General features: G+C 64.3%; 56 protein-coding genes (2 of these 56 cut by a window edge). 25 read left to right on the top strand and 31 right to left on the bottom strand.

The window, feature by feature from the left end; genetic code table 11:
- The 8 genes from AC2TC0_RS02705 to AC2TC0_RS02670 all read right to left on the bottom strand — a co-directional run.
- Positions 1-731: the 5' portion of a serine hydrolase domain-containing protein gene (locus AC2TC0_RS02705; protein WP_484715944.1), read on the bottom strand. Its footprint begins 472 nt before the window's first position; 731 of the gene's 1,203 nt are visible here — the first part of the coding sequence; it begins with the start codon at positions 729-731; its stop codon lies beyond the left edge, outside the window.
- On the bottom strand, positions 728-1,531 hold the full coding sequence (locus AC2TC0_RS02700) for an SDR family NAD(P)-dependent oxidoreductase (protein ID WP_484716467.1): 804 nt from the start codon (positions 1,529-1,531) through the stop codon (positions 728-730). The genes AC2TC0_RS02705 and AC2TC0_RS02700 overlap by 4 nt, the downstream gene beginning before the upstream one ends.
- Positions 1,531-2,307: an SDR family NAD(P)-dependent oxidoreductase gene (locus AC2TC0_RS02695; protein WP_484715943.1), complete on the bottom strand. Its 777-nt coding sequence runs from the start codon at positions 2,305-2,307 to the stop codon at positions 1,531-1,533. Before AC2TC0_RS02695 ends, AC2TC0_RS02700 begins: the two co-directional genes overlap by 1 nt.
- Entirely contained in the window at positions 2,304-3,371 is a 1,068-nt protein-coding gene (locus AC2TC0_RS02690; protein WP_484715942.1) for a phosphotransferase family protein, read from the bottom strand. The genes AC2TC0_RS02695 and AC2TC0_RS02690 overlap by 4 nt, the downstream gene beginning before the upstream one ends.
- Complete coding sequence (locus tag AC2TC0_RS02685) at positions 3,368-4,459, bottom strand: Zn-dependent alcohol dehydrogenase (protein ID WP_484715941.1); 1,092 nt, start codon at positions 4,457-4,459, stop codon at positions 3,368-3,370. Before AC2TC0_RS02685 ends, AC2TC0_RS02690 begins: the two co-directional genes overlap by 4 nt.
- Before the next feature lie 118 nt (positions 4,460-4,577).
- A complete protein-coding gene (locus AC2TC0_RS02680) occupies positions 4,578-5,870 on the bottom strand; it encodes an acyl-CoA dehydrogenase family protein (RefSeq protein WP_484715940.1) in 1,293 nt (430 codons plus the stop codon).
- Positions 5,871-5,937: 67 nt separating this feature from the next.
- Positions 5,938-7,329: an MFS transporter gene (locus AC2TC0_RS02675; protein WP_484715939.1), complete on the bottom strand. Its 1,392-nt coding sequence runs from the start codon at positions 7,327-7,329 to the stop codon at positions 5,938-5,940.
- A gap of 11 nt (positions 7,330-7,340) precedes the next feature.
- Positions 7,341-8,198, bottom strand: a complete 858-nt coding sequence (locus tag AC2TC0_RS02670; protein ID WP_484715938.1) for an SDR family NAD(P)-dependent oxidoreductase — start codon at positions 8,196-8,198, stop codon at positions 7,341-7,343.
- A gap of 160 nt (positions 8,199-8,358) precedes the next feature.
- On the opposite strand from AC2TC0_RS02670, the gene AC2TC0_RS02665 reads away from it, so the two are divergent.
- The 4 genes from AC2TC0_RS02665 (at position 8,359) to AC2TC0_RS02650 (ending at position 12,287) form a co-directional block, all read left to right on the top strand.
- Positions 8,359-9,540: an acyl-CoA dehydrogenase family protein gene (locus AC2TC0_RS02665; RefSeq protein ID WP_484715937.1), complete on the top strand. Its 1,182-nt coding sequence runs from the start codon at positions 8,359-8,361 to the stop codon at positions 9,538-9,540.
- Between the two features lie 110 nt (positions 9,541-9,650).
- Positions 9,651-10,769, top strand: a complete 1,119-nt coding sequence (locus AC2TC0_RS02660) for an acyl-CoA dehydrogenase family protein (protein WP_484715936.1) — start codon at positions 9,651-9,653, stop codon at positions 10,767-10,769.
- Between the two features lie 133 nt (positions 10,770-10,902).
- Positions 10,903-11,706 (top strand): SDR family oxidoreductase, encoded by an 804-nt coding sequence (locus tag AC2TC0_RS02655; RefSeq protein WP_484715935.1) that lies wholly within the window; start codon positions 10,903-10,905, stop codon positions 11,704-11,706.
- 53 nt (positions 11,707-11,759) lie between these two features.
- Positions 11,760-12,287 (top strand): hypothetical protein, encoded by a 528-nt coding sequence (locus AC2TC0_RS02650; RefSeq protein WP_484715934.1) that lies wholly within the window; start codon positions 11,760-11,762, stop codon positions 12,285-12,287.
- On the opposite strand, the gene ppc is transcribed toward AC2TC0_RS02650, so the two are convergent.
- Positions 12,284-14,959: a phosphoenolpyruvate carboxylase gene (gene ppc / locus AC2TC0_RS02645; RefSeq protein WP_484715933.1), complete on the bottom strand. Its 2,676-nt coding sequence runs from the start codon at positions 14,957-14,959 to the stop codon at positions 12,284-12,286. The genes AC2TC0_RS02650 and ppc overlap by 4 nt on opposite strands.
- A gap of 73 nt (positions 14,960-15,032) precedes the next feature.
- Positions 15,033-15,599, bottom strand: a complete 567-nt coding sequence (locus AC2TC0_RS02640) for an HNH endonuclease (protein WP_484715932.1) — start codon at positions 15,597-15,599, stop codon at positions 15,033-15,035.
- Between the two features lie 170 nt (positions 15,600-15,769).
- On the opposite strand from AC2TC0_RS02640, the gene gluQRS reads away from it, so the two are divergent.
- Genes gluQRS through AC2TC0_RS02610 form a run of 6 tightly spaced genes read left to right on the top strand, consistent with a single transcriptional unit; the run spans position 15,770 to position 19,987 of the window.
- Positions 15,770-16,606: a tRNA glutamyl-Q(34) synthetase GluQRS gene (gluQRS, locus tag AC2TC0_RS02635; RefSeq protein WP_484715931.1), complete on the top strand. Its 837-nt coding sequence runs from the start codon at positions 15,770-15,772 to the stop codon at positions 16,604-16,606.
- 9 nt (positions 16,607-16,615) lie between these two features.
- The gene (locus AC2TC0_RS02630) at positions 16,616-16,840 is read left to right on the top strand and encodes an HIG1 domain-containing protein (RefSeq protein ID WP_484715930.1); all 225 of its coding nucleotides are present in this window, start codon (positions 16,616-16,618) and stop codon (positions 16,838-16,840) included.
- A gap of 13 nt (positions 16,841-16,853) precedes the next feature.
- Positions 16,854-17,435: a cob(I)yrinic acid a,c-diamide adenosyltransferase gene (locus AC2TC0_RS02625; RefSeq protein WP_484715929.1), complete on the top strand. Its 582-nt coding sequence runs from the start codon at positions 16,854-16,856 to the stop codon at positions 17,433-17,435.
- 21 nt (positions 17,436-17,456) lie between these two features.
- Positions 17,457-18,326: a 3-hydroxyacyl-CoA dehydrogenase NAD-binding domain-containing protein gene (locus AC2TC0_RS02620; protein WP_484715928.1), complete on the top strand. Its 870-nt coding sequence runs from the start codon at positions 17,457-17,459 to the stop codon at positions 18,324-18,326.
- Positions 18,327-18,356: 30 nt separating this feature from the next.
- A complete protein-coding gene (locus AC2TC0_RS02615; protein WP_484715927.1) occupies positions 18,357-18,842 on the top strand; it encodes a hypothetical protein in 486 nt (161 codons plus the stop codon).
- Positions 18,839-19,987 (top strand): epoxide hydrolase family protein, encoded by a 1,149-nt coding sequence (locus AC2TC0_RS02610; protein ID WP_484715926.1) that lies wholly within the window; start codon positions 18,839-18,841, stop codon positions 19,985-19,987. The genes AC2TC0_RS02615 and AC2TC0_RS02610 overlap by 4 nt, the downstream gene beginning before the upstream one ends.
- Before the next feature lie 167 nt (positions 19,988-20,154).
- On the opposite strand, the gene AC2TC0_RS02605 is transcribed toward AC2TC0_RS02610, so the two are convergent.
- The gene (locus AC2TC0_RS02605; protein ID WP_484715925.1) at positions 20,155-20,763 is read right to left on the bottom strand and encodes a beta/gamma crystallin-related protein; all 609 of its coding nucleotides are present in this window, start codon (positions 20,761-20,763) and stop codon (positions 20,155-20,157) included.
- A 95-nt stretch (positions 20,764-20,858) separates the two neighbouring features.
- Positions 20,859-22,169, bottom strand: a complete 1,311-nt coding sequence (locus AC2TC0_RS02600) for a NupC/NupG family nucleoside CNT transporter (RefSeq protein WP_484716466.1) — start codon at positions 22,167-22,169, stop codon at positions 20,859-20,861.
- 118 nt (positions 22,170-22,287) lie between these two features.
- On the opposite strand from AC2TC0_RS02600, the gene AC2TC0_RS02595 reads away from it, so the two are divergent.
- From AC2TC0_RS02595 to AC2TC0_RS02560, 8 genes are all read left to right on the top strand, one after another.
- Complete coding sequence (locus AC2TC0_RS02595) at positions 22,288-22,902, top strand: hemerythrin domain-containing protein (RefSeq protein ID WP_484715924.1); 615 nt, start codon at positions 22,288-22,290, stop codon at positions 22,900-22,902.
- Positions 22,903-22,944: 42 nt separating this feature from the next.
- Complete coding sequence (locus AC2TC0_RS02590; RefSeq protein ID WP_484715923.1) at positions 22,945-24,909, top strand: alpha/beta hydrolase family protein; 1,965 nt, start codon at positions 22,945-22,947, stop codon at positions 24,907-24,909.
- 263 nt (positions 24,910-25,172) lie between these two features.
- Positions 25,173-25,829 (top strand): queuosine precursor transporter, encoded by a 657-nt coding sequence (locus tag AC2TC0_RS02585; RefSeq protein WP_484715922.1) that lies wholly within the window; start codon positions 25,173-25,175, stop codon positions 25,827-25,829.
- Positions 25,826-26,722, top strand: a complete 897-nt coding sequence (argB, locus tag AC2TC0_RS02580) for an acetylglutamate kinase (protein ID WP_484715921.1) — start codon at positions 25,826-25,828, stop codon at positions 26,720-26,722. The genes AC2TC0_RS02585 and argB overlap by 4 nt, the downstream gene beginning before the upstream one ends.
- A 44-nt stretch (positions 26,723-26,766) precedes the next feature.
- Positions 26,767-27,063, top strand: coding sequence for a YggT family protein (locus AC2TC0_RS02575; protein WP_484715920.1), 297 nt, complete (start codon positions 26,767-26,769; stop codon positions 27,061-27,063).
- A gap of 8 nt (positions 27,064-27,071) precedes the next feature.
- Positions 27,072-27,965 (top strand): bifunctional methylenetetrahydrofolate dehydrogenase/methenyltetrahydrofolate cyclohydrolase FolD, encoded by an 894-nt coding sequence (folD, locus tag AC2TC0_RS02570; RefSeq protein WP_484716465.1) that lies wholly within the window; start codon positions 27,072-27,074, stop codon positions 27,963-27,965.
- A complete protein-coding gene (locus AC2TC0_RS02565) occupies positions 27,965-28,642 on the top strand; it encodes a hypothetical protein (protein WP_484715919.1) in 678 nt (225 codons plus the stop codon). The genes folD and AC2TC0_RS02565 overlap by 1 nt, the downstream gene beginning before the upstream one ends.
- Before the next feature lie 12 nt (positions 28,643-28,654).
- Positions 28,655-29,281, top strand: coding sequence for a MarC family protein (locus AC2TC0_RS02560; RefSeq protein ID WP_484715918.1), 627 nt, complete (start codon positions 28,655-28,657; stop codon positions 29,279-29,281).
- On the opposite strand, the gene AC2TC0_RS02555 is transcribed toward AC2TC0_RS02560, so the two are convergent.
- The gene (locus AC2TC0_RS02555) at positions 29,273-30,271 is read right to left on the bottom strand and encodes an adenosine kinase (protein WP_484715917.1); all 999 of its coding nucleotides are present in this window, start codon (positions 30,269-30,271) and stop codon (positions 29,273-29,275) included. The genes AC2TC0_RS02560 and AC2TC0_RS02555 overlap by 9 nt on opposite strands.
- A 93-nt stretch (positions 30,272-30,364) precedes the next feature.
- On the opposite strand from AC2TC0_RS02555, the gene AC2TC0_RS02550 reads away from it, so the two are divergent.
- Positions 30,365-31,027, top strand: coding sequence for an EI24 domain-containing protein (locus AC2TC0_RS02550; RefSeq protein ID WP_484715916.1), 663 nt, complete (start codon positions 30,365-30,367; stop codon positions 31,025-31,027).
- Here AC2TC0_RS02550 and queG read toward each other — a convergent pair.
- Positions 30,957-32,066: a tRNA epoxyqueuosine(34) reductase QueG gene (gene queG, locus AC2TC0_RS02545; protein WP_484715915.1), complete on the bottom strand. Its 1,110-nt coding sequence runs from the start codon at positions 32,064-32,066 to the stop codon at positions 30,957-30,959. The genes AC2TC0_RS02550 and queG overlap by 71 nt on opposite strands.
- Positions 32,067-32,139: 73 nt before the next feature.
- Between queG and AC2TC0_RS02540 the strand changes: the two genes are divergently transcribed.
- The 4 genes from AC2TC0_RS02540 (at position 32,140) to msrB (ending at position 36,200) form a co-directional block, all read left to right on the top strand.
- Entirely contained in the window at positions 32,140-33,105 is a 966-nt protein-coding gene (locus tag AC2TC0_RS02540) for an ABC transporter ATP-binding protein (protein ID WP_484715914.1), read from the top strand.
- A complete protein-coding gene (locus AC2TC0_RS02535; RefSeq protein WP_484715913.1) occupies positions 33,102-34,346 on the top strand; it encodes an ABC transporter permease in 1,245 nt (414 codons plus the stop codon). The genes AC2TC0_RS02540 and AC2TC0_RS02535 overlap by 4 nt, the downstream gene beginning before the upstream one ends.
- A gap of 73 nt (positions 34,347-34,419) precedes the next feature.
- The gene (locus tag AC2TC0_RS02530; RefSeq protein WP_484715912.1) at positions 34,420-35,676 is read left to right on the top strand and encodes a cytochrome P450; all 1,257 of its coding nucleotides are present in this window, start codon (positions 34,420-34,422) and stop codon (positions 35,674-35,676) included.
- 41 nt (positions 35,677-35,717) lie between these two features.
- On the top strand, positions 35,718-36,200 hold the full coding sequence (gene msrB, locus AC2TC0_RS02525; protein WP_484715911.1) for a peptide-methionine (R)-S-oxide reductase MsrB: 483 nt from the start codon (positions 35,718-35,720) through the stop codon (positions 36,198-36,200).
- Here the strand turns inward: msrB and AC2TC0_RS02520 are convergent.
- From AC2TC0_RS02520 to AC2TC0_RS02465, 12 genes are all read right to left on the bottom strand, one after another.
- Positions 36,187-37,977 carry a hypothetical protein gene (locus AC2TC0_RS02520; protein WP_484715910.1) on the bottom strand — a complete coding sequence of 597 codons (1,791 nt, stop codon included), beginning with the start codon at positions 37,975-37,977 and terminating at the stop codon, positions 36,187-36,189. The genes msrB and AC2TC0_RS02520 overlap by 14 nt on opposite strands.
- Before the next feature lie 22 nt (positions 37,978-37,999).
- Positions 38,000-38,410 carry a GtrA family protein gene (locus AC2TC0_RS02515; protein ID WP_484716464.1) on the bottom strand — a complete coding sequence of 137 codons (411 nt, stop codon included), beginning with the start codon at positions 38,408-38,410 and terminating at the stop codon, positions 38,000-38,002.
- Positions 38,411-38,423: 13 nt separating this feature from the next.
- A complete protein-coding gene (locus tag AC2TC0_RS02510; RefSeq protein WP_484715909.1) occupies positions 38,424-39,974 on the bottom strand; it encodes an NAD(P)/FAD-dependent oxidoreductase in 1,551 nt (516 codons plus the stop codon).
- A 52-nt stretch (positions 39,975-40,026) separates the two neighbouring features.
- Positions 40,027-42,843, bottom strand: coding sequence for an MSCRAMM family protein (locus AC2TC0_RS02505; RefSeq protein WP_484715908.1), 2,817 nt, complete (start codon positions 42,841-42,843; stop codon positions 40,027-40,029).
- A 33-nt stretch (positions 42,844-42,876) separates the two neighbouring features.
- Entirely contained in the window at positions 42,877-43,698 is an 822-nt protein-coding gene (locus AC2TC0_RS02500; RefSeq protein WP_484715907.1) for a fimbrial biogenesis chaperone, read from the bottom strand.
- A 209-nt stretch (positions 43,699-43,907) separates the two neighbouring features.
- Complete coding sequence (locus AC2TC0_RS02495; RefSeq protein WP_484715906.1) at positions 43,908-44,417, bottom strand: DUF4402 domain-containing protein; 510 nt, start codon at positions 44,415-44,417, stop codon at positions 43,908-43,910.
- Between the two features lie 262 nt (positions 44,418-44,679).
- Positions 44,680-45,630 carry a ParB/RepB/Spo0J family partition protein gene (locus AC2TC0_RS02490; RefSeq protein WP_484715905.1) on the bottom strand — a complete coding sequence of 317 codons (951 nt, stop codon included), beginning with the start codon at positions 45,628-45,630 and terminating at the stop codon, positions 44,680-44,682.
- The gene (locus AC2TC0_RS02485) at positions 45,631-46,413 is read right to left on the bottom strand and encodes a ParA family protein (protein WP_484715904.1); all 783 of its coding nucleotides are present in this window, start codon (positions 46,411-46,413) and stop codon (positions 45,631-45,633) included. It lies immediately after the preceding gene.
- Positions 46,410-47,057, bottom strand: a complete 648-nt coding sequence (locus AC2TC0_RS02480; RefSeq protein ID WP_484715903.1) for a 16S rRNA (guanine(527)-N(7))-methyltransferase RsmG — start codon at positions 47,055-47,057, stop codon at positions 46,410-46,412. Before AC2TC0_RS02480 ends, AC2TC0_RS02485 begins: the two co-directional genes overlap by 4 nt.
- Positions 47,054-48,913 carry a tRNA uridine-5-carboxymethylaminomethyl(34) synthesis enzyme MnmG gene (gene mnmG, locus AC2TC0_RS02475; RefSeq protein ID WP_484715902.1) on the bottom strand — a complete coding sequence of 620 codons (1,860 nt, stop codon included), beginning with the start codon at positions 48,911-48,913 and terminating at the stop codon, positions 47,054-47,056. The genes AC2TC0_RS02480 and mnmG overlap by 4 nt, the downstream gene beginning before the upstream one ends.
- Before the next feature lie 77 nt (positions 48,914-48,990).
- Positions 48,991-50,292, bottom strand: a complete 1,302-nt coding sequence (gene mnmE, locus AC2TC0_RS02470; RefSeq protein ID WP_484716463.1) for a tRNA uridine-5-carboxymethylaminomethyl(34) synthesis GTPase MnmE — start codon at positions 50,290-50,292, stop codon at positions 48,991-48,993.
- Positions 50,293-50,303: 11 nt separating this feature from the next.
- Entirely contained in the window at positions 50,304-50,591 is a 288-nt protein-coding gene (locus tag AC2TC0_RS02465) for a DUF6489 family protein (RefSeq protein ID WP_484715901.1), read from the bottom strand.
- A gap of 104 nt (positions 50,592-50,695) precedes the next feature.
- Between AC2TC0_RS02465 and AC2TC0_RS02460 the strand changes: the two genes are divergently transcribed.
- Together AC2TC0_RS02460 and AC2TC0_RS02455 are read left to right on the top strand one after the other, a co-directional pair.
- Entirely contained in the window at positions 50,696-51,385 is a 690-nt protein-coding gene (locus tag AC2TC0_RS02460) for a dienelactone hydrolase family protein (RefSeq protein WP_484715900.1), read from the top strand.
- 41 nt (positions 51,386-51,426) lie between these two features.
- Positions 51,427-51,786 (top strand): nuclear transport factor 2 family protein, encoded by a 360-nt coding sequence (locus AC2TC0_RS02455; protein WP_484716462.1) that lies wholly within the window; start codon positions 51,427-51,429, stop codon positions 51,784-51,786.
- A gap of 7 nt (positions 51,787-51,793) precedes the next feature.
- Here the strand turns inward: AC2TC0_RS02455 and AC2TC0_RS02450 are convergent, their stop codons facing one another.
- The 5 genes from AC2TC0_RS02450 to hemE all read right to left on the bottom strand — a co-directional run.
- Positions 51,794-52,195 (bottom strand): DUF1489 family protein, encoded by a 402-nt coding sequence (locus AC2TC0_RS02450; RefSeq protein ID WP_484715899.1) that lies wholly within the window; start codon positions 52,193-52,195, stop codon positions 51,794-51,796.
- Positions 52,196-52,230: 35 nt separating this feature from the next.
- Positions 52,231-52,956 carry a TerC family protein gene (locus tag AC2TC0_RS02445; protein WP_484715898.1) on the bottom strand — a complete coding sequence of 242 codons (726 nt, stop codon included), beginning with the start codon at positions 52,954-52,956 and terminating at the stop codon, positions 52,231-52,233.
- A 16-nt stretch (positions 52,957-52,972) separates the two neighbouring features.
- Positions 52,973-54,229: a transcription termination factor Rho gene (gene rho, locus AC2TC0_RS02440; protein ID WP_484715897.1), complete on the bottom strand. Its 1,257-nt coding sequence runs from the start codon at positions 54,227-54,229 to the stop codon at positions 52,973-52,975.
- Between the two features lie 185 nt (positions 54,230-54,414).
- The gene (locus tag AC2TC0_RS02435) at positions 54,415-54,855 is read right to left on the bottom strand and encodes a CopD family protein (protein WP_484716461.1); all 441 of its coding nucleotides are present in this window, start codon (positions 54,853-54,855) and stop codon (positions 54,415-54,417) included.
- A 16-nt stretch (positions 54,856-54,871) separates the two neighbouring features.
- Positions 54,872-55,439, bottom strand: the 3' portion of a protein-coding gene (hemE, locus tag AC2TC0_RS02430; RefSeq protein WP_484715896.1) for a uroporphyrinogen decarboxylase. It continues 455 nt past the right edge of the window; the window shows 568 of its 1,023 coding nt (coding positions 456-1,023); its start codon lies off the right edge, out of view; its stop codon occupies positions 54,872-54,874.

The following is a 55,439-nucleotide window of genomic DNA, read 5'->3' as shown; positions in this document are numbered from 1 at the left end:
ACCATCTTGTGCTGCGGGTGGAAGTGATAGGCATCGGTCAGCCGGTGCTGCTGGTCGGCGGGCACCTTGAAGCCGGTATCTACCATGCCAAGCGGGGCGAAGATGCGGTCCTGCAGCACCTCGGCAAAAGCTGTGCCCTCGACGCGTTCGACCACCGCGCCGAGCACGTCGGTGGCCATCGAATAATTCCAGTGCGCGCCGGGATCGAACAGCAGGGGCAGGCTGGCGAGCTTGGCGATGAAGCCGTCCATCGTGAAATCGGCGTCGAAATCATCAATCTTTGCCATGCGATAGGCGGCATCAACCGGACTGCGTTCCTGAAAGCCATAGGTCAGCCCCGCCGTATGGCGCAGCAGATCGAGGATGCGGATGGGCTGCGCCGGCCGCCGCGTCACAAACGGAATCGCGCCGCCGCCCGCGACGAACACGCCGGTATCGGCAAATTCGGGGCAATATTTGACGAGCGGGTCGGACAAGGCAATGCGCCCTTCCTCGACCAGCATCATGATGGCGATGCTGGTGACCGGCTTGGTCATGCTGGCGATGCGGAAAATGGCATCGTCTTTCAGCGCGGTGCCGGGGCGCGCCTCCCCCACACAGCTGATGTGGGCAATTTCGCCATGCCGCGCGACCAAGGTGGCGGCGTGCGGCAGGCGCCCCTTGTCCACATATTTGGCCGCGAGGAAAGCAGGAATGCGGGCCAATCGGTCGAGATTGAGGCCGTGCTTCATACCGCCGTCTGCCCCGTCAGCTGGCGCGTCACCGGGTGCGAGGACGAGAGGCCGCCGTCGACCGCAAGCGCCTGCCCATTGACATAGCTTGCGAGGTCCGAGGCGAGGAACAGCGCGACATTGGCGAGCTCTTCGGGTTGCGCGGCGCGGCGCAGCGGGTTGAGGCGGCCCAATTTGTGCGTCACATCCTTGGCCTTTGCATAATCGAAGGTCGGCTTGGTCATGCCGGTTTCGGTGAGTCCCGGGCATAGCGCATTCACGCGCACGCCGGTTTCGCAAAGCTGCTGCGCCGACACCATCGCCAGGTTGATGACGCCCGCTTTCGATGCCGAATAGGCTGGCCCCCCCGCACCCGAGCGGATGCCCGCGACGCTGGCGGTCAGGATGATCGAACCACCTTCGCCTTGGTCCCACAGCGCCTTGCCCGCGTGCTTGACCATCAGCCAGGGGCCGATCAGGTTGATGCGCAAGAGCTCGGCAAAAGCCTCAGGGGTTTCGTCGAACACGCCGGGCAGCCCGCCGGATACGCCGGCATTGGCAAAGGCGATGTCGATGCGGCCATAGGTTTGGCGCGCCGCCGCGACCATGGCGGCGACATCGGGTTCGGACCCTGCGTCCATTTGCTGCGCGACAGCCTCACCGCCCGCGTCCTGCACCAGCCGCGCGGTTTCGTGGATGGTTTCGGCGCGGTCGCCAATCACCAGCCGCGCGCCCTCGCTGGCGAACCGCAGCGCACTGGCGCGGCCGATGCCGCTACCCGCGCCGGTTATCACGGCTACCTTGCCCGACAGCAAACCCATCATGCCCCTCCTGAAATAGTGGCGCCGCCATCGCAGACGATGGTCTGGCCGGTGGTATAGGCCCCAGCGGGTGAGGCCAAAAACACCGCCGCCCCGGCGATCTCGTGCGGCTCGCCGATACGCCCCAGACACGCCGCCGCCGTCGAGCGTTTCAGCGTTTCCGGATTTTCCCATAGCGCGCGCGCCATGTCGGTGCGGATCAGGCCCGGCGCGACGCAATTGACGCGGATGTTGTGGCGCCCCAATTCCTGCGCATAGTTGCGCGCGAGCTGCATGTCGGCGGCCTTCGAAATGCAATAGGCGCCCAATATCGGCGAGCCTTTGAGCCCGCCGATCGAGCTGATGATCGTCACCGACCCCGATTTCGCCGCGATCATGTCGGGGGCGCACAGCTGGATCAGCCAGTGGTTCGACAAAATGTTGTTGTCGAGAATCTTGCGGAAGGCATCGTCCGAAATGTCGAGCGACGGGCCGTAATAGGGGTTGGACGCAGCGTTACAGACCAGCGCGGTGACCGGCCCAAACTGGCCCTGCGTTTCGGCGACCAGCCGTTCGAGCGCCGCCTTGTCCGAAATGCTGGCGGCGATGGCGATGGCCGTGCCGTCGCCATGGCGCGCGTTGATGTCCGCAGCAACCGCGTCGCAGGCGTCCTGCTTGCGGCTGGAAATGACCACTTTCGCCCCCTGCGCCGCCATCGCTTCGGCAATCGCCTTGCCAATCCCGCGCGACGAGCCGGTGATGAGGGCGACTTGGCCCTTCATGTCGAACAAATTCATGCGCCCGCTTTCTGTGCAAAGGCCCAGGCGGTGGCCGCCAAAGGCTGTACCCGCGCCGACATATCCTTGGCATGCTGCGACGAGGCGGTGCCGTCGATGACGCGTTTCTTGATGCCTTGAATAATCCCGGCGAGGCGGAAGAAATTATAGGCGAAATACCAGTTCATGTCGGGCACGCTGTCGCGGTTCGTCGCCGCACAATAGCGCGCGACTACCTCGTCGAGTTCAGGGATGCCCAGCGCGGCGCGGTCCAAATCCATCACCCCCGAACGCCCGCCATTTTCGGTGACCCACGCCATCGCGACATAGGTGAAATCGGCAAGCGGATCGCCCAAGGTCGACAATTCCCAGTCGAGCACGGCCAGCACTTCGGGCGACCCGTGCGCGAAAATCATATTGTCGATGCGGTAATCGCCGTGGACCACGCTGGTGCGCGTTTGTTCGGGCAACGTGGCGGGCAGGAAGGTGATGAGCTGCTCCATTTCGGGCATCAGCTCGGTTTCGGACAGCCGGTATTGCTTGGTCCAGCGGTCGACCTGGCGCCCGAAATAATTGCCGGGCTTGCCAAAATCAGCGAGGCCCGCCGCCTCAATATCGATGCTGTGCAGCTGCGCCAGCGTATCGATCATCGCGAAATAGACCGCGCGGCGTTCGCCGGGGTCGGCTCCCGGCATCGCCCCGTCCCAGATGGTGCGGCCGTCGACCATGGCCATCACATAAAACCAGCTGCCGATGACGCTGTCGTCGGTGCACAGGCCATATTGGCGCGCGGCGGGAAAGCCCAGTTTGCCGACCCCCGATTGCACGCGAAACTCGCGGTCTACCGCATGCGCCGAGGGCAGCAGCGGGCCGAAGGGTTTGCGGCGGAGGACATAATTTCCCGATGCCGCTTCGATTTTGTAGGTCGGGTTCGACTGCCCGCCCTTGAACTTGGTGAGGTGGATGGGGCCGACAAAGCCCTCGACATTGGCCGCCATCCATTCGGTCAGCCGCGCTTCGTCGAGCCGGTCCGCCCCTTCGGGCTCGACCGTGCCGGTGAAGGCAGCCTGCGCGTCGATGGTCATTGCGCGAACACGATTACGCTGCGCGCACTGTCGCCCCGTTTCATTTTTTCAAACCCGTCATTGATCGCCTCGAGCGGGATGCGTTCGGCAATGATGCTGTCGAGATCGAGCAGCCCGCGCAGATAGAAATCAACAAGGCGCGGCAGATCGACGGGGAAGCGGTTGCCCCCCATCAGCGCGCCCTGAAGTTTTTTGCCGCCAAGCAGGTCCATGGCACCAAGGCCAACCTTTTCGCTGAGCGGCATCATGCCAAGGATGGTCGCCGTGCCGCCGCGCCGCAGCGATTTGACCGCAAGTTCGGCGGATGCTGGCCGCCCCACAGCTTCGATAGCGTGATCGACGCCGCCCTTGGTCAGCTCGACAATCTGCTTGGCGGCATCGGCGTCCATTGGATCGATGACGTCGGTCGCGCCGAGTTTCTGGGCGAGCGCGCGCTTTTCGGGCACCGGATCGGCGGCGATGATGCGCCCCGCCCCGGCGATTTTCGCCGCGTTGATCGTCGCCAGCCCGACCCCGCCGCAGCCGACCACTGCCACGGTTTCGCCGGGCGTGACTTTGCACGTATTGAACACCGCGCCCGCGCCGGTCGTCACGGCGCATCCCAACACGGCGGCGCGGTCCAATGGCATGTCGGGGTTCACCGCGACGCAGGCATGTTCGTGGACCAGCATTATTTCAGCAAAGGCCGAGAGGTTGAGCATCTGGTTCACCGGCGAGCCGTCGGGGCGGGTGATGCGCGGCGCACTGCCCGCGGCCCGCCGCGTGTCGCCGCCCAGACACAGCGACATGCGCCCGGTGACGCAAAACTCGCAGTGGCCGCAAAAGGCGGACAGGCAGGTGACAACCGCATCGCCGACTTTCACCGTGCGCACTTCGCTGCCCACCGCTTCGACAATTCCAGCCGCCTCGTGTCCGGGAATGGCAGGCAACGGGTGCGGATAGGCGCCCTCTATGAAATGCAGATCGCTGTGGCACAGCCCGCACGCGGCGGTGCGGATGCGCACCTCGTGCGGGCCGGGGTCGGCGACCACCACCGTCTCAATGGCGAGCGGCTGGTTGGGGGCAATCAGGATGGCGGCTTTGGTCATAATGCTATTGTTCCCAAACCCGTCTGTCCTGAGTTTGTCGAAGGGCCGTTCTTTCTCTTGACCTTAGCAGGTGAAAAGGACGGTCCTTCGAGAGGCTGAGGACAGACGGCGTTAAATTCTAACGGCTTACCCCAACGTCGCCCGACGAAAATCCGCTCGCGCCCTTGACCTCCGCATGTTTTGCAAGCTCGATGCGCGCGATGGCGCGTGCGTGAACCTCATCCGGACCATCGGCCAGCCGCAGCGTGCGCTGGTGCGCATAGGCGCTGGCAAGCCCAAAATCATCGCTCACCCCGCCGCCGCCATGTGCCTGAATGGCGTCATCAATGATCTGCAACGCCATGTTCGGGGCCTGCACCTTGATCATCGCAATTTCGGCGGCCGCGCTTTTGTTGCCGACCTTGTCCATCATGTCCGCCGCCTTGAGGCAGAGCAGGCGCGTCATTTCGATGTCGATGCGCGCGCGGGCGATGCGCTGTTCCCAGATGCTGTGTTCGGCAATCGTCTTGCCAAAGGCGACGCGTGACTGGAGGCGCTTGCACATTTTTTCGAGCGCCTCTTCGGCAACCCCGATGGTGCGCATGCAATGGTGGATGCGCCCCGGCCCGAGGCGGCCCTGCGCAATTTCGAACCCACGCCCTTCGCCGAGCAGCATCGCTTCCTCGGCATTGACGCGCACGTCCTTAAGCTCGACCTCCATATGCCCGTGCGGCGCGTCATCATAACCAAAGACGGGGAGATGGCGGAGGATTTTAACCCCCGGCGTGTCCATCGGCACCAGCACCATCGATTGCTGGGCATGGCGCTTGGCAGCAAAATCAGTTTTGCCCATCACGATGGCAACCTTGCAGCGCGGATCCCCCACACCCGACGACCACCATTTGCGGCCGTTGATGACATAATCATCGCCGTCGCGTTCGATGCGGCACTCGATGTTGGTTGCATCCGACGAGGCAACCGCCGGTTCGGTCATCAGAAAGGCCGAGCGGATTTCGCCGTTCATCAGCGGGGTCAGCCATTTGTCTTTTTGCGCGCGCGTGCCGTAGCGGTGGAAAACCTCCATATTGCCGGTGTCGGGTGCCGAGCAGTTGAACACTTCGGATGCAAAGCCGATGCGGCCCATTTCCTCGGCGCACAGCGCATATTCCAGGTTGGTCAGGCCCGGGCCTTCAAACTCGTATGTCTCATCGACATGGTGATGGCCGCCGTTGCGCGGCGGCATGAAAAGGTTCCAGATGCCCGCCGCCTTGGCCTCGGCCTTCAGATCCTCGACGATCTGAATGACTTTCCAGCGCTCGCCAGCCTGATCCTGCTCTTTATAGATTGGCCCCGCCGGGCGAACCTTGCGGTTGATGAAATCGCGCACCCGGTCGCGCCAATATACCTGCCGGTCGGTGAGATCGAATTCCATGCCGCATCCTTCCCTTTACGTTCACGTAAACCCTTTGGACCGATTCGCCCCCGCTTGCCAACCCCCCCTAAGCGAATGCTGCCGCCGGGCCCCGATCCTCAAGCGGATAGCGCGCCAGAGCCCAAGCGGTGGCAAAGCCCAGCGCGATGGTGATCGCGGCATAGGCCAACGCAAGCCGCGTCACCACCGCCGGATCAATAGTCGCCGGGTCGGCCTTGGCCGGAAAGCCGACCAGCACCAAAATCTGGCCCGACAGGAAGATGCCGATGCCGGTCACGCATTTCTGCATGAAGAAATGGCCCGAAAAAAACACGCCTTCCTGTTGTTTGCCGCTGATGGCGCGGTGCGCGGTGGTGACATCGGCCATCATAGAGGCGGCGGTAATCATCACCGCTATGCCGCAGGTGGTCGCCAGCATCACCAGCGGCAGATAGGCGAACAGCGAGGCGGTCGTGCCGCTCTCGGGAAACAGGCCTGCGACCAGCAACACATAAGGGGCGATGCTGATGATATTGGTAGCAATGGCAAAGCGCACGGCGGCGCTACGTTTGCCATAACGTTCGCCCGCGCGGCGCGCGACAACCAGCGCCAGCAGCACCGCGAAGAACAGCGAGATGGCGTAGATCACCTGCTCCTGCCAGCCGAATTTCCAAACATAGGCGAGCAGATAGTTGGACAGCGCGAAGGTGACTCCTTGGTTGGCGAATGCAAAAAAGGCCGCGAGCAGCAGAATCAGAAAGGGTTTGAAGCGCAGACATGCCGCTATGTCGCGCAGCGACGGCTGATGCATGGCGCTATCGATCGGACGCGCAAAGCGACGGTGCGTGCCGATGGCTGAAATCAGCACCGAGGCCAGCATGATGATCGCCCCGGCAACGGCATAGCTGCGGAAGCCTTCGGCTGTGGCGAGCTTGGGGTCGGCAAGCTGGAAAATGCCGTAAGCCGCCGCCAATATGGCCAGCCCGCCGAACCAGCCGAAAAAATAGCGCAGCCCAATGATCGAGGTGCGCTCATGATAGTCATAGGTCATTTCGGGCGCGAGCGCGAGCGAGGGCACCTCGTTCAAGGACACGCTCATCCGCACCAGCGTCGCAAAGCCAAGCAGCCACAGCAGCTGAACCGAATCGGGGGCATCGGGCGGCATCCACAGCGCCAGCCAGCCGACGAAAATCGGGAGCGCCGAGGCATAAAGCCAGGGGTGGCGGCGACCCCAGCGCGTGCGCGTGCGGTCCGACAAATGGCCAACGGCAGGGTCGATCAGCGCGTCGAGCAAGAGCGCGAGCAGCAACATCAATCCGACCAGCCCCGGGTCGAGCCCGATAATCTGGTTGTAATACAGCAGCAGGAAGACCGAAAAGCCGTTGTCCTTGATGCCATAAGCGATGGCGCCCATGCCATAGAAGATGCGGGTGTGCAGCGGTACCGGGGGGTGCGCCGCCATGCCCGCTGGCGCTGGCATGGCGCCCACCTTCATGCGGCGCTTTCCGCCTTGGCCGCTTCCTCCATCGCGATGATGGCGTCGAACATCGATGGCATATTGGGGTCCCAGGCGTGGCGCTGGCCGGTGGTGATACCGCCATCGACCACCATTTCTGCGCCGGTAATGAACCCGGCTTCGTCGCTGGCGAGGAAGGCGACCATATTGGCGATATCCTCGGGCTGGCCGCCGCGCGCGACGGGCTGCGCTTGCGCCGACATAGCGGCAATGATTGCCTTGGCCTCGTCCTTCTTCGCTTCGGGCACAGCGAGCGATTCGGTGAAGATGTTGGTGTTGATGAAGCCCGGGCAGATGGCGTTCACGCGGATGCCATATTGCGCCAGATCATTGGCCGCCATCTTGCTGAGGTGGAGCACGCCTGCCTTCGCCACGGCATAGGCGGTGGGTGAATAGCCCGCGCCCAGCGCGGCGATGCTGGCGGTGTTGACGATGCTCGCACCGGTCCGCCCCTTCATGTGCGGCGCGGCATAGCGGATGCCCATCGCCACCGAACGCAGCACCAGGTCCATGGTGCGGTCCCAGTCGTCGGGCTCAATCTCGTCAATTTTGGCGCGCGCGCCGCCCGCCGCTGCGTTGTTAAAGACGATATCGATGCCGCCCGTCTCGGCTGCCGCGCGGTCCATCAGCGCCTTGATATCCGGCACATGGGTGACATCGCAGCGCTGGAAGCGGACATCACCGTTTGACGCGGCGGCGACGGCGGCCCCGCCGGCCTCGTCGATATCGGCGGCAAAGACAGTCGCACCTTCGCCCGCCAGCTTCAGCACCGTGGCCCGCCCGATGCCCGAGGCAGCACCGGTGATGACCGCCGTTTTTCCGGCGAATCGCATCGCATTTCCCTCCCGCTCCGTTGCCGCCAGCTTAGGCGCGGCGCACGCCCCGTCAACGGCGGCGCGAATGACGCTACGGCACGAACGCGGCGCAAAGCGGTGCTTGCATGGCAAGCCCGATTCGCTTTACGTAAACGTCAATTGGAGAGGAGCCGGGACCGTGAGCGATCTTGAAACATTCCGCACCGAAGTGCGCAGCTGGCTGGAGGCGAACTGCCCGCCCGAAATGCGCCTGCCGGTGAAGGACGAGGATGATGTCTGCTGGGGTGGGCGCAAATGGGTGTTCAAGAATGACGCCCAGAAAGCCTGGCTCGAGGCCTGCGTCGCCAAGGGTTACACCGTTCCCGATTGGCCGCGCGCCTATGGCGGCGCAGGGCTGACGCCCGAAGAGACCAAGGTGCTGCGGCAGGAAATGAAGCGCATCAAGGCGCGCTCGCCGCTCGACAGCTTTGGCATCTGGATGCTTGGCCCCGCGCTGCTGGCGTTCGGCACCGAGGAACAGAAGGTCCATTATCTGAACCAGATCGCGCGCGGCGAAATTCGCTGGTGCCAGGGCTATTCGGAGCCGGGGTCGGGCAGCGACCTTGTCAGCTTGCAGACCTATGGCGACGATCAGGGCGATCACTGGGTCGTCAACGGCAGCAAAATTTGGACCAGCTATGCCGACAAGGCCGACTGGATTTTCTGCCTCGTACGCACCGACAAGGCGAACAAATATCAGGGGATCACTTTCATGCTGTTCGACATGGAATCGCCCGGTGTGACGACCAAGCCGATCCTGCTGATTTCGGGTAATTCGCCCTTCTGCGAGACTTTCTTCGACGATGTGAAGGTGCCCAAAACGCAATATGTCGGCGAGATCAACAAGGGCTGGGACGTCGCCAAATATCTGCTGGGCCACGAACGCGAGATGATTTCGGGTGGCGGCGCGGGCGGCGACATGGTCAGCGTCGGCGGGCATTTTGCGAAGTCGCTGGGGCTGAACGCGCAGGGCGAGCTCGACGACCCGATCCTGCGCGCCGAAATGGCGGCCTTCGATGTCGAGGTGTTCGCCTATCGCGCGATGGGCGAACGCTTCATGGACATGTGGAAAACCGGCCGCGCGCATCCCGCCAGCTCGAATATGATGAAATATGTCGGTACCGAGCTCAACAAGCGCCGCCACGAGCTGGTGATGGCGGGGGGTGGCTCGACCGCGCTCGAATGGGACAGCGCCGAAACGAGTGGCGGCGCGCGCGCGCGCAGCTGGCTGCGCACCAAGGCCAATTCAATCGAGGGCGGGACGAGCGAGGTGATGCTGAACGTCATCGCCAAACGTATTTTGGATTTGCCGGGGGCTTAGCTCTTCTCCCCTCCCGCTTGCGGGAGGGGCCGGGGGTGGGCCTGTCGGCTCGCTCCGCTCGCACCCACCCCTAACCCCTCCCGCAAGCGGGAGGGGAATTGGAGACAGACATGCCGCTTTACCACAATGACGATCAGGTGATGCTGAAGGACAGCGTTGCGCCCTTCATTGCCGACAATGCGCCAGTGGCGCACCTGCGCAAACTGCGCGATACCAAGGATGAAACCGGCTTTTCGCGCGCGTTGTGGGCCAGTTTCACCGAAATGGGCCTGCCGGGGATTTTGGTGCCCGAGGCGCATGGCGGGTTGGGCATGGGGCATGCCGAAGCCGGCATCGTGCTCGAGGAAATCGGCCGTAACCTGACCCCGTCACCCTTTCTGTCGACCAGCGTTGGCGCGGTTGCGGCGCTGGCGAAAGCGGGCGGGACGCAGGCGGCGCGCTGGCTGCCCGCGATTGCGGCGGGCGAGGCGATTGCCGCGCTGGCCATTGACGAAGGCGCAAAGCATCGGCCCGAGCGCATAGCGACTACCGCAACACGCAGCGGCAACGGCTTTCGCCTCGACGGCAAGAAAAGCTTTGTGCTGCACGGCCATGTTGCCGACCTGATGCTGGTCGCAGCGCAAAGCGACGATGGCGTGACCCTGTTCGCGGTGCCCAAGGACAGCGCCGGCGTGACCGCCGATCCACGTCGTCTGGTCGATTCAAGCCTCGCCAGCCATGTGACGCTCGACGGGGTGATGGTCGATGCCGACGCTGTTGTCGGCGAAGTGGGCCAGGGACAGGCGGTGCTCGACGCGCTGCTCGCCGCGACGCGCACCGGCGCCTCGGCCGAACTGATCGGCGTCGGCCAGGGCGCGATGGACATGACGGTCGATTACCTGAAACAGCGCAAACAGTTCGGCAAATTGATCGGCGAATTTCAGGCGCTGCAGCACCGTGCCGCGCATCTTTATGGCGAAATGGAAGTCGCGCGCGCCACGGTGATGAAGGCGCAGCAACTGCTCGACGAAGATAATGCCGGTGCCACGTTGATGGTTTCGGTCGCCAAAGCCAAAGCGTCGCGCGCGTGCAATCTGGCGGTGCGCGAGGGCGTGCAGATGCACGGCGGCATCGGCATGACCGACGAATATGACATCGGCCTGTATATGAAGCGCGACCGCGCGCTGGCGGAATATATGGGCGATGCCCATTACCACACCGACCGCGTCGCGCGGCTGAACGGATATTGAACAGGCTGGCCAATAGCGATTCGCGTCATTGCGAGGAACGAAGCGACGCGGCAATCCGGAGCGGTGCAGTGGCACCCCTGGATTGCTTCGCTCCGCTCGCAATGACGAAATGGATGGAAACGGAGTTCTGGTTATGGATTTGAACAAACTCTTCGGCCTTACCGGCCGCATCGCGCTCGTCACCGGCGGGTCGCGCGGGATTGGCGCGATGATTGTCGAAGGCTATCTCGCCGCCGGGTGCGAGCGCATCTACATCAGCGCGCGCAAGACCGCGCAGGTCGAGGCGGCCGTCGCCGGCTTCAACAGCCGCTATCCGGGCAAGGTCATCGGCCTGCCGATTGACCTGTCCACTGTCGAAGGGTGCCGCGCACTGGCCAAAGAGCTGGAAGCGCGCGAGGAGCGGCTCGACATCCTCGTCAACAACGCCGGCGCAGCGTGGGGCGAGCCGTTCGAGGGCTTCCCCGAGGCCGGATGGGACAAGGTGATGGACCTCAACGTCAAATCGCCCTTTTTCCTGACGCAGGCGCTCTACCCGCTGCTCAAGGCCGGAGGTGCGAACGGCCAGCCCGCCAAGGTCATCAACATCGGGTCGATCGACGGCCAGCGATTGAACCCCTGGGAAACCTACAGCTATCATGCGTCGAAATCGGCGATCCTCTATTTGACCAAACGCCTCGCCGCGCGGCTGATCCACGACAATATCATCGTCACCGCCATCGCGCCGGGCGCGTTCCAGTCGGAAATGAACAAGGCCGCGCGCGATCATGGCGATGCGGTGGCAAAAAACATTCCCGCACGCCGCATCGGCATCCCCGAGGATATGGCCGCCGCCGCCATTTACCTCGCCGCACCATCGGGCGATTATGTCATCGGCGATACCATCACCGTCGATGGCGGGCTGGTTCATGCCGATTTGAAGACCGGTTTGGAGCCTTGATTGCAGATCCATTTGGTGTATTATTTATATAATTCACCCCTTGGAGGAAACCAATGAAGCGCGTTTCGATCCTGATCCTCCCCGCCCTGGTTTTGGCCGGCTGCGGCGACAGCAATACGGCGGGCAAGGGCGACGAGCCGAACGTCGACATTGCGATTGGCGGCGCTGACGGCGACGATGTTTCGGTCAAGGCCGACGAGAAGGGCGGCAGCGTGTCGATCAACGCCGACGGCGTATCGATCAAGGCCGACATTCCGGGTCTTGATGATCTGGATATCAAAAGCGATTTCGATATCGACGGCGTCAAACTTTACCCCGGCGCCAAAATCACCAGTTTCAAGCTGGGCGCCGACGCAAGCAAGCCCGAGGGTGAACAAGGCATCGTGCGCTTTGGCCTGAGCGCCCCGGCGGCGCCCGCTGTGGTGCTCGACTGGTATGCCAAGGCCTTTGCCGCCAAGGGCGTCGCCACCACGCTGAAAGGGTCGGCGCTGACCGGCACCTCCAAGGATGGCGATGATTTCACTTTCACCCTGACGCCCGACGGCACGGGGTCGAAGGGCGAGGTCAAGATCAGCGGCTAACCGCTGTTCCGCAGCGCGGTCGCGATCGCGTTGATCGTCAGCTGGATGCCCTCGGCGATCCGCGGGTCGGTTTCGCCCGCGCGGTGGCGTTTCATCAGTTCGATCTGCAGCAGGTTGAGCGGTTCGATATAGGGCAAGCGCAGCCGGATCGAGGCGTCAAGCGACGGCGATTTTTCCAGCAGATGCGTCTGGCCGGTCGCGGCGAGCAGCCCGTCGTGGGCGCGGTGCCAACCATCGCGGATACGCCCAAATATCGCCTCCCCGCCGTCCACATGCGCGGCCAGCTCGGCATAGCGCGCGGCGATACCCATGTCCGATTTGGCGAGCACCATTTCCATATTCGCCAAGGCTGACGCGAAGAAAGGCCATTCAGCCGCCATCGCGCGCAACAGGCCCTGGTCGGCAAAGCCCGTCAGCGCCGCGCCCATGCCATACCAGCCGGGCAGCATCGTGCGCGCCTGCGCCCAGCTGAACACCCACGGGATGGCGCGCAAATCCTCGATCGCGTCGCTCTTGGTGCGGCTCGGCGGGCGCGAGCCGATTTTTAACGTCGCAATTTCGGCAATCGGTGTCATCGCGCGGAAAAATTGGCGAAAGCCCGGCGTGTCGTACACGAGGCCGCGATAATCGGCGAAGGCTTGGCGTGACAAATCGTCCATCGCGGCGGCAAAGCGTTTTCCCGCGACCGACGACACCGGTGGTTCGAGGCAGGCAAGCAGGCTCGCTGAGACCATCGCTTCCAAATTGCGCGCCGCGCTGTCCTTGGTGCCGAACTTCGCCGCAATCACCTCGCCCTGTTCGGTAATCCGGATGCGGCCCTGCACCGTGCCGGCGGGCTGCGCGCGGATCGCGGCAAAGGCGCTGCCGCCGCCGCGCCCCACCGCGCCGCCGCGCCCGTGGAACAGCTGCATCCGCACGCCCGCCGCTTCGAACACCGGGGTCAGCGCCTTGGACGCCTGATGCAGCCCCCAGGTCGAGGTCAGATAACCGCCATCCTTGTTCGAATCCGAATAGCCAATCATCACTTCCTGATGCCCGCGCGCCTGCGTCACCGCAGCGATGGCGGGGAGCGCGAAATAAGCGGCCATGATCCCCGGCGCGGTATCGAGGTCGGCGATGGTTTCGAACAAGGGCACGACCATCAGCGCATCATCCGCGCCGGCATCGCGCCGCCACAGCCCCGCTTCGCGCGCCAGCACATGCACTTCCAAAAGGTCGGACAGGCTTTCGGCCTTGCTGATAATCCACTGGCGGATCACCCCTGGCCCCAATTCGGCGCGCAATTTGGCGGCGGTGTGGACGATGGCGAGCTCGCCCGCCGTTTCCTCGCTATATTGGTGCCATGCCGCGCCGAGCGGGCGGTCTTTCGTGAGCTCGTGGGTGAGCAATGCGACGCGCGCGTCCTCGTCCAGCGCGGCATAATCATCCTGCACCCCCGCGACGCGCAGCAGTTCGGCCAGCACGCGTTCGTGCACCGCGCTGTTCTGGCGCATGTCGAGCGTTGCGAGATGGAAACCGAAGACCTCGGCGCTGCGGATCAGGCGGCCGAGATCGCCGGGCCCCGCCAATATACCGTCACCCCCCGCCGCCAGACTGTGCGCAATGGCAACCAAATCGGCGCGCAAGGCGGTAGCGTCGGGATAGGGCGCCCCCACCAGCCGCGAGGGGCGCTGCGGTGGCTGGCCGGTCAGCGCGACATGCGTGGCGGCGAGGCGCGCATAAATACCCGCGAGCGCACGGCGATAGGGCTCGTCGCTGCGGCTGGCGCTGGTGTCGCCGCTCGCTTCGGCCAGCGCGAGCACCGCGTCCGACACGGGGGCAAGCCCCGCCGACACCGAAAATTCACCGCCCAGCGCGTGCACCGCATCAAGGTAGTGCGAAAGGATTGCCCCCGCCGCCGAGCGCGCGGCATAATCGAGCGTTTCCGCCGTGACGAAAGGATTGCCGTCGCGGTCGCCGCCGATCCAGCTGCCGACGCGCAGGAAGGGTGCGGGACGGTGGCCCAGCGCCGCTTCCCACCGCGCATAGAGCTGCGGCAGTACGGGGACGAAGACATCGCGCAAATAGGTGCGTGCATTGTCAATCTCGTCGGCCACCACGAGCTTTTCGGTGCGCAGCGGGCGCGTTTGCCACAAGAGCGCGACCTGCCGCCGGATCGCGACCTCGATATCATCGCCTTCCTCGCTTTGGGTATCGCCGCGATCGCGCGCGAGCATCAGCCGCGCGATGCGGTTTTTGTGGTCGAGCATCGATTTGCGCCGCACCTCGGTCGGGTGCGCGGTAAGGACGGGGACGATCAGCGCCGCTTCGACCAGCGCTTGCACGGCGGCGGCGTCAATGCCCTCACCTTCAAGTTTCGCCAGCGCCTCAGCCACGCTCGCCCCGGGTTCGGCAGCCACGCCCTGCCGGTCCTCTGCCAGATTGGCGAGCATCGAGAAGAGCATGAAACCGCGCACAAAGGCGATGGTGTCATCAAGGCCGAGCGCATCGAGCCCCGGATCAATCGCATCGGCCCCCGCCACCCCGCGATGCCGGTCGACGCTGGCGGAGCGGATATATTCGGTCTGGCGATAGAGTTTTTCGCCGCCATAGGCGCGGATGACATCGCCAAGGATGCGCCCAAGGTAGCGGATATCGGGGTTTTGCGTGATGGGGGCGCGGGTGTCGGACATGCGCCGCCCTTGTTGCGCCGCACCATCGGCGGGGTCAAGCAGGGGTTGGTTTCAGACGTAACCGCAGGCGTGCCTACGCCTCCAGTTCGACATCCCAATAGAGCCAGTCCATCCAGCTTTCGTGCAGATGGTTCGGCGGGAAGGCGCGGCCATTGTCCTGCAATTGCCAGCTCGTCGGGCGCCACGGCTGGCGATAGAGCGGCATATGCGCCTGCTGCGGCGTACGTCCGCCTTTTTTGAGGTTGCACGGCGCGCAGGCGGTCGACACATTTTCCCAGCTGGTCTTGCCGCCCAAGCGGCGCGGGACGACGTGGTCGAAAGTCAGATCCTTGGGCGACCCGCAATATTGGCACTGGAACCGGTCGCGCAGGAACAGGTTAAAGCGCGTGAACGCCGGATATTGCGACGGGCGCACATATTGTTTCAGTGCAATCACGCTGGGGATGGCCATTGTCCGCGTCGGCGAATGGATTTCGCGGGCATAGCTTTCGACGATGATGACACGATCCAGGAAAACCGCCTTGACCGCGGTCTGCCACGGCCACAGGCTTAAGGGATAATAGCTGAGCGGCGTATAGTCGGCGTTCAGCACCAGCGCAGGACAAGCATCGGGATGTCGGGTCAGTTCGGGATGGAACATGGTCGCTCGCGCTTCGCCCCCTGTCTATCTATCCTGCGCGTCCTGTGACGCGGCCTGATGACGGAGCCATTACAACGCGATGCGATTCATGACGTCAAGGGGGGAATTGCCACCAGATGTTGCATGATTCGTGCGAGCGAAACCCCGCATCTGGAATCGGTGCGGCACAAATGCTGACGCGTTTCGCCCCCAGCCCCAGCGGCCCGCTGCATCTGGGCCATGCCTATAGCGCGGTGCAGGCCGCGATGCTGGGCGGCACGATGGCGCTGCGCATCGACGATATCGATGGCACGCGCTCGCGCGCGGACTATGTCGATGCCGCGATTGCCGATCTGGCGTGGCTGGGGCTGGAATGGGTGCCGCCCCTGTGGCGACAGAGCGCGCATCTGGCGGCCTATGCTGCCGCGCTCGAACGGCTCGTTGCCATGGATCTTGCCTATCCCTGCTTCTGCACCCGCGCCGACATCGCTGCGAGCGTGGCCGCGCCGCACGGGCCGTCCGGGGTTATATATCCGGGCACGTGCCGCGCCTTGTCGGGCCAGCAACGCGCCGGACAGATGCGGACAAAGGCCTTTGCCTGGCGGCTTGATATGGCCCGCGCCGCGGCGGCGGCCGGACCGCTTCATGCCATCAACAATGGCGCCGCGACGACCTTTGACCCGCTGCCGCACGGTGATGTCGTGATTGCGCGCAAGGATGCGCCGGCCAGCTATCACCTCGCCAGCACCATCGACGATGCCGCGATGGGCATTGGCCTCGTGGTGCGCGGTGCCGATCTACTGGAGGCAACCGCTGTCCATTTGCTGCTGCAACGCCTGCTCGGCTTGCCGACGCCTGAATATCATCATCATGCGCTGGTGTGCGGCCCCGACGGGCGGCGGCTCGCCAAGCGCGACCGGCCCGCAACGCTCGCGGCGCTGCGTGCTGCAGGCGTGAACGGGGCGGAACTGGCCGCACGCTTGCGCGTTCAACAACTGCCTGCTGGATATTCGCTGGCGTTGGGGTAAAGAACCGACATGAACGCACTTCTCATCATCGGCGTGGTCGTCGCCGCAGCATTGGTGCTCGTGGCTTTGGGCCGCGGGCTGTTTCATTTCACGCAAAGCCACCAGGCTGAGATGAACGGCACGCTGAAAGAAAATCAGCTGATGCAGAACCGCATGATGATGGCACGCGTCAAATGGCAGGCCATCACCATCTTGCTGCTGATCCTGATCGGCATTTTCGCCGCCGCCGCCTGACCGGGCGTTCGGCATGGTCAAGCTCAACAAAATCTATACGCGCACCGGCGACGACGGCACCACTGGGTTGGTCGATGGATCGCGCGTGGCGAAGGATGACGCGTTGATGGCGGCGATCGGCGATGTCGATGAAGCCAACAGCCTGATCGGTTTTGCCATTTTGGCGCTGGCCGATGCCGAAATGGCCGCGCGGCTGACCCGCATCCAGAATGACCTGTTCGACCTTGGCGCCGACCTCGCCACCCCGGCTGACGACAGCGCCGATCCCTTTGCGCCGGGCGAGATGACGCTGCGCATCGTCGCATCGCAGGTCGCGCGGCTGGAAGACGAGATTGACACGATGAACGCGGGCATGCCGCCGCTGACCAGCTTCATTCTGCCCGGCGGCAGCGAGGGCGCGGCACGGCTGCACCTTGCCCGCACCGCGACGCGGCGCGCCGAACGCAGCGCCGTGGCGGCAGCAAGCGAACGCGCGCTCAACCCGGCAGCACTCGCCTATTTAAACCGCCTGTCCGACTGGCTGTTCGTGGCCTGCCGCGCCGCCAACGGCAATGGCGCGGGCGACGTGCTGTGGGTGCCGGGCGCGTCGCGCTGAAGGGAAATTTCGGGGGCTTGCATGAATATGATCGGCGTTATCGGCGCAGGGCAAATGGGCGCAGGTATTGCGCAGGTGAGTGCCGGTGCGGGCTATGCTGTGGTGCTCGGCGATGTCGATTTGGCGCGTGCCGAGGCGGGCAAGGCCGGGATTGGCAAGGCGCTGGACCGGCTGGTCGCCAAGGAAAAAATGACAGCCGGCGACGCTGATGCATTGCTGGCCCGCATCACCCCGGTCGCTGACCACGCCGCCTTTGCCCCGTGCGATCTGGTCATCGAAGCCGCGACCGAGCGCGAGGAAGTCAAGCGCGCGATTTTTGCCAGCGTTGGCACGCACCTGTCCGCCACCGCCATCCTTGCCACCAACACCAGCAGCATCCCCATCACCCGGCTGGCGCAGGCCGCGCCCGATCCGGCGCGCTTCATCGGCGTGCATTTCTTCAATCCGGTGCCGGTTATGGGGCTGATCGAGCTTATCCGCGGCCTCGCCACCAGCGGGGAAACGCTGGGCGCCGTCGAGGCCTTTGGGCGCAAATTGGGCAAGGAAATCGTCCATGCGCAGGACGCCCCCGGCTTCATCGTCAACCGCGTGCTGATGCCGATGATCAACGAGGCGGTGTTCGCGCTGGGCGAGGGCGTGGCCAGCATGCGCGACATTGACACCGCCTGCCGCCTCGGTCTCAACCACCCGATGGGGCCGCTGACGCTGGCCGATTTCATCGGGCTCGACACCTGCCTTGAAATCATCCGCGTGCTGTTCACGGGCACCGGCGATCCCAAATTCCGCCCCGCGCCGCTGCTGGTGCAATATGTCGAGGCAGGTTGGGTCGGGAAGAAAGCAGGACGCGGCTTTTACGACTGGACAGGACCCGAACCAGTGCCGACAAGATAAAGGGGAATCAGCGCTGTAGGAGCAAAGCACATGGCGAAGTGGATGATCGGCGCATTGTGCCTTGCAGTCGGGGCCGCCGCGCCCGCCGCCGCGCAGGAGGAAATCCTGAAAGACCCGATGGTCAAAGACGTGGGCAACACCGTGACCGAGCCATTCGATGGCAAGGAAATCCCGGCCAAACTCGCGTCCATTCAGGAAAATCCCTATGCGCTTGATGGCATGGCGAAATGCGCCGCGATTGCGACCGAAATTCGCGAGCTCGATGCCGTACTTGGCCCCGATGTCAACGAGACGGTCGAAAAGAGCCTCTCGGAAAAGCGCGAGGCGACCGCTGGGCGGCTGATCGGCTCGGCGGGCAAAAGCCTGATCCCCTTTAGCGGTATCGTCGGCGAGGTTAGCGGCGCCAATGCCGAACGCCGCCGCTATGCGCTCGCCGTGCAGGCCGGAACGGCGCGGCGCGGTTTCCTCAAAGGGGTCGGCCTGGCGCGCGGCTGCAAGGCTCCGGCGCGGCCGTGAAGGTGGTGGTCGGCCCGCCGCGCGCCTTTCGGGCCCATGTCCCCGATGCCGCCATCGCTGACCTTAAGGCGCGGTTGGCCAATACACGCTGGCCCGAGCGCGAGACCGTGGATGACTGGGATCAGGGTGTCCCGCTCGCCTATGCGCAGGAGCTCGCCACCACGTGGCAGCACGACTATGACTGGCGGCGGATTGAAGCGCGCCTCAACGCGCTGCCGCAATTCGTCGCGGACGTGGACGGGCTCGACATCCATTTCCTCCATATCCGTTCGGCCAATCCCGCCGCGCGCCCGCTGGTCCTGACGCACGGCTGGCCGGGGTCGGTGCTCGAATTTCTTGACGTCACGGCGTCACTGACAGATGCCTATCATCTTGTAATTCCATCGCTTCCGGGATTTGGATTCTCGGGCAAACCTGCGGTTGCCAAATGGTCGGTTGAGCATATTGCGGCCGCATGGAATGCGCTGATGGTCGCGCTCGGCTACCCGCGCTATTTCGCGCAAGGCGGCGACTGGGGCAGCGCGGTGACTTCGGCGCTGGGGGCGCACCATGCGGGCCATTGCGCCGGCATCCATATCAATATGGTGGTGGGCCAGCCCGACCCGGCGACGATGGCCGAGCTGACGCCGCAGGAGCAGGCCTATCTGGCGCGCTTTGGCTGGTATCAAACCAAGGACAATGGCTATTCGACGATCCAGGCAACGCGGCCGCAGACCATTGGCTATGCGCTGACCGATTCGCCGGTCGGGCAAATGTGCTGGATAGTCGAAAAGCTGCACGGCTGGACCGATTGCGGGCACGAACCCGGCGGCCAATCGGTTGGTGGGCATCCCGAGTGCGTGCTGACCCGCGACGCGATGCTCGACAATGTCAGCCTTTACTGGTTCACCGCCACCGCGGCCTCGTCCGCGCGGCTCTATTGGCACAGCTTCCGCAATTTCGCCGGCGCGCAAGTTGCCGTGCCCACGGGATGCAGCCTGTTTCCGGAGGAAATTTTCCGCCTGTCGCGCCGCTGGGCCGAGCGGCGCTATACCAACATCGTCCATTGGGGCGAACCCGAGCGAGGCGGGCACTTTGCGGCGTGGGAAGAGCCCGGAATCTTCGCCGGCGAGGTTAGGGCCGCACTGGCGCAGATGGACCTTTAGCGCGGGACCGCGACCGGCCGACAGATTTCCGGTGCTGAACGCACCACCGTGTTCCAGAGCACCTTGCTGCCCTTGGTGTGCAATCGCCAGCCAAAGCCATTTTCGTAGGCCGCGCCGCTGCCAGCACGGCAGCGGTCAAAATCCGCGTCTGTTTCGGCCTTCTCTCGTCAATAACCGCTGCGCACGCACAGCACATCGGCCAGATAGACGCGGCCACGCACCGTTTCCTGATGCGCCTTACCGCTGCCGTTCCAGCCGGTGGCGCGGCAGAAGGCATCGGCGTTGCGCTTCATGCACGCCGCCGTAGCGTTGCCGCCCGGACAGGATTCGACGCGATAGCCATTCATCGAAGGCTGGGTGTGGAATTGGGCAAAATTGCCGCGCACCGTCTGGTCGCGCGCCATTTCGCCGGGATAGCCGCCCCCGCCGCTGCCACCGCCACCGAGCAGGCGGATCGATTGCACCGTTATGCCGCGCCGCAGCGATCCCAGCATCGGTGTGTCGCGATCATAGGTGCGACACCGCCCGCGATAGTTGCGCTGTTCGCACAATTGCCACACGCCTGACTGGACGCGGATGGCGTTGACCTGCCAGGCGAGACCCATGTCGGGGTTGCTATCGCGCATGGCGACGGCAGGGCCGTTGTAACCCACATCGCGGTAGATCGTCGCTTCGGCCGGACGCCACATCTTGTCCTGCGCCACTGTCACCGCGACACCGCCGCCCAGTGCAAGCACAGCGCCGGCCACCAGTCCGACCTTCTTGAAACGTTGCATAACTCTCTCCCTTGCAGCGCTTGCGACTCCGGGATGTTTGTTATGGTTCAAATGGTAGCATGTTGCTCTGCGCCCGGAAAGCGGGCTTGGCCATGTCAGGGTTGCGTTGGCGCCGCGGCAGGCGCAGCGGGCGGCGCAGCGGGCGGCGCAGCGGGCGTCAGCGGCGCGGTGAAGCTCAAAATCAGCCCCGCCAATGTCGCCGACATCAGATTGGCCAGGCTGCCCGCCAGCAGCGCCTTCAGCCCCAGCCGCGCGATCATCGGGCGCTGGTTGGGGGCAAGGCCGCCGGTCACCGCCATCTGGATCGCGATCGAGCTGAAATTGGCAAAACCGCACAGTGCAAACGTACAGATGGCGACCGCAGCGGGCGACAATGTGCCCTGCATCGCGCTGAGTTCGATAAAGGCGACAAATTCGTTGAGCACGACCTTGGTGCCGAACAGCCCGCCAATTGCGCCGGTTTCCTCCCACGGCACGCCGACCAAATACATGACGGGCGCAAAGATAAAGCCCAGCGCGCTTTGGAACGACCAGCCCTCTTGCCCCAGCATATTGCCCAGCCCGCCAAGCAAGCCGTTGGCGAGCGCCACCAGCGCCACGAACGCCAGCACCATCGCGCCGACCGCGACCGCCAGCTTCACGCCGGTCTGCGCGCCCTGCGCCGCCGCCATGATGATGTTGGCGGGCTTTTCCTCGTCATGGCTGGCGTCGGGCATGATAATGGGTTCGATGCCGATGTCCTTGGGATCGTCGGGCATGATGATTTTTGCCATCAAAATACCCCCCGGCGCCGACATGAAGCTGGCCGCGAGCAGATAGGGCAATAATCGTTCGCCAATCATCCCGGCATAGGCGCCCAAAATCGTCCCCGCGACGCCCGCCATGCCGACACACATGATGGTGAACAGCTGCGGCGGGGTGAGGCCTGCCAGATAGGGCCGGATCACCAGCGGGCTTTCGCTTTGGCCCACGAAAATATTCGACGCCGCGCCCAGGCTTTCGACCTTGGTAATGCCGGTGATTTTCTGGATGCCGCCGCCGACCCATTTGATCACCAGCTGCATGATGCCCAGATAATAGAGGATCGAGATGAGCGAGGCGAAAAAGATGATGACGGGCAGCGCGGCGATGGCAAAGCTGTTGCCGCCCAATTCGGGCCCCGCGAGCGGGCCGAAGATGAAATCGGTGCCCGCCTTGGCATAACTCAAGAGGTTCGACACGCCGTCGGACATGCCCTGAATGATCGCACGCCCCCACGGCGTGCCCAGGACCAACAGGGCAAATCCCGCCTGCAACGCAAAGGCCGGGACGACGACGCGCAGCCGGATCCAGCGGCGGTTTGACGAAAACAGCACGGCAATCGCCAATATGGCAAGGATTCCGACCAGTCCTATCAGGCTTTGCATGAAGCTGTTTTTCCCCCAAAGTGCGTCGGGCCGGTTTAGCCGCTGAATGGCCGCTGGCAACCCTTGCGCCATGCCCGGCGTTGAGAGGGAAGGTAGCGCCGCAGCATGGGAGGCCGCGATGGCAGCAATCAAGACAGCGACCAAATCGGCCGGTGCCGATGAAAAGGCTGCGAAAGCCAAGGGTATCGCCAAGGCCATTGCGGTTGCGCCCACCCGCGCGGCGCGCATCGGCAGCACGCCCGCGACCAAATTTCGCGGCGACCCCGCAATCTTCGGCCAACTGGTCGAGGATCATGACCGCCACCGCGCGCTGCTCGCCATGATCGCGGACAGCGGCGCGGGCAGCAAGGATCGCACCCGCCTGTTCAAGGAGCTGAACCGCGAGCTCAAGGCACATGCCGCCGCCGAGGAGCAGGCCCTGTGGTCGAGCGTGCTGCGCAACCCCAAGACCACCGATGACGGCCGCCACGCGGTCGCCGAGCATAAGCAGATTGACGACATGCTCGCCGATCTTGCTGCACGCGACATGGGCAAGAAAGGCTGGCTGAAGCGCTTCGAGGCGCTCAAGGACAAATATCTCCATCACATCCGCGAGGAAGAGCAGGAACAGTTTGTCGCCGCCGAAAAGACGCTGACCGACGCCGACAAGCGCTACATGCTGCGCGTCTTCAAAGCTCGCAAACGCGCCGAAAAGGTAACGGCGCAGCTGGACAAGAAAATTCGCCTTAAATAAGTTGCTTGGCGATGCGGGGGCCATCCCCGCAGCCGGAGAGCAATGGATATGGTCAGGCAGTTGGGGACGGTGCTCGGGCGTCTGGTGATGGGTGCAGCCCTGCTGCTTGCCAACCCTGTGGCGGCGCAAGAGACCGCATCCCCGAAACCCGCAGCCACCGAGAAACTGCCCGCCAGCGCTTTTGCCAAATTGCCATTTATCGAACGGCCGCGCCTGTCGCCCGATGGCACGCACATCGCCGGTTTGCTCGGGGTCAGTGGCGAACAGCGGCTGGCAATCATGCCGGTGCTGGGAGATCGCAGCGCTGGCCGGATGATTGCCTTACCCGAGCTGACCGAAGTCGGCGAACTGCGCTGGGTCAATGATAACTATGTGATCGTCCAGCTCTACGCGCTGATGCCGGTCGCCGGGGACAACTGGTATGTGACGCGCTATATCGGCGTGGAGCGCGCGACGGGAAAGCCAACCCGCCTGCTGTGGGATCTGGCGGGCCAGTCCGCCGACCTCATCTGGGTACCGCACGATGGGTCAACCGAAGTGCTGATTGCGGCGCAGAGCTCGATTTACGCCGATGGGTACTGGCCCTCCGTGTATCGCGTCGATGTTGCCTCCGGCAAAAAGCGGATGGTGGAGGCCGGGCGCGTCAATATCTTCGCATGGGGCGCCGATCGGCTGGGGCGGGTGCGCTACGCGATCAGCTATCGCGACACCTCGACGCGCTCGAACTTGCTCTATCGCGGCGAAAATGGCGGGCCGATGCGCATCGCCGGGCGGGCCAGCCTGCGTGATGAAGAGCGACTGACCATACCGCTTGAATTCGTCGATGGTGGTGACAATGCTTGGGTTTTCGCCGAAACGCCAGCGGGCGAAGATGCGGTGGCCGAAGTCGATATGCTGACCGGGGAGCAGAAGAAACTGCTCTTCACATCTGCCAAGGGCAATATCGCCGGCATTTTGACCTCACGCGACGGCCGCCGTTTGCTTGGGGTGCTCGATTCCGATCCCGATGTGCCGATGCATTGGCTTGACCCGGTCTTGGCCGCGCATCAAAAAGCGCTCAGCGCGCGGTCCCCCGCCGCGCGGGTGGACATTAGCGACCTGAGCGCTGACCAGACCAAAATGCTGTTGCGCATCAGCACGCCCGACAATCCGGGGCTGTTGTTCTTTTTCGATGCGACCAAGGGCGAAATGGCGCGGCTCGCCGCCATGAACGATGTGATTGGGGGCAAGCGGCTGTCGCGCGCCAAGCTCGTCCGCTACAAGGCGCGCGACGGGCTGGAAATTGAAGCGGTGCTGACCTTGCCGCGCGGGCGAGCAGCGAAGGCGCTTCCCTTCATCGTCATGCCGCACGGCGGGCCCTGGGCGCAGGACACGCTGACCTATGACTATTGGGCGCAATATCTGGCCGAACAGGGCTATGGCGTGATCCAGCCCAATTTTCGCGGCTCGACCGGCTATGGCGAGGCCTTTGTGGAAAAGGCGCATGGCCAGATCGGCCTTGCCATGCAGGACGATCTGACCGACGCGCTCAATTGGGCGGTGGCCGAAGGGCTGGCCGACGCGCAACGCGTCTGCATCGTTGGCGCCTCCTACGGCGGCTATGCCGCCATGTGGGGATTGGCCAAGGACCCGGACCTCTATCGCTGCGCCGTTTCCATCGCGGGTGTGTCAAACCTGCGCAAGGAAGCCTCCGACTTTGGCAACTCGTCGCGCGAAAATCTGTACCGCAGCCAATGGGCGAAGATGAGCAATGACTTTTCCGCTGTGTCACCCATCTATGCCGTCGATCGCATCACGGCCCCGTTGCTGCTGATCCACGGCAAGCGCGATGTGACCGTCGACCACCGTCAGTCCGAGAAGATGCACGCCGCAATGCGCAAGGCCGGCAAATCATCGGAATTTCTGTCGCTGCCGCTCGCCGACCATTATTTCACGCGTGAGGCCGACCGGCTGGCACTGCTCGAGGCGATGGGAGCGTTCTTGCGCAAGCATAATCCGCCCGACTGAGCGGCTGCTGGGATGCCGATCGGGTAACTTCACCAATTCAGGACAAGTTTTTTCGCTGCGCCGCAGCAGGCGATGATGATCCTGGGCTTTGGCCTGGTCGGCGGCGCACTGCGCAACCGCAAGGCGGGCGTGACCACCAAGGTCGCTTACGCCTGAGCATCGGTCTGGCAATGCATTGCAAAAGGGGGCTGGCGACAGCCCCCTTTTTCGTTTGCACCGCGCGGATGTTGCCAAGTCCAAGCAAATGGCGATAAGCGCTGGTGATGACTGATACCGCCGCTCCGCCGCACCCGCGCGGCATTTCCCCTTCGCTCCTTCTCTTTTCCGTCGTGTATGGCGGGCTGGTGGTCGTTGCCGGGGTGCTCGGGGTCAAAATTGTCGCCATCGGGCCGTTGACGGTTGAGGCGGGGATTTTCGCCTTCCTCCAGCTCGTTGTGCTGTCGAGCGCGGTCAATGAACTCCATGGTCCTGCGGCGGCCAACCGGCTGGTGCGCTTCGGCTTTATTCCGCTGATCCTGTCGGCGCTGCTGATCCAGCTGGTCATCGCGCTGCCAGCGGCGGGCTTCTGGGACAAGCAGTCGGAATATCAGCTGATCCTGGCGCAAGGGTCGCGGCTGATGGCAGCGGGCCTGATCAGCTATGGCATTTCGCAGACATTGAACGTCTATATTTTTGACCGGCTGCGCAGCGGCACCGGCAAGATGGTGTGGCTGCGCGGCGGGATTGCGGCGGTCGTCAGCCAGCTGGTTGATACCACCTTGTTCATCACCATCGCCTTTGCCGGGGTCGAGGGTTATGATCTGCCCCAGCTTCTGATCGGCGCGCTGACCGCCAAGATTTTCCTGTCGATCATCATGGTCCCGCTGTTCGTGCAGCTCGCCGTCGCGCTCGGCCGCTGGGTGGACGCGCGCTTCCAATGACCGCCACCGATCCACGCATGGCCGAACTGCTCGCCAAGGCGGAAACTTTGGTCGAGGCGCTGCCATATCTCCAGCGCTATGCCGGCCAGACTTTCGTGGTCAAATATGGCGGCCATGCCATGGGGAATCCCGAGCGCCAGCGTGATTTTGCCGAGGATGTCGTGCTGCTGCGCGCCGTCGGCATCAATCCGGTGGTCGTCCACGGCGGCGGGCCGCAAATCGGCAAGATGCTGGCGCGGCTGGGGGTCGAATCGCAGTTTGTCGGCGGCCTGCGCGTTACCGATGCGGAAACCGCCAGCGTCGCCGAAATGGTGCTGGGCGCGATCAGCAAGGATATTGTCAGCTGGATTGCCGAAGCGGGCGGGCGCGCGGTTGGCCTGTCGGGCAAGGATGCGGGGCTGGTCATTGCCGAAAAGGTCGGGCGCGACGCCAATCCGCAGATCGGCGTCGAACGCCATGTTGACCTCGGCTTTGTCGGCGAACCCGCGCGGGTCGACCGGCGCGTGATCGATACGCTGATTGCCGCCGACATCATCCCGGTGATTGCGCCCATCGGCATTGGCAGCGACGGCCACACCTATAATATCAACGCCGACACTATGGCAGGCGCGGTCGCGGCGGCACTGGGCGCGGCGCGTTTGTTTCTGCTGACCGATGTCGCCGGCGTGCTCGACAAAGCGGGCGCACTGCTCACCGACCTCGATCCGCCGCGCATTGCCGAGCTGATGGCCGATGGTACGATTTCCGGCGGAATGATCCCCAAGCTCGACACCTGCACCGCCGCGGTCGAGGGCGGGGTCGATGCCGCCGTCATCCTCGACGGGCGCGTGGCCCACGCCATGCTGATCGAAATTTTCACGGCAAGGGGTGCCGGAACGCTGATAAGGCGTTAAGAGGCGGCAACATCCCTTTTTCGGCGAGTTTTCCCGTGCTCCTGATGCTTCTGCAAATCATCGATATCCTGCTCACCGTTGCCTGGTGGTTCATTATCATTCAGGCAATCTTATCGTGGCTGATCGCGTTCAATGTCATCAACACCACCAACCCCTTTGTCGCGCAGATTTGGATGACGCTCGACCGCATTTGCGAGCCGCTCTACCGCCCCTTCCGCCGCATCATGCCCGATTTCGGCGGGCTTGATCTGACCCCGATGATTGTCTTGATCATCATCATCATTTTGCAGGGGCCGGTGCTGGGGTATTTTTACCGCTTTGCGGCGCTGAATTCGCTCTGATGGCGGCAATGCCGCCCGCTACGCTGATCGACGGCAAGGCCTTTGCTGCCGGTTTGCGTGCGCGCGTTGCGGCAGCGGCAGCGAATTTTGCTGCGCAGACCGGGCGTTCCCCCGGCCTTGCCGTCGTTCTGGTCGGCGAAGATCCCGCCAGCCAGGTCTATGTAAAGAGCAAGGGCAAGGCGGTCGCCGAAGCGGGCATGGCGGGGTGGGAGCATCGCCTGCCCGCCGATAGCGATGCCGCGACGTTGCTGACGCTGATCGACAGCCTCAACGCCGATGCAGGCGTGGACGGCATCCTCGTCCAGCTACCGCTCCCTGCGCATCTTGATGACAAGGCGGTGCTCGACCGCATCGACCCCGCCAAGGACGTTGACGGTTTCCACGTCGTCAACGCCGGCCGTCTCGCCGTCGGCCTGCCCGCGCTGGTGCCGTGCACGCCCTTGGGATGCCTGATGTTGCTCAAAGAACAGCTGGGCGACCTGAGCGGGTTGGAGGCCGTCATCATCGGGCGATCGAACATTGTCGGAAAGCCGATGGCGCAGCTGCTGCTGAACGAAAGCTGCACCGTCACCATCGCGCACAGCCGCACCAAAGACCTGCCGCAAGTCGTGCGCCGCGCCGACATTGTGGTTGCCGCCGTCGGACGGCCCGAAATGGTGCGGCAAAGCTGGATCAAACCCGGCGGATGCGTCATCGATGTCGGCATCAACCGCGTCCCCGCCGCCGAACCCGGCAAGACGCGCCTTGTCGGCGACGTCGCCTTTGCCGAAGTCAGCGCGATTGCCGGGGCGATCACCCCTGTGCCCGGCGGCGTCGGGCCAATGACTATCGCCTGCCTGCTGCGCAACACCATCGTTGCCGCGCACCGCCGCGCCAGCTTGCCCGAACCGGAGGGATTATAATGCGCCGAGTTGCACTGACCGGACTGATCCTGCTGGCGCTGGCGGGGTGCGTCAGCCCACAGACGCGCGCCGAACGCAATCGACCCTTGGCGGCCAACCCGAGCGCCATCATCGCCGCCGAGCTCGCCTTCAACCGGCTGGCGCAGGACAAGGGCATGATCGCCGCCTTCCGCGAAACCGCGCATAAGGATGCCGTCATGTTCGTGCCGCAACGCGTGCGCGCGCTTGACTGGCTGAAGACCGGCAACCTCGGCAGCGGCATCAGCTGGGCGCCGCACGCGGTGTACACCAGCTGCGATGGCAGCGCGGGCGCGACCACCGGCGGCTGGACCGGCCCGGGCGGCAGCTCTGGCTATTTCACGACGGTGTGGCTCCGCGAGCGCGACGGCAGCTTCAAATGGGTGCTCGATCACGGTGTGCCGCTGGCCGGCACCCCGCGCGAGGCCCCCGAATTTATCGAAGGAAAGCAGGCGGTCTGCGGGTCGCGTCCCGCCGTCGGCATCGAAGCCGGGGCCGAGGGCGAGGATCTGTCGATCGGCCTTGCCGCCGACCAGACGCTAAGTTGGCGCAGCCTGGTCCGCCGCGACGGATCGCGCCGGATTACCGTGCGTATGTGGGATGGAAGTGCGATGCAGCCGGTTATCGACGATGACGTCGCGGCAGCAGCGGCAAAATAGGGCGCGCGCCAGATGCTCGACCTCTTCTTCTCGGCCTTTATCACGCTGTTCGTGGTCATCGACCCGCCCGGCTGCGCGCCGATTTACGCCAGCCTGACCCACGGCGCGAGCGCGGCGCAGCGGCGCAACATGGCCATCCGCGCGGTCCTTGTCGCGGGCGTCATCCTCGTCATTTTCGCACTGTTCGGCGAACAATTGTTGGGCGCGTTGCATATCGAGCTCGACAGTTTCCGCATCGCCGGGGGCATCATGCTGTTCGTTATCGCCATCGACATGGTGTTCGAAAAGCGCACCCAGCGGCGCGAGGAGCGCGCCCAGAAGATCATCGACACGCCCGAGACCGAGGATGTGTCGATCTTCCCGATGGCGATGCCGATGATCGCCGGCCCCGGCTCGATCGCGTCGATCATGCTGCTGGTGTCGCAGAATGAAGGGCTCGACCGCGCCCTCATTGTGCTGGCAGCGCTGGGCTCGGTTCTTGCCGTGACGCTGGCGGCGCTCGTCGCGGCAGGCCCGCTGATGCGCGTGCTCGGCGAAAAGACCGAGGCGGTCATCACCCGCCTGCTCGGCGTGCTCCTCGCCGCGCTCGCCGCGCAATTCGTCATCGACGGCCTGCGCGGCAGTTTCGGGTTAGTCTAGGCGCTTCGCCACCGCCGCCTTCAAATCCGTCTGCGCCCTTGGCCCGATTTGCGCGATAATCACCCCTGCGCATACCGCACCGCTGATCAGACAGCGTTCCATGCTTTCCCCGCGTGCCAGCCCCGACAGGAAGCCGGCCGCGAACAGATCGCCTGCGCCGGTCGTATCAACCACCGCATGCACCGGCTCGGCGCCGACAGTCGTGCGCACGCCATCGGCCACTGCAATTGCCCCGTGTTCGCCGCGCGTTACGACCAGCAGCGGCACCAGCGGCGCGATGGCCGCGACCGCCGCTTCGAAATCCTGCGTCTGCGCCAGTGCGCAAATTTCGGTTTCGTTGGCGAACAATATGTCGAACAGCCCTTCGGCCAGCAGCGCGCGGAAATCGTCACCGTGGCGATCGATGATGAAAGCGTCGGACAAGGTGAAGGCGACCTTGCGCCCCGCCCCACGCGCCACGTCAATCGCGCGCCGCATCGCCGCGCGCGACAATTCGGGATCCCAGAGATAGCCTTCGAGGTACAGGATCGCCGCGTCGGCAATCATGCCCTCGTCGATCATTTTCTGCTCGAGCAAATGGCTCGCGCCCAGAAAAGTGTTCATCGTGCGCTGGCCATCGGGGGTGACGAGGATCAAACAGCGCGCGGTCGGCGCGCCTGCGCTCAATGGCGGGGTGGTATATTCGACGCCGGTGGCGGTGAGATCGTGGGTGAACACCGCGCCCAGCTGGTCATCGGCGACCTGCCCGATGAAGCCGCAATTGTGCCCCAGCGCGGCCATCCCCGCGAGCGTGTTCGCCGCCGATCCGCCCGACATTTCGACCGCCGGGCCCATCGCCGCATAGAGCCGCTCGGCCTCGCCCGCATCGATCAGCCGCATCGACCCCTTGGTCAGCCCCTCGGCGACAATCAGCGCGTCGGCGGCACGGGCGATAACGTCGACGATGGCGTTGCCGATGGCGACAACGTCGAGGCGGGCGGGGTTGGTCATACGCAGGCTGGCTTTCGCTGAGAGGGGGTTTGGCGCGCCCTAGGCGGCAGCGGCACCTTGCGCAAGTCCGGCCCGCCGTGGCACAGCAGCGCGATGATTTTGCGCGCCTTCACTCTGTCGCTGCGCCAGCTGGGTGATGCGCGCACCTTTCGCCTCGTCGCGGCGGTGGCGGCGCTGTCGTTGCTGGTCTTTGCGCTGCTGGGTGCGGGGCTGTGGGCGTTGCTCGACGGGTGGCTGCTGCCGCGCTGGTTTCCCGAGGCAGAGGGTTTTTCCGCGCTGGTCGCCGCCGGCCTGACGGTCTTGCTGGGCTGGTTCCTGTTCCGGGCGGTGGCAATGGCGGTGATGGGTCTGTTCACCGACGGGATCGTCGAAAGCGTCGAGGAAGATCATTATCCCGCCGCCGCCGCGCGCGCGACGCCCGTCACCTTCACGCGCGGCGTGCGCATGGGGCTGCGTTCGGCCCGGCGGGCGGTCGGCTGGAATCTGGTCGCGGCGCCCTTTTACCTGCTTCTGCTGGTCACTGGCGTCGGCACGCTGGCGCTGGTGCTGATCGTCAATATGCTCGTGCTGGGCCGCGATCTGGAAGCGATGGTGCTGGCGCGCCACCCGGGCATGCCGCCGCTGTCCGCGCGCGACCGCAATCTGATGGGGCTCGCGGCATCGGCGCTGTTCGTCATCCCCGTGGTCAATCTGCTCGCCCCGGTGCTGGGCGCGGCGATGGCGGTGCATCTGCTGCATGGGCGGCAAGCTGGCTAAGCGCCCAGAGCGCCGCCTCCGCCACCACCGGGTCGCTGTCGTAACGCAGCCGTTCCAACGCAGGCACAAACCCCGCATCGCCGCTGTTTCCCGCCGCAATCGCTGCGTTGCGCACCATTCGTGCGCGGCCGATGCGCTTGATCGGCGATCCAGCGAACACGGCGCGAAAGCCCGCGTCGTCGAGCGCCAGCAGGTCGGCCAGCGCGGGCGCCGCTAGCTCGGCGCGCGGCAGAAAGGCGCGGTGGCGCGCCGCTGTATCGGCAAATTTGTTCCACGGGCACACCGCCAGACAATCGTCGCAGCCATAAACGCGGTTGCCGATGCCGGCGCGCAGTTCCTCAGGGATCGCTCCCTTATGCTCGATGGTCAGGTAGGAAATGCAGCGCCGCGCATCGAGCCGGTAGGGCGCTGGGAAGGCATCCGTCGGACAGGCGCGCTGGCACGCATCGCACGAACCACAGCGATCGCGCCCCGCCAGCGACGGCGGCAGCGCCAGCGTCGTGTAAATCGCCCCCAGAAACAGCCAGCTGCCATGGTCGCGGCTGACCAGGTTCGTATGCTTACCCTGCCACCCCAGCCCGGCGGCTTCCGCGAGCGGCTTTTCCATCACCGGCGCGGTGTCGACAAACACCTTCACCGCAGCCTCGGGGGCCAGCGCAACCAGCTCGCGCGCGACGGCTTTGAGCGCGCGTTTGACCACGTCGTGATAATCGGCCCCCTGCGCATAGACCGAAATCCGCCCGCGCGAAGGCTGCTCCGCCAGCGCCAACGGGTCGGTGGCGGGGGCATAGCTCATCCCCAGCATAATCACCGATTGGACCTCGGCCCACAGCCCCGCCGGGCTGCCGCGCTCGTCGGCACGGCTTTCCATCCACAGCATCTCGCCATGGCAGCCGTCGGCGAGCCATTGGCGCAGCCGCCCCTGCGTCTGCGGTGCGGCAGCGGCGGCGGCGATGCCAAAGGCGACAAAGCCGTGCGCGCGCGCCGCGTCGGCCAGCTGCGTCGCCAGATGGTCAGCGGTTGGAGACAGTTGGCGCATTAACTTCGCTGTCATTCCTGCCCTTTAGGCGATACGGCCCATTATTGGTCGTTTTTCTTTGCAACGGAAAATCATGCCGCAGGATATCGTGGTCGAGGCTGACAGCCTCATCAAAATCTATGGCGATCATGTCGCGGTGAACGGCGTCAGCCTGGCTGTCGCGCAGGGCAGCATTTACGGTGTGCTCGGCCCCAACGGCGCGGGCAAGACAACCACGCTGCGCATGCTTTTGGGCATCATCGACCCCGATGGCGGGACGCGTCGGCTGTTCGGCAACCCGCGCCCCGCCAGCGTGCGCGCACGCATCGGCTATCTGCCCGAGGAACGCGGACTCTATCCGGGGATGAAAACCACCGAGGCGATCGCCTTCATGGGTGCGTTGCGCGGGCTTGACTGGACCGAAGGGCGGCGGCGCGGCGGCGCGATGATGGAGGAGCTGGGCCTCGCGCGCGTCATCGACGCCAAAATCCGCAAACTGTCCAAGGGCATGGCGCAGATGGTCCAGTTGATCGGTGCCATCGTCCACCAGCCCGAACTGATCGTCCTCGACGAACCTTTTTCGGGGCTCGACCCGGTGAATCAGGAACGCCTCGAAGCGCTCGTCCACCGTGAACGCGCGCGCGGCGCGACGGTGCTGTTCTCCACCCACGTCATGGCGCACGCCGAGCGCTTGTGCGACCGGCTCGCCATCATCGCGCGCTCCGAGCGCCGCTTCGAAGGCACCGTCGATGATGCGCGCGCCCTGCTCCCCATGCAGGTGCGCTATACCCCGCGCGATGGCGCCGATCCGGCCGCCGTTGCGGCGATGCTGCCCGCAGACGCGCAGCCGGTCCACGACCAATGGCGCTTTGCGATTGCCGCCGACGCGGTCGAACCTTTGCTCGTGCGCCTGACTGGCAGCGGGCTGGGCGTGGCGGGCCTCGCCATTGCGCGGCCGGCGCTGCACGATGCTTTTGTCCATATCGTGCGCCAGTGCGAGCCCGACTATGTCGACGCCGAAGCCAACAATAGCGATGATTCGGCGGAGGAAGCAGCATGAACGCCTTTCTGCGCACCATGTTCGTGATCGCACGGCGCGATTTCCTGTCGATTGTCGCGACGCCGACCTTTCTGCTCTTCCTGCTGGCGCCGCTGTTCATGCTGGCGATGGGGTTGGTCGGCGGGGCGGGCGCGGCGGGCCTTGCCGATGCCAACCGCGCGACGGGACGCATTGTCGTGCTCGCGGCCGAGGACCATGTTGCCGTGCTGCGCGACACCGATGCGCGGCTACGCAGTGCCACGGGACGCTTTGCCGCGCCCATGCTTGAGGTGCGCAGCGTCGATCAAACCCCCGATGCCGCCGCTATCCGCGCCGTATTTGCGGAAAGCGGGAGCGATACGCTGGCGGTGATGGCAGGGCCGCTGGGCAACCCGGAAATCTGGGAGCGCGAACGCGGCGCGCTGTCCGGGCGCTACCTCGCGCTGCTCGCGGAGCAGGCGCTCACGGCACGCGATCTGGGGGCCAACGCACCGCGCAGCATCGCCACCTTTGCCCAGCTCGGCACCAGTGGGCCCAGCAATGCGCTGCGCCAGACCTTGGGCTTTGGCGCGGTGTTCGTGCTGTTTTTCCTGACGCTGCTCCTCGCCGGGCAGACGGTCAGCAGCCTGGCCGAGGAAAAGAGCAACAAGGTGATCGAAATCCTGGCCGCCGCCGCGCCGCTGGAGGCGGTGTTCATCGGCAAGCTGATCGGCTTTCTGGGCGTCGCGCTCTTGTTCATCAGCTTCTGGGTCGGGCTCGGCGCGGTCGCCGCGCTGGTCGCGGCGGGCACCATGGCGGCCCCCGCCGCCGCCAACGCCAGCGCCGCCGCAACGTTGCTCGCCGCCGCACCCGCCACTGGCTGGGGCTTTTTCATTGCCATCGGCTTTGCCTATTTCGTGCTCGCCTTCCTGCTGCTTGGCGCGATTTTCCTCGGCGTCGGGTCGCAAGCCGCCACCGTGCGCGAAATCCAGATGCTGTCGCTGCCCATCACCATTTTCCAGGTTGGCATGTTCGGCCTTGCTTCGGCGGCGTCGAGCACGCCGGGCAGCCCGCTCGCCCGCGTGGCCGAGGCCTTTCCCTTCTCCTCGCCCTTCGCCATGGCGGCGCGGGCCGCGACCGACCCCGACCGGACCATCCATTTTGCCGCCTTGGGCTGGCAGCTCTTGTGGTTGACGATTGTGGTGTGGCTTGCGGCGCGCTTGTTCCGCTCGGGTGTACTCAGCGGGCGCAACTGGTCGCTGCGGCGGCGGGCGCGGCGTTGACATCGCTGTAAATAGTGGCATTCTGCAACCGAATTTCCGCACCGACGGAAAATTGCGCAAGGAACTCCCGATCATGGCCACCCAGATTCGCTTGGCGCCCGAAATTCCGCACCCCAATGATGTGTCCCGCGCCGAAATCTGGGCCGAGGATCGCTGGCAGGAACCGTTTCGCCGCATGCGTGCGGAGGCGCCGATCAATTATTGTCCCGAATCCAAATTCGGCCCCTATTGGTCCATCACGACCTACAAACCGATCCAGCATATCGAGGCGCTGCCCAAGATTTTCTCTTCCTCATGGGAATATGGCGGCATCGTCGTGGCGGGGCAGCGCGTCCAGGACCTGCCCGAAGGCGCGATCCCCATGCCGATGTTCATCGCCATGGACCCGCCGCAGCACACGGCGCAGCGCCGCACCGTCGCGCCCGCTTTTGGCCCCAGCGAAACCGAACGGCTGCGCGCCGACACCATCGCGCGCACCAGCAAGGTGATCGACAGCCTGCCGGTTGGCCAGCCGTTCGATTGGGTTGAGAAATTGTCGATCGAGCTGACCACGCAGATGCTGGCCATATTGTTCGATTTTCCGTGGGAAGAGCGGCACAAGCTGACCTATTGGTCGGACGAGCTGGGCGACATCGAAAATGGTGACACGCTCGAGCAGCGCCAGGCGCGGCTCGCCACCGCCTTTGAAATGGGCGCGGCGTTCAAACAATTGTGGGACCGCAAGGCCGCCAACCCCGGCCAGCACGACCTTATCTCGATCATGCTCCAGTCCGACGCGATGAAGGAAATGAGCGAGCAGGAATTTATGGGGAACCTCATCCTCCTGATCGTTGGCGGCAATGATACGACGCGCAACAGCATGTCGGCCTATGCCTATGGCCTGTCGCAATTCCCCGAAGAGCGCGCCAAGCTCGAGGCCAACCACGACCCCGAGTTGGCCGTCAATGCGATGCACGAAATTATCCGCTGGCAAACCCCGCTGGCGCACATGCGCCGGACCGCGACCGAGGATGCCGAGGTCGAGAGCCAGCTGATCCGCAAGGGCGACAATGTGGTGCTGTGGTATGCCTCGGCCAACCGCGACGAAAGCGTGTTTCCCGATGGCGATCGCATCATCGTCGACCGCGCCAACGCCCGCCGCCATTTGGCCTTTGGCTATGGTATCCACCGCTGCGTCGGCGCGCGCGTCGCCGAGCTGCAGCTGACCGCGCTGATTTCCGAAATGCAAAAGCGTCGTTTGCGCGTGAATGTGCTTGAAGAACCGACGCGCGTCCCCGCCAGCTTCGTCCACGGCTATAAAAAGATGATGGTCGAGCTGGAGCGATATTGAGCGGGTGAAACCAAAGTCCGCCCTGCTCCGTATATAGCAGCATGAACCGACGCACATTCTTCTCCGCCGCGATGCTCGCCGGATCGACCGCGCTCATCGCCCCGAAACTGCTCGCTGCCCCGCGCCCCAAGGGGCAGAAGGGCTGGCAACTGACCGATGCCGAATGGAAAAAACGGCTGACGCCGCAGCAATATTATGTGCTGCGCCAGGCGGGGACCGAACGCCCCTTCAGCCACCCGCTCGACCGGGAAAAGCGCAAGGGCACATTCGCCTGTGCGGGCTGCAGACTGCCGCTGTTCGACAGCGGCACCAAATTTGACAGTGGCACTGGTTGGCCCAGCTTTTATGCGCCGCTGGCGGGTGCCGTCGGCACCATGACCGATTATGACATCGGCTATCCGCGCACCGAGGTGCATTGCAAACGCTGCGGCGGGCATTTGGGGCATGTCTTTGACGACGGCCCCAAACCGACCGGCAAACGTTACTGCATGAATGGTGCGGCGCTGGTCTTTATTCGGGCTTAGCCGGCAGCACACGATAAATGCGCAGCCGCGTTTTGGTAAAGGCGGGTTCAGGCGCAAGCCAGCCGGGAACCTTGTTGTCGATCAGCGCGCTGGCAAGTCCCTTAGGCGCATTGCGTGCAAAATTCTGCAGCTCGGGGATAAGCGGACAAACAGCGACATATGTCGCGCCGCTTTTCCTGATCATGGCTTCGGCCGCCGCCGGTTCGGCCATGAAACCCGCGATGACATGGTGGATGGCGCGGTGATTGCGGTGGTGGCCGGTGGCGACGACGCTGTGATGCGTGGCTTCCAGCAACCCCGAAGACATGTCCAGCGACGCAAAAATCGTGCCTTCTGGTAGTTTGTTCAGCCGCGTCAGCTGATCGCGCTTAATGCAGCGGGCAAGTTCGTCCGTTGATTTGTCCGCTGTGACCATCGACATCACCCACACGATGGCTGCTGATAAAGCGATCGGCGTGGCTAGCACGCACGCTGCTGTAGCTGGGATGCGTACCAGCGCCGACGCATGCGATCGTCCCCACCGGAAAATTGCAATGACGGCGGGTACATAGCCGGCAAGGACATAGGCATGGGTGGTCGAGGTAGCACGCAACACCAGCACCGAAAGCACGGAGCTGGCCAGCGACACCAGCAGCAAACGGTGCCAATCGTCACGATAGGCCGCCTGTCCGCCCCGCCAAACCTGCCACGCAATGCCGATCAAGCCAAACAGCGAGAGCAAACCAAAGCTGAGCGCCGACGACAATGTCTGCGTCCAGATGGGATGGCCTTCGCTGATCCCTTCATACCAGAATTCGCGCACCAGCGGGCTGAGATTGCCAAATGGTCCGGCCAAACAGGCCGGTGCCGATGCCGCGAAAAGCAGCGCCCCAACCCCGCCCGCCAGCGCCAGCGCGCCAATGCGATGATGGATCGAAGCGCGCACGGGCAGGATGCGCATCAGGCCCAGGAGCAGCGCGCCGGTAACGGCCGCGCCCAGCAAATAAGGCCGCGAGAAAGCGTCGCAATAGATGCCGGTTGCTGCGTTCCAGCCGCGCATCGCCGCCACCCACAAGGAGGGAATGAAGACCAGTCCCAGCGCAAAGCCCCTAAGCCGCGGTGCCTGCGCCGGGTCGCGCAGCCAGTCATAGGCAAACAAACCGCCAAACATGACCAGATAGGGCAGGCCTTCGAGCGAAATTTCGACATGCAGGCTGACCACCAGCGCCGCCACCAGCCCGCGTGCGACCGTGCCCGGACCCAACGCCAGCCACAGCAACATCAGCGATAGCAACAGCTGCCAGTTGTGATGGTCGATGCGCATCGGCACGAAATAATGGAGGAAGGAAAAGGTCGTCGCCGCGAGCAGCATGCCGACCCGGACAAAGGCTGTATCGCCAAGATGCCCAAGCACCCGGCGGAACACGATCAGCAACAACCCGATCAGCAACAACGGATAAGTAACCAGCGCCCAGCGCTCGGCCTCGGCGGCGGGCATAAATGTCTGAAATGCAATGATTGTGGCGGCAATCTGCGCATCGATAAAGCGCGACCAGTGCAAATCTCCGCCACCTTCGGCGGGGTTAATCCGATATTGCGAATGGTCATACCACGCCTGGCCAGCCAGCAGGTCGCGCACCTGAACCAGGCGCAGCGAGTCATCGGGATCGGTCAGCGTGAAGTCGGCGATACTTTCGCGATAGGCATACAGCATCATCAATGCGACCAGCAGCCAGAGAATAGCGAGCAGCGGCCAGTCGGCACGGTTACGGCGCGCAGGGTTCGAACGCGATGACATCATGGCAAATGGGCTTTCGGCATCACCGCACGGCAAAGACGAAAAGGCGGCGAAGAAGATAAGTGGTGGTAAAGCTGATGATGATCGCGATTCCTTTGGCTGCGCGGGGGTCCATGCCCACCACTGCGCCATAGCTGACAATCGCAACCGTTAATGTCAGGCCGACCCCGGCGGACAACAGAAACAGGAATTTTTGGCGCCAACGCTCCGCTCCGCCACGGGCCGTTGTCGTGACAAAAACAACCCGCGATGACATCAGCCAATGAACCGCTATACCCAGGCAAAAGCCGATCGCCGACGCCGCAGGGGCCAGCAAACCGGCACTCAGCAGCAGCAAAAACAAGCCGACGTCGGCGGCCAGCGCGACCACGCTGGCGCCAACATATCGGAAAAAGTTCAGCGTCCAAAGTTGATGAAGCAGCGAGGAGAGCATTGCCGCATCCCGCTCAAGCGGCCTTGGCAATCCGGCTCGGCACTTCGCGTACCGATGCCAGCGCGGCCTGTTCGCCCTCGGTCCCGCTTTCATGATATTCGGCGTCCTCGTTGACGCCCCAGATGTCATAGACGCGCGCACCTGCCTCGATATTGCGCGCGGTCAGCATCGCGGTCATCATCGCATGATCCTGGTTGTTATAGCGGTGCATGCCGTTGCGGCCGACCAGGTGCAGCGTCGGATATTTTTCTTCCAGTTCGGCGCGCATCGTTTCGACATTGGCGGCATAATCATCGTCATAGACCGGATAGGCCTTTTCCTGCCGGACCACCGCACCGCCGACGACATGGTCGGGATTGCACAGCCCGAGGATGGCCATTTCGCGCTTGGCAAGGTCAATCAGGGCTTCGTCACTCGACGCCCACAGCCCGTCACCCTCGAAACAGAAATATTCGAGGCCGACGCAGGCAATCTCGGGATCGGGCACCATTTCGGGCGACCAGCTGCGGAAATTCTGAACGCGGCCGACCTTCACCTTGCTGTCGTGGATATAGATCCAGTTGTCGGGGAACAGGTCGGGCGATTTGATCATCAGCGCGACGGTCAGAAAATCGCGGTACTTCAGCTGCGGCGCAGCCGTAAAGGCGCAATCGGGCAGCGGATGGATCCGCGCCGCCAGTTCGCGCATCGGCGCCGAACTGATGACATGTTCGGCATCGATAACGACATCGCCATCGGCCCCGCTGGCCGTCAGCCGCCAGCGCCCCGTGGTCTGGTCCTGCGCCAACTGCTTGAAGCTATGGCCCATCAAAACCTGGTTGCCGCCCGCGACGACCTTGTCGCGCGCCGCGTCCCACATCATCCCCGGTCCCTGCCGCGGATAGCGGAAGGTTTCGAGCAGGGTTTTGGTCTCCATCCCGTCGTTGGGTTTTTTGTTGAGGCCGAGGCTGCGCTTCAGGCCGTCCAGTACCGCCGCACCCAGGCTCAGCCCCTTGATGCGCTGCGCCGCCCAGTCGGCCGACATGGTGTCGCACGGCATGCCCCACACCTTTTCGGTATAGGTTTTGAAAAAGATGGAATAAAGTTTCCAGCCAAACTGGTTGACGGTCCAGTCTTCAAAGCTGCGGACATTCTTGTTCGGAAACGCCTTGGCCTTGACATAGCTCGCCATGCACAGCGTCGAACGGACAATGCCAAGGTTGAACAGCGCTTCAAACGCGCGCAGCGGATAGCTGTAAAATTTGCCTTCATAATAGATACGGCTCATCCGCGGCCGCTGAATAAAATCATCGGGCAGGATCTCGTTCCACAGGTCGACGACCTCCTGGCTTTTCGAGAAAAAGCGGTGGCCGCCGATATCAAAGCGAAAGCCTTCGTGCTCGACGGTGCGGCTGATGCCGCCGACATAAACGGCATCCTTTTCAATCACGGTTACGCTTTTGCCTGCTTTGGTCAGCAGATAAGCGGCGGTCAGCCCCGCCGGTCCCGCCCCGATGATCGCCACATCCGCGCTGGTAGCCGATTTGGTCACGTTGATAACCCCTTGGTTTGGTTGGTCCGTCATCTGTTTTGCGCGCGCGGCGCACCGCTGCAGCACCCTCTGTCAACCATCGTGGCTAATTAAAGGTTAACGCCGCAGCAGTTGTCGCAGCGGGGGACATCTGCGGCGGTCCGCGCGCACTCGTGTCGGCGGTCGGCGGGGGATCAACCGCTGTCTCTGCCGCCTCCGCCAGTGGCGGGGCGCGGCTCTGTAATGTCAGTGTGCCGAGCCGCGCACGTGGCTGGCTGGGGCCGGGCGTCGCCGCGACCGAAAATCCGGGATCAACCTGCACCGCCTGCGCCGAGGCAGGGGCGATGCGCACGGTGTAGCGGCCATAGGCGACGCCTTCGAACAGGAAATAGCCGTCAAATTCGCTGAGCGTGGTCGCGCGGACATTGCCCTCGGCATCGACGAGCTCCAACGCCACGCCCTCCAGCGCGGTGCCGCTCGACCGCACCAGCTTGCCATCGACATCGCCCGCCGCCACCAGCGGCAGCGCCACCAGCGCTGCCACGCCGGGTCGCGGGGTCACGACTTTGCCGGGCAGGGCGGGCTGGACATAAGGATCGGGCAGGCTGGCGGCATCGATGCCGATCAATACGGCACGGAAGGGTTCGAGGCCGTCGATCATCGCACGCCCGCCCTTGTCGGTGGCGGCGTCGACAAAGCTGCTACCGGCGGTTAACTCGACCCCCGGCATGACGGGTTCGTCGTCCTGGCGGACGCCGTCGGCGTTGCGGTCCTGCCACACCAGTGCCTCGACCTGACCGCCGGTGGCGAGACGCTTGCTTGACGCGCGCACGCCGCCGCCGGGCTTTGGCCCCAGGCTGAAGGCAACCGCCAGCGAAGCCGCCAGCGACCCGTCGCTGGCCACTTCACCGCCGGCGGTTACCTCAAAGGCCTTGAAGCGCCGGGTATAGCCCAGCCCGGCGCGCGCCCGATCGAGCCCGCCATCATAGCCCAGCTCGGCGCGCCATTCGGCGTTCTTGCCCGCCGCCCATTCGCCAATCATGCCAAAGCGCGTGTCGGACTGCTGCCCTGACAACGCGAATTGCGCCTCGCCGCGCAAGCGGAGGCGCCCGATACTGGCATTGGCGAGCAGACGCGCGGTAACCTGATCGGGCGGATCGGGTCCGAAGGGCGAATTGCTGCGCGACCAGTCGATCTGGCCAGTAAGGTTGATGCGGCGAAAGCCGACCGACGCGCGCGCGGTGGCCTCGACGCTGTTGACGCCGGAGGCGCGGGTGACGTGACGCAGGTCGAAGTGCAGCGGCAAAATGGTTTGCCCCAGCCGCACCGACTGATCGAGGCCAATCGAATAACTGCCGCTAATGCCCTTGATCAGGCGGTCGGACACAAAGCCGCCAAAGCCGCGCTGCGCCTCGGCACGAACATAGGTATCGCCAAACGCCGCCAGCCAGTTGGCGCGCAGCGCGCTGCCCCCGCGCGAAGACAAGGCTCCCGCCAGCTCGAGCAAGGTCGGCCCCAGCGCCCGGCGCACCGCGACTTCGCCATAATGGCGCCGGACATTTTCAATCAGCAGGCTGTGGCCATAGGCGGCGAGCGAGGTGCGCGTATCGATGCCGCGCTCGATCCCGAATGTCCCGCGCCAGCCGCGGCGGAACGGGCCGCGCTCGTTGGCAAGGTTGATAAGGTCAGTGTCCTCCTCGGCAATCCCCGCCCAGTACCACGTCTGGCGTGGCGGGATGGAATCCATCCCGACCTGCAGTTGTTTGATTTCGCGCCGGACCTGCCCCTGCGGCCCATAAAGGACAATTTCGAACCGGTTGCTGCCATAGAGCAGCTGGACGTCGAGAAATTCATAGCGCCCCGCCGCGTTGGGCGTGGCAAAGGCCAGCAATTGGCCGTTGCGATAGAGCTCGGCGTCCCAGCCAGCGGGCAGGTCGCCGCGGAAATCGGTGCGGTCAAAGCTTTCGGGGCGCTCGATCGGCCGGTTGGTGACGACCGCGCCGCGCCCGACGCTACTTTGCGACACCAGCCCCGTGGCGAGCAGCGCCACATCGCCCAGCGCATAATGGGTCGCGTGCATCGGGCCGAGCAGCTGCCCGGTCGGATCGGACCGATAGGCGCGTAACCGCAGGCTTTCGGGCAGACCGTTTTCATCCGACGATAGTCGCGCATCAAAGCTGTGGCGCAGCAGCTCGCCCGACCCGAAAATCTCGTAGCGCGCCGCCAGATTATTGCCGCCGCGCTGATCGTTCACCCACGCCAGGCTTGCGGCAACATCGACCGATGGCAATTGCCACATTTTATACGGGCGCGTTGCCGCCGGCAGCTTGGCAAGGTCAAAGCTTTGCGCCGGACGGATCCCCGCAGCCCGCGCGCGACGCTCGGCGGCGAGCTGAAAGGGCAGTTTTTCCTTGGTGTCGATGCGCAGCACCGCGTTGGATTGATCGACCAGCAGCGGCACTTCCAGCCATGCGGACAGGCTGTTCAGCTGCACGCACCAGCCTTCAGGGGTGTCGCGGATCGTTGTCGCGCCCAGCGTCATGCTACGGCTGCCGATGCGGACGGTCCCGGCATCGCGGTCGATGGTCAGCGTGCGGCGTTCGTCGAACAGCCAGCCCGTTGCGCGGCGCAACTTTTTGTCGATGCGCACGGCAAGATCGAGCCCGATGACCATGTCGGCCAGATCGACGCACATCCCTTCGGGCGTCTGATAGCCGCGCACGCCTTCGCCTAGCCGGTATTGGCCCGAGCGCAGGTCGAACAGCCACTGGTCGTCCTGATTGGCCTGCCAGTCGTCATGCCCTGGCGGTGCCGGCTTTGGCGCCGCCTCAACCGCCGCCGCGCCGACCGGCCGCATGCCGATCAGCGCGATCGCCGCAAAGCCGGTAAAACGGCTCCAGTTGAAGAGATTAGGTTCAGCCATGGGCGCGCGGCCTAGCCGGTATCGGGCCCGTCCCTATTCCACCGTCAGATTGGCTTCGGCGATGGTGCCGCCGCCCAGTTCGCGGTCTTCGGTGTAGCGGATGCGCACCGGACCTTTCAGCGCCGCGGCGACTTCGGGGGGCACGGGAATGGCGACGCGGCGGTCGGTGACTTCGGGATAGACGGCGATGCCACGCGCCAGGAACAGCGGATCCTTCACCCCCGGACGCGTCACTTCAATATCGCCATAGACCGAGCGGTTGCCGCTGCGCGCCAGATCAAAGGTGAAGTGCGGCTGGCCATCTTCATCGCCGATCCACGCCTTGCCGATCTGGGCGGTGGCCGACAGCTCGCCGACGCGGACGATGATCGGAATGGTGATGCCGTAAATCGGGGTCAGCGCGATATTGACCCCGCCCGCTGCGCCGCTGGAGGGTGCCGTCGCGGCAACGGTGTCGGGAATGGCGCGGAACAACATGTGCGCGCGATATTCGCCCGGTGCGATCCCTTCGGGCAGCCGCACGCCCACGCGGATCACCTGCGGCTGGTTCGGCGGCAAGGTGACGCGGCGCGGCGAAAAGCTGATCATATCGAGCGCCGCGCGCTCGGCGGCATTGGCGTCTGTTTCCTCTATTTCCAGCAGCCCGCCCTCGCCCGTCATGCGCTTCACCTCCAGGCTGATGCGATAGGTGGCGGGCGCGCTGCCGATATTGTTGAGCACCACTTCGGTGCCGCGCGACCCGTCGAGCACCACGCGCGTCGGGGCAACCAGCAGATCGCCCGCGGCATGGCTGGGCGCACTGGGCAGCAGCAACGCCAGTGCGGCAATCATCGGGGCAAACAGGCGGCGGTCCATTATCATTCTCCGGCAAGGACGCCGGGGGCCATTGTCCGCCCCCGCGCATAGCCGGACGGATTGCCGCCTTATGGTTGATATTTTGCTAAGCATATTTCCGGGTAAGTCGGTTAACCCAAAAACAAGGGGAGCCACCGGCGCCCGCCGATGACTCCCCGTTGCTGTTCGGTTTTGTACGAACCGGCCGAAAGACCGGTCAGCACAAGGACTTACTGATAGTCGGCGGTGACGTTGAAGGTGCCGACATAGTCGCCCGACGTCTGGTTCGCGCCCACGCTCAGCGTGCCGCCAACCTGGAAGCTGCCACCGACGGTGCCCGGCCCCGCGGTCAGCGTGACCGAGTTCGCCGAGTAAACCAGGGTTGCACTCATCGTGCCGCCCAGCGAGCCGTTCAGCGTTACCGCAGCGTCACCGCCAACCAGCACCACGGCGCCGTTGGTGCCCTGGATGTCGAAGTTGGCAGCAGTCGTCGTGCCGGTGCAGACCAGCGTCGGACCGCAGGTCGCCACGCCAGCAGTCGAAACCGCAACCGTCGAAGCCGTCGCGCCGCTGATGATCGTCGCGAACTGCAGGTCGCTGGTGTTGGTCAGCGTCAGCTGACGCAGAATGCGAGCGCGGGCATCACCCGTCGCGGTCGCAGCCTGCGCGGTGCCGACGGTCAGAGCCGCCGCTGCCACCGCTGCGCCGATCATGGCGCGCTTGAAATTCATTTTGCCCATCGGATTTGGTCCCTTGCGAAAAAGTTGGCGAATGGAAATCCCACCCCATTCGAAGGCCCCTTTACCCCCGAAGTGGTTCCATTTTTGCAAGCGAGTGTAGTTAACATTGGCTTACCAGCGGCACCGCGCTTCCGCACAAAGATGTTCTATTTCATATGGTAAGCCAAAGGGACCGATGGCGGCGCGACCGTTGTGTCGCTTGCCAGATCCTGCACCGGACCCGATTTTGCACCGATTCGGACCGGCGCCCGCCCGCGCCCGATCAGATTGATTCGCCGCTCAGCCGCTGGCAGATCATGTCGAGCTGGTCGAGCGTGGCAAAGCGCAGCGTCAGCGCACCGGCCCCCGCGCCCTTATATTGGATCGCCACCGCCACGCCGAGCAGCTCGGCCAGGTGGCGCTCGACCGCGGCGATGTCGGCGTCGTGCGCGCGCGGCAGCACTTTGGCTCCGCCCTTCATGCTCTTGGTCTCGATCCGCCGCGCCAGTGCCTCGACCGCACGCACCGACAGACCCTCGCGCACCGCCTGCTGCGCCAGCCCAACCGCATCATGATGGCCGATCAGCGCGCGCGCATGCCCCATCGACAAGGCGCCTTCAACCACCAGCTGCTGCACCTCGTCGGGCAGATCGAGCAAGCGCAGCAGATTGGCGACATGGCTGCGCGATTTGCCGACCAGTTTGGCCAACGCCTCCTGCCCATGGCCGAAATCGGCGATCAGGCGGCGATAGGCCAGCGCCTCTTCAATGGCATTCAGGTCCTGCCGCTGGATATTTTCGACCAGCGCGATTTCATAGGTTGCGCCATCGTCGAGCCGCCGCACCAGCGCCGGAATATCGTGCAGGCCGACCCGTTGTGCCGCGCGCCAGCGCCGTTCACCTGCGACGAGCTGATAGCCATTGCCGTCAGGCGCGGGGCGGACGATCACCGGCTGGAGCAACCCTCGCAGCCGGATCGAATCGGCGAGCTCGGCAATCGCGGCTTCGGCAAAATGGCGGCGCGGCTGACCGGGCAGCGGGTGGATGGCGGCAACCGCGATACGCGCGACACCGCGCTCTTCGCTGGCAACCGCGCCAGCAGGGGCCATCCCCGCCGGGTCGACGCGCACTTCGCCCAGCGCATCGCCGAGCAGCGCGTTCAGCCCGCGCCCCAGGCCGGTCGGGCGCTTGCGCGGTGCCTCTACGTCGGATTTTTCATTATACTTTTCAGACATTTAAGCCGCCTTTCGCAGGTCCGGCAAACGCCCGATGACCTCGCGGGCGAGCGCGATATAGGCCTCGGATCCCGGGCAGCGATGGTCATAGATGAGCGCGGGCAGCCCGTGGCTCGGCGCCTCCGACAGCCGCACATTGCGCGGGATCACCGTCGAAAAGACGATCGGACCCAGACAGGCGCGGACATCGTCGGCCACCTGATCGGTCAGCCGGTTGCGCCGGTCGAACATGGTCAACGCGACGCCCAGAATCGACAAGCCGGGATTAAAGCGTCCGCGAATCCGCTCCACGGTGGTGAGCAACTGTCCCAGTCCTTCGAGCGCGAAAAATTCGCACTGCATCGGCACCACCAGCATTTCGGCGGCAATCATCGCGTTAAGCGTCAGCATCCCCAGCGAGGGCGGGCAATCAATCAGGCAAATGTCCCACTGCGCCGCCTCTGCTGCCGCCAGCGCCGCGCGCAGCCGGTGCAACCTGTCCTGAAACTCGACCAGCTCGATTTCGGCACCCGACAGGTCGACCGTCGCCGGAACGATGGCGAGCCGCGGAATCGCCGTCGGCACAATCGCTTCGCCCAGCGTCACATCGCCGCGCAGCAATTCATAGGACGAGGCATGGCGCTGCGCCTGCCGGATCCCCAACCCGGTCGAGGCATTGCCCTGCGGATCCAGGTCGATAATCAGCGTGCGCCAGCCTGATGCGGCGAGCGCGGTGGCAAGGTTGATTGCGGTGGTGGTCTTGCCCACCCCGCCCTTCTGATTGGCTATCGCAATGCGAATCATCTGTTTTTCCGCCGTTCCTGCACGGTGCCGGTGCCGATGATGATGCCGCTGGCGGCGTCGGTCAGGCTGTGTTCCACGTGAAACAGCTTGTGCCACGCCGGAGTCAGCAGCGCCAGTTCCTTTGCGGCATTTTGTCCCTTCGGCAGCAACCAGCGCGTCGTGGCTGTGGAAAAGCGGGCTGATAAGTCGATCAGGCGCGGCAGCGGCGCAAAGGCGCGCGCGCTGATCGTCGCGGCAGCGGTAGTCGCAACCCGCTCCAGCCGCTGTGGCTGCACCGTCACGCGTTTCCCCAGATCGAGCGAATCAATCACCTCTCCCAAAAAGCGACAACGCAGAGCGCGGGACTCGACCAGCCACACCGGGCGCTCAGTCAAGATCGCCGCGACCAGCCCGGGCAGCCCGGGTCCGCTCCCCAGATCGAGCCACAGCCCGTCCCCGTCGCGCCGGTCGTGCACCAGCAATTGCGCGCTATCGGCGATGTGCCGTACCCACAGCGCGGGGATGGTCGAGGCGGCGAGCAGATTTTGCCCGGCGTTGGCCGCGACCAGCATGGCCGCGTAGCGCTCGAGCTGTTGCCATTGCGCCGGGCTGGGCTGCAGCGCCGCTTCGATCCAGCTACGCGCGTCGGCCTCGCTGGCGATCACGCCGCCGACCGCCGACTGTGCACCAGAATGGCTGTCAACGCCGCGGGGGTAACGCCAGCGATGCGGCCTGCCTGCCCCAATGTTTCGGGGCGCGCCCGGCTCAGCCGCTCGACCATTTCGTTCGAAAGTCCACCGATGGCGCGATAATCGAGCGCCGGATCGAGCAAAATGGCCTCGTTCGCCGCCAACGCGCGCAGCTCGGCGTCGTGCCGCGCGACATAGGGGGCATAGCGCCCATCCTCGGCCACTTCGGCAACGATATCCGCCGGAATCTCTGCCAATTCAGGGATGATCGCGACCAGATCGGCCACCTTCGCCCCGCTCCCCACCAAGTCTCCGCGCGCCCGCGCCAGCCCATCGGCGGGCCAGGGCGCGCCGATCGCCGCATGGTCATCGCGCGTCGCCGGGGCAGCCAACAGGGCTTCTACGCTTGCCCGATGCTCTTGCCGCTTGGCAAAGCGTTCCGCAATCTCTGCACTGACCAGCCCGATCGCTATGCCGCGAGGCGTCAGCCGCGTCGCGGCGTTGTCGGCGCGCAAGCGCAAGCGATATTCGGCACGCGCGGTGAGCATGCGATAGGGCTCGGTCACCCCTTGCAACACCAGATCATCGACCATCACGCCGATATAGCTTTCGCTGCGGTCGAGGATAAAGGGGTCGCGCCCCAGTGCGGCCAGCGCGGCATTGGCGCCGGCCACCAGCCCCTGCGCGGCGGCCTCCTCATATCCGGTCGTGCCGTTGATCTGCCCGGCGCAATAAAGCCCCGCAATCGCGCGCAATTGCAGCGTGCGGTCGAGCGCGCGGGGATCGATATGGTCATATTCGACGGCATAGCCCGGCACGACCATGGCCACGCGCTCCAGCCCATCCATCGTCCGCAACATCGCCAGCTGGACATCGGCGGGCAGCGACGTGGAAATGCCATTGGGATAGACCAGAGTGCTGTCCAGCCCTTCGGGCTCCAGAAACACCTGATGCCCGTCGCGGTCGGCGAAGCGGTGAATCTTGTCCTCGATCGACGGACAATAGCGCGGACCGACCGCGCCAATTGCCCCGGAGAACAACGGCGAGCGATGGAGATTTTCGGCAATAATCGCGTGACTGCGCGCGTTGGTGCGGGTGATCGCACAGAAAATCTGCGGCACCGTCCGGCAATTGTTCCACGTGGAAAAAGTCCAGCCCTCCTCGTCCGACGGCTGCTCCTCCAGCGCCGCCCAGTCAATCGTCCGTCCGTCGAGCCGCGGCGGGGTGCCGGTCTTAAGCCGCGCCATCGGCAACTCAGCGCCGCGCAGCTGCGCTGCCAGCAAGTGCGCGCCATCCTCACCAATGCGCCCGCCGACCATCCGCTCTTCGCCGCGGAACATTGTCCCGCCCAGAAAAGTACCGGTGGCCAGGACCACCGCCGGAGCGTGCAAAACGGTGCCATCAGCCAGCTTCAGTCCGGCAATCTGGCTGTCACCTTCTTTCAGGCACAGCGCCGCCGCTTCACCCGCAACCACACGGATCCGCTGCTCCGCGGCCAATAGCTGTTGGATGGCCGAACGATAAAGATTGCGGTCGGCCTGGATGCGGGGTCCACGCACCGCCGCGCCCTTGGACGCATTGAGCATACGGTAATGGATTGCGGCTGCATCGGCCGCGCGCGCCATCCAGCCACCCAGCGCGTCGACCTCGCGCACCAGATGCCCCTTGCCCAGCCCGCCAATCGCCGGATTGCACGACATCGTGCCGATCAGCGCCGGATCGAAGCTGACCAGCGCCACGCACGCGCCGAGCCGCGCCGCAGCCGCCGCAGCCTCGGTCCCGGCATGCCCACCGCCGACGACGATGACATCAAATGCGTGCTTACTGTCCATGAGTGGCGCGGCGCATAGCGCAAAGGCGCGTGCGAATCCACCTCCCACGCAGGAGCGCTGTTTCACGTGGAACAGCGCTACTTGCCGATGCAGAATCGCCCGAACAGCGCATCGAGCATATCTTCCACCCCCGCGCGACCGGTGATGCGGTCGAGCGCGGCGCGTGCCAGTCGCAACCGTTCACCCAGCAAGACGGCATCCGTCGCCTCGGACGAATCGCTGTGCAGATTTAACCAGTCCGCTGCCTCGCGCAGCGCCGCGCGTTGGCGGGCATGGAGCGCCGCTTCGCCTTCCGCCGGGATCAGGCCGCGCGCCATCGCGACGATCGCGCCATGCAGTTCAGCCATCCCGGCCCCGCTTTGCGCCGAAATGGCAAGGTCGGCGGCGCGATCGACCGGGTGGCGGTCGCTCTGCGGCGACAGCGTGATGGCATGCGGATGATTGGGACAGTCTTGCGCTGCGCCGAGCCACAGCAAAATGTCTGCCGCCGCTACCGCCGCCGCCGCACGGTCGATTCCGATGGCTTCGATGCTGTCGCGCGTCGCATTGCGCAGCCCGGCGGTGTCGGCAAAGCGCATCGCTATGCCATCGAGCGCCAGCGGCACCTCGACAATATCGCGCGTGGTGCCCGCAAGTGGCGACACAATTGCCGCCTCTCTTTGCGCCAATGCATTGATTAACGTGGATTTTCCTGCGTTCGGCGGACCAGCAATCACCACCGCCAGCCCATCACGGATGCGTTCGGCGGCGGGGCGCGCGAGCCAGGTCGCCAGTTCGGCGTGGAGCGCGCGGCTTGCCTGCGCGACTTGCGCCAGCGCCGCCGCTTCGGCCGCGACATCGCCTTCATCGGCGAAATCGAGCGCCGCCTCGACCTGCGCGCTCAGCGCGAGCAGCTGTGCCTGCCACGCCGCAATTTGCGCCGACACATGGCCGCTCGCGGCATAAATCGCCTGCCGCCGTTGGCTTTCGGTTTCGGCGGCGACCAAATCGGCCAGCCCTTCGGCTTCGGCCAGATCAAGCCGGCCAAGGTCCATCGCACGGCGGGTAAACTCGCCTGGCGCGGCAGCGCGCAGGCCATCGATCTGCCCCAGCGCACCCAGCACCGCCGCCACCACCGCGCGTCCGCCGTGCAGGTGCAATTCCGCCATATCCTCGCCCGTCGCGCTGCCGGGTCCGGGCAGCCACAGCACCAGAGCCCGGTCCAGCAGCGCGGCGCTGTCCGGTTCCCTAAGGCTGCGCAGCACCGCGCGGCGCGGCGGCGGCAGCTTCCCCGCCAGCGTGGCCAGCGCCGCGCCCGCCGCCGGTCCGCTCACCCGGACCACCGCAACGCCCGCCGGCGGCGCGCCGCTCGACAGTGCAAAAATCGTCTCTTCTGAAATAGTTAACTCCGTCAGCGCTTGCGACTGCTTGACGGTTTGACGTCACTTTCGGCCTTCTTCGCCCCGCCCAGGATGCCGCCGCCAAACTGGCCGAGCAAGCTTTGCACCAGCCCCATCCCCGCCTCGCCCATCGGCACCCAGTTTTTGACCATGCTCTCGACCAGGTCAGGGGTGATTCCCTTCTCCATCAGCTTCTCGACGCGGCTCAGGTAAATGGCGTGCAGCGGGGTCAGGTCGGGCAGCCCGAACAGGCGGCGGGCTTCCTCGGGCGTGCAATCGACTTCGACGTTGATTTTCATCGGTTCTCTCCAGAAGCTGCGCCTTCCCCCTTGAGCGGCGCGGCTTGCTCCTGCTAGCTTCGCGCCATCAAGCCATTTTGGCAAGCCAAGGGACGATATGCGCAATGATAGTCAAGATAGACGCGCTCGACGATGAAGGCCAAATCCCCGCTTATGTCGCGCGCCCCGCGGCGCCAACGACGCGCGCCATCATCGTCATCCCGGAAATCTTCGGCGTCAACGCCGGTATCCGCAGCAAATGCGACCAATGGGCCGCCAAAGGTTATCTCGCCATCGCGCCCGACATTTTCTGGCGTTTCGCCCCCGGCGTCGAGCTCAACCCCGATGTCGAGGCCGAATTTCAGGAAGCGTTGGGCTATTTCGGCCAGTATAATGCCGATGACGGCGTCAAGGATATCGAGGCGACGATCCGCTGGGCGCGCGGGCAAGGCGCGGCCAAGGTCGGCCTCGTCGGCTTCTGCCTTGGCGGGCGGCTCGCCTATATGGCCGCCGCGCGCACCGACATCGACGCCTCGGTCGGCTATTATGGCGTGATGATCGACACGATGCTCAACGAAGCGCACGCGATTGCGAAGCCGCTGATGCTGCATATCCCCACCGCCGACCATTTTGTCGGCCCTGCCGCGCAAGCCGCGATCCACGATGCGCTCGACCCGCATCTGCGCGTGACGCTGCACGATTATGCTGGCCTCGATCATGGCTTTGCCGCCGAGACCGGCAACCGCCGTAACGAGGCAGGTGCGCGCCTCGCCGACAATCGCACCGAGGCCTTTTTCGAAGAGCATTTGCGTTGAGCGGGGCAGCAACCGCAGGGCTCGCCGCCTGGCACGCCTATATGGCCGGGGGCGAGGACCCCGCTGCGCTACGCGCCATGCTCGCCGATGACGCTGTCTTCCACTCGCCGGTGGTGCACACCCCGCAAGCGGGCGCGGACAAGGTCTTCGCCTATCTCCACGCCGCGGCGCATGTGCTCGGCGGCGGCGACTTCGCCTATGTGCGCCAGATCGTGGACGGCGACGAAGCCGTCCTCGAATTCACCCGCACCGTCGATGGCATCCACGTCAACGGTATCGACATGATCCGTTGGAATGCTGACGGCAAAATTGCTGATTTCAAGGTCATGGTCCGCCCGATGAAGGCGATGAACAAGCTGTGGGAAATGATGGCCGCGCAGCTGGCCGCGCAAAACAGCTAGCGCGGCGCTAAATCAGCGCCAGATGGCTGAGTTCGCGCGCAAGCGCGGGCGGCAGATCGCCGACACCAGATGCTGAATCGAGCAGCGGCGGGGCGTCCTTCGCATCGAGATAACGCCACCCCTGATGCGCGCGGCGCGGGGTTGGCACGACCAGCTCAAGCCGGTCGGCGCAGACGATGTTGGTGCGCCCATCCGCTGCCGCGTCAAACCGCAGGATCGCTAGCCGCGCCACCAGCGTATGCCTGATGATGAAATGCAGATAGCCGCCGATCACTTCACCTGCCCGGCGCGGACGGTTGCGCGTCGTGAAAAACACTTCGCCGTCACTGGCACGCTCAACCAGCCGCGCCTGCAACATCGGCACATCGGTGCAACCAAAAGCAACGCGGGTGAGGTGGAGATCGGCCATAACGGCTTAATCCCCACCGTCCGTCATCGTTCCCGTCACCCGAACAATGTCCCCACGCCTACACGTGGGTCGACCCACCCATCGTAAATCATCTTGACCGCGACATAGACGATCACGGCCAGGCCGATGTAGGCAATCCACTTATAACGCTCGATATATTTGGCGATGATATTCGCCGCGACGCCCATCAGCGCGACGGCGAAGACCAGTCCGACGATCAAAATCCCCGGATGCTCGCGCGCCGCACCCGCCACCGCGAGCACATTGTCGAGGCTCATCGACACGTCGGCGACAGCAACGGCCCAGGCGGCGCCCGCAAAGCTCTTGGCTGGTTTCAAACCGCTATGCTCGTCGCCAGCAATCTCGGCGGACCCAGGCGATTCGCCGCCATGATCGCGCAGGTCGCGCCACATTTTCCACGACACCCAGACCAGCAGCAGGCCGCCGATGAAGATCAGGCCAACAATCGCCATCAGCTGCGTCACCACCAGCGCAAAGGCGATGCGCAGCACCAGCGCGGCGATAATCCCAATCAGGATGACCTTCTTGCGCTGCTCAGCGGGCAACCCCGCGGCGAGCGCGCCGACGACAATCGCATTGTCGCCTGCCAGCACCAGGTCGATCGCCAGCACCTGAAGGAAGGCCGCAAAGGCCGACGGCTCGGTGATGTTGGAGAAGTCTTTGACAATCGCATCCCACATCCCTGCGGGACCGCCAAAACCCTCTGCCGCGCCGGTGGCGGCCATCAGAAATTCAAACATGGAAAACGTCCCCGGCTTACTGGTTCATCGAATCGAAGAAATCTTCGTTCGTCTTGCTGTTCTTGATCTTGTCGAGCAGGAACTCCATCGCATCGACAGTGCCCATCTGCATCAGGATGCGGCGCAGCACCCACATTTTCGACAGCTTGTCCTTGTCGAGCAGCAGCTCTTCCTTGCGCGTACCCGATTTACCGACGTCGAGCGCCGGGAAGATGCGCTTGTCGGCAACCTTGCGGTCGAGCACGATTTCGCTGTTGCCGGTGCCCTTGAACTCTTCGAAAATCACTTCGTCCATGCGGCTGCCGGTATCGATCAGCGCGGTGGCGATGATAGAGAGCGACCCACCCTCTTCAATGTTGCGCGCGGCGCCAAAAAAGCGTTTGGGGCGCTGCAGCGCATTGGCGTCGACACCGCCGGTCAGCACCTTGCCCGACGAGGGCACGACTGTGTTGTACGCGCGGCCAAGACGCGTGATCGAATCGAGCAAGATAACCACATCCTTCTTATGCTCGACGAGGCGTTTGGCCTTCTCGATCACCATTTCGGCGACCTGGACGTGACGGGTGGCAGGCTCATCGAAGGTCGAGGACACCACCTCGCCCTTCACGCTGCGCTGCATGTCGGTGACTTCCTCGGGCCGTTCGTCGACCAGCAGGACGATCAGATAAACCTCTGGGTGGTTGTCGGTAATCGCCTTGGCGATATTTTGCAGCAGCACCGTCTTACCCGTGCGCGGCGGCGCGACGATCAGCGCGCGCTGGCCCTTGCCTTGCGGGCTGACCAGATCGATGACGCGCGCCGATTTGTCTTTCTCGGTCGGATCGAGCGTGTCGAGCCGCAGCTTTTGATCCGGGTACAGCGGCGTCAAATTGTCGAAATTGACGCGGTGGCGTACCGCTTCGGGGTCGTCGAAATTGACGCTAACCAGCTTCGTCAGGGCGAAATAGCGCTCGCCATCGCGCGGCGCGCGAATCTCGCCCTCAACTGTGTCACCGGTACGCAGGCCATATTTGCGTACCTGGTTGGGCGAGACATAGATATCGTCAGGACCGGCAAGGTAATTGGCTTCGGATGAGCGCAGAAAACCAAAACTATCGGGCAGCACCTCGATAGTGCCCGACCCGATGATTTCCTCGCCCTCTTCGGCAAGTTCTTTCAGGATCGAGAACATCAAATCCTGTTTGCGCAGTGTCGATGCGCCTTCGACCCCCAATTCCTCGGCCATTTCGACCAGCTGTGCGGGGGATTTTTTCTTAAGGTCTTTCAGATGCATTATGATGTTTTCCAAAGTGGGAAAATGAAAGTGGAAATGCCGCCACAGCGGCGCTGGAGGAGGTTGGGACCATCGGGGGCGCCAAAATCGCCGTTACCGATCCCGGTCGCGCGAGGACCGCGCGCCAAGCCGATTGCTTGTCGCTAATTTAGGCGCGCCGCCCACCCAAGTCAATCAAGCCGCCGTTAAAAAGGACGCACTACCGCCAGAACAACGGCGACGGCGGCCGCAACACCCGGCACCTCGTTGAGCAATCGAAGGGCTTTTTCGCTCAGCGGGCGTTCCCCCGCGCGGAGTTTTTTGAAATAGCCTGACATCCAGCCATGATAGCCGCTGAGCGCCAGCACGATCAGCAATTTGCCATGAAACCAGCCCTGCGACCAATAGCCACCGTTGAACGCCAGCAGCAGCCCCAACCCCCAGACAATGATCATTGCCGGGTTTAATATGATCCGCCGCAGCCGGTCCTCGCGCTCAATCCATTTCGCATCTTCGTCTGATCCCACCGCGCATTGGTGGTGATAAACAAAAAAACGCGGCTGCATGAACAATCCGGCCATCCAGAAAATCACAAAGATGACATGCGCCGCCTTCACCCATGGCTGCGCTGCCCCCATAAAGCCGATCAGCGCATCCATGGCCTCAACCCCCGCGCAGCCGGGCCAGCAACGCTTCAACATGCGCCACCGGCACCTCCGGCGTGATACCATGGCCCAGATTGAAGATATGCGGACGGCCGACAAACCCCTGCACGATGGCATCAATAGCAGAATCGAGCGCAGCGCCGCCCGCCAGTAAGGCAAGAGGATCAAGGTTGCCCTGCACTGGCAAATCCTTGGGCAGCGCCTGGTGAGCCCAGACCGGATCGACGGTTTCGTCAATTCCCACGGCATCAACACCGGTTTCGCGGGCGTAGGCAACGAGCTTGCCGCCCGCGCCTTTGGGAAAACCGATGATCGGCGTATCGGGATGCCGCGCCCGCAAACGCCGGACAATTTCAGCATTGGGCGCAATGACCCAGCGTTCGAACTGGGCCGGGCTCAGCGTCCCCGCCCAGCTTTCAAACAATTGCACCGCATCGACCCCGGCACCGATTTGCGCCGAAAGATAGTCAACGGTGGCATCGACAATCGCATCAATGATCGCGCCGAAATGCGCCGGATCTTGATAGGCCATAGTTCGCGCCGCGCCCTGGTCCTTCGATCCCTGA

The sequence above is a fragment of the Sphingopyxis sp. sgz302558 genome (assembly GCF_057220455.1).
Note: the sequence above shows the minus strand (reverse complement) of the source record. Positions and strands in the feature narration are given on the sequence as shown.

Bases quoted from the DNA above. Each gene is read 5' to 3' on its own strand.
- AC2TC0_RS02700 (WP_484716467.1), bottom strand. From the start codon at position 1,531: ATGGGTTTGCTGTCGGGCAAGGTAGCCGTGATAACCGGCGCGGGTAGC.
- AC2TC0_RS02695 (WP_484715943.1), bottom strand. From the start codon at position 2,307: ATGAATTTGTTCGACATGAAGGGCCAAGTCGCCCTCATCACCGGCTCG.
- AC2TC0_RS02690 (WP_484715942.1), bottom strand. From the start codon at position 3,371: ATGACCATCGACGCGCAGGCTGCCTTCACCGGCACGGTCGAGCCCGAA.
- AC2TC0_RS02685 (WP_484715941.1), bottom strand. From the start codon at position 4,459: ATGACCAAAGCCGCCATCCTGATTGCCCCCAACCAGCCGCTCGCCATT.
- AC2TC0_RS02680 (WP_484715940.1), bottom strand. From the start codon at position 5,870: ATGGAATTCGATCTCACCGACCGGCAGGTATATTGGCGCGACCGGGTG.
- AC2TC0_RS02675 (WP_484715939.1), bottom strand. From the start codon at position 7,329: ATGCCAGCGCCAGCGGGCATGGCGGCGCACCCCCCGGTACCGCTGCAC.
- AC2TC0_RS02670 (WP_484715938.1), bottom strand. From the start codon at position 8,198: ATGCGATTCGCCGGAAAAACGGCGGTCATCACCGGTGCTGCCTCGGGC.
- AC2TC0_RS02660 (WP_484715936.1), top strand. From the start codon at position 9,651: ATGCCGCTTTACCACAATGACGATCAGGTGATGCTGAAGGACAGCGTT.
- AC2TC0_RS02655 (WP_484715935.1), top strand. From the start codon at position 10,903: ATGGATTTGAACAAACTCTTCGGCCTTACCGGCCGCATCGCGCTCGTC.
- AC2TC0_RS02650 (WP_484715934.1), top strand. From the start codon at position 11,760: ATGAAGCGCGTTTCGATCCTGATCCTCCCCGCCCTGGTTTTGGCCGGC.
- ppc (WP_484715933.1), bottom strand. From the start codon at position 14,959: ATGTCCGACACCCGCGCCCCCATCACGCAAAACCCCGATATCCGCTAC.
- AC2TC0_RS02640 (WP_484715932.1), bottom strand. From the start codon at position 15,599: ATGTTCCATCCCGAACTGACCCGACATCCCGATGCTTGTCCTGCGCTG.
- gluQRS (WP_484715931.1), top strand. From the start codon at position 15,770: ATGCTGACGCGTTTCGCCCCCAGCCCCAGCGGCCCGCTGCATCTGGGC.
- AC2TC0_RS02630 (WP_484715930.1), top strand. From the start codon at position 16,616: ATGAACGCACTTCTCATCATCGGCGTGGTCGTCGCCGCAGCATTGGTG.
- AC2TC0_RS02625 (WP_484715929.1), top strand. From the start codon at position 16,854: ATGGTCAAGCTCAACAAAATCTATACGCGCACCGGCGACGACGGCACC.
- AC2TC0_RS02620 (WP_484715928.1), top strand. From the start codon at position 17,457: ATGAATATGATCGGCGTTATCGGCGCAGGGCAAATGGGCGCAGGTATT.
- AC2TC0_RS02615 (WP_484715927.1), top strand. From the start codon at position 18,357: ATGGCGAAGTGGATGATCGGCGCATTGTGCCTTGCAGTCGGGGCCGCC.
- AC2TC0_RS02605 (WP_484715925.1), bottom strand. From the start codon at position 20,763: ATGCAACGTTTCAAGAAGGTCGGACTGGTGGCCGGCGCTGTGCTTGCA.
- AC2TC0_RS02600 (WP_484716466.1), bottom strand. From the start codon at position 22,169: ATGCAAAGCCTGATAGGACTGGTCGGAATCCTTGCCATATTGGCGATT.
- AC2TC0_RS02595 (WP_484715924.1), top strand. From the start codon at position 22,288: ATGGCAGCAATCAAGACAGCGACCAAATCGGCCGGTGCCGATGAAAAG.
- AC2TC0_RS02590 (WP_484715923.1), top strand. From the start codon at position 22,945: ATGGATATGGTCAGGCAGTTGGGGACGGTGCTCGGGCGTCTGGTGATG.
- AC2TC0_RS02585 (WP_484715922.1), top strand. From the start codon at position 25,173: ATGACTGATACCGCCGCTCCGCCGCACCCGCGCGGCATTTCCCCTTCG.
- argB (WP_484715921.1), top strand. From the start codon at position 25,826: ATGACCGCCACCGATCCACGCATGGCCGAACTGCTCGCCAAGGCGGAA.
- AC2TC0_RS02575 (WP_484715920.1), top strand. From the start codon at position 26,767: ATGCTTCTGCAAATCATCGATATCCTGCTCACCGTTGCCTGGTGGTTC.
- folD (WP_484716465.1), top strand. From the start codon at position 27,072: ATGCCGCCCGCTACGCTGATCGACGGCAAGGCCTTTGCTGCCGGTTTG.
- AC2TC0_RS02565 (WP_484715919.1), top strand. From the start codon at position 27,965: ATGCGCCGAGTTGCACTGACCGGACTGATCCTGCTGGCGCTGGCGGGG.
- AC2TC0_RS02560 (WP_484715918.1), top strand. From the start codon at position 28,655: ATGCTCGACCTCTTCTTCTCGGCCTTTATCACGCTGTTCGTGGTCATC.
- AC2TC0_RS02555 (WP_484715917.1), bottom strand. From the start codon at position 30,271: ATGACCAACCCCGCCCGCCTCGACGTTGTCGCCATCGGCAACGCCATC.
- AC2TC0_RS02550 (WP_484715916.1), top strand. From the start codon at position 30,365: ATGATTTTGCGCGCCTTCACTCTGTCGCTGCGCCAGCTGGGTGATGCG.
- queG (WP_484715915.1), bottom strand. From the start codon at position 32,066: ATGCGCCAACTGTCTCCAACCGCTGACCATCTGGCGACGCAGCTGGCC.
- AC2TC0_RS02540 (WP_484715914.1), top strand. From the start codon at position 32,140: ATGCCGCAGGATATCGTGGTCGAGGCTGACAGCCTCATCAAAATCTAT.
- AC2TC0_RS02535 (WP_484715913.1), top strand. From the start codon at position 33,102: ATGAACGCCTTTCTGCGCACCATGTTCGTGATCGCACGGCGCGATTTC.
- AC2TC0_RS02530 (WP_484715912.1), top strand. From the start codon at position 34,420: ATGGCCACCCAGATTCGCTTGGCGCCCGAAATTCCGCACCCCAATGAT.
- msrB (WP_484715911.1), top strand. From the start codon at position 35,718: ATGAACCGACGCACATTCTTCTCCGCCGCGATGCTCGCCGGATCGACC.
- AC2TC0_RS02520 (WP_484715910.1), bottom strand. From the start codon at position 37,977: ATGTCATCGCGTTCGAACCCTGCGCGCCGTAACCGTGCCGACTGGCCG.
- AC2TC0_RS02515 (WP_484716464.1), bottom strand. From the start codon at position 38,410: ATGCTCTCCTCGCTGCTTCATCAACTTTGGACGCTGAACTTTTTCCGA.
- AC2TC0_RS02510 (WP_484715909.1), bottom strand. From the start codon at position 39,974: ATGACGGACCAACCAAACCAAGGGGTTATCAACGTGACCAAATCGGCT.
- AC2TC0_RS02505 (WP_484715908.1), bottom strand. From the start codon at position 42,843: ATGGCTGAACCTAATCTCTTCAACTGGAGCCGTTTTACCGGCTTTGCG.
- AC2TC0_RS02500 (WP_484715907.1), bottom strand. From the start codon at position 43,698: ATGGACCGCCGCCTGTTTGCCCCGATGATTGCCGCACTGGCGTTGCTG.
- AC2TC0_RS02495 (WP_484715906.1), bottom strand. From the start codon at position 44,417: ATGGGCAAAATGAATTTCAAGCGCGCCATGATCGGCGCAGCGGTGGCA.
- AC2TC0_RS02490 (WP_484715905.1), bottom strand. From the start codon at position 45,630: ATGTCTGAAAAGTATAATGAAAAATCCGACGTAGAGGCACCGCGCAAG.
- AC2TC0_RS02485 (WP_484715904.1), bottom strand. From the start codon at position 46,413: ATGATTCGCATTGCGATAGCCAATCAGAAGGGCGGGGTGGGCAAGACC.
- mnmG (WP_484715902.1), bottom strand. From the start codon at position 48,913: ATGGACAGTAAGCACGCATTTGATGTCATCGTCGTCGGCGGTGGGCAT.
- AC2TC0_RS02465 (WP_484715901.1), bottom strand. From the start codon at position 50,591: ATGAAAATCAACGTCGAAGTCGATTGCACGCCCGAGGAAGCCCGCCGC.
- AC2TC0_RS02460 (WP_484715900.1), top strand. From the start codon at position 50,696: ATGATAGTCAAGATAGACGCGCTCGACGATGAAGGCCAAATCCCCGCT.
- AC2TC0_RS02455 (WP_484716462.1), top strand. From the start codon at position 51,427: ATGGCCGGGGGCGAGGACCCCGCTGCGCTACGCGCCATGCTCGCCGAT.
- AC2TC0_RS02450 (WP_484715899.1), bottom strand. From the start codon at position 52,195: ATGGCCGATCTCCACCTCACCCGCGTTGCTTTTGGTTGCACCGATGTG.
- AC2TC0_RS02445 (WP_484715898.1), bottom strand. From the start codon at position 52,956: ATGTTTGAATTTCTGATGGCCGCCACCGGCGCGGCAGAGGGTTTTGGC.
- rho (WP_484715897.1), bottom strand. From the start codon at position 54,229: ATGCATCTGAAAGACCTTAAGAAAAAATCCCCCGCACAGCTGGTCGAA.